The organism is Nocardioides sp. HB32 (assembly GCF_054058995.1).
The window spans coordinates 777,984-834,816 of the sequence record NZ_JBSSBS010000001.1 but is presented as its reverse complement, the minus strand read 5'-3'; the positions used below and the strand labels follow the sequence as shown (position 1 = coordinate 834,816).

Annotated in this window: 53 protein-coding genes, 3 tRNA genes and 2 pseudogenes (2 of these 58 only partly in view); 34 read left to right on the top strand and 24 right to left on the bottom strand. The window is 71.6% G+C overall.

Translation table 11 applies throughout. The features are described 5' to 3' along the window. The 8 genes from ACVW2K_RS04265 to ACVW2K_RS04230 all read left to right on the top strand — a co-directional run. A protein-coding gene (locus tag ACVW2K_RS04265; RefSeq protein WP_028637921.1) for a DUF1269 domain-containing protein crosses the window boundary here: on the top strand, nt 1-230 show its 3' end. 265 nt of this gene lie to the left of the window's left edge; 230 of the gene's 495 nt are visible here — the last part of the coding sequence; its start codon lies beyond the left edge, outside the window; the stop codon is at nt 228-230. 2 nt (nt 231-232) lie between these two features. Further along, nucleotides 233-718, top strand: a complete 486-nt coding sequence (locus ACVW2K_RS04260; protein WP_028637920.1) for a DUF1269 domain-containing protein — start codon at nt 233-235, stop codon at nt 716-718. Between the two features lie 199 nt (nt 719-917). Then, complete coding sequence (locus ACVW2K_RS04255; RefSeq protein ID WP_457201657.1) at nt 918-3,467, top strand: LuxR C-terminal-related transcriptional regulator; 2,550 nt, start codon at nt 918-920, stop codon at nt 3,465-3,467. A gap of 48 nt (nt 3,468-3,515) precedes the next feature. Continuing rightward, complete coding sequence (locus ACVW2K_RS04250; protein ID WP_028637918.1) at nt 3,516-3,929, top strand: DUF7144 family membrane protein; 414 nt, start codon at nt 3,516-3,518, stop codon at nt 3,927-3,929. Nucleotides 3,930-4,041: 112 nt separating this feature from the next. Continuing rightward, complete coding sequence (locus ACVW2K_RS04245) at nt 4,042-6,591, top strand: LuxR C-terminal-related transcriptional regulator (RefSeq protein ID WP_457201656.1); 2,550 nt, start codon at nt 4,042-4,044, stop codon at nt 6,589-6,591. 54 nt (nt 6,592-6,645) lie between these two features. Beyond that, nucleotides 6,646-7,239 (top strand): HdeD family acid-resistance protein, encoded by a 594-nt coding sequence (locus tag ACVW2K_RS04240; protein ID WP_457201655.1) that lies wholly within the window; start codon nt 6,646-6,648, stop codon nt 7,237-7,239. 22 nt (nt 7,240-7,261) lie between these two features. After that, a complete protein-coding gene (locus ACVW2K_RS04235; protein WP_155992116.1) occupies nt 7,262-8,602 on the top strand; it encodes a hypothetical protein in 1,341 nt (446 codons plus the stop codon). 178 nt (nt 8,603-8,780) lie between these two features. Further along, nucleotides 8,781-9,335, top strand: a complete 555-nt coding sequence (locus ACVW2K_RS04230) for a potassium channel family protein (RefSeq protein WP_155992115.1) — start codon at nt 8,781-8,783, stop codon at nt 9,333-9,335. A 41-nt stretch (nt 9,336-9,376) separates the two neighbouring features. Here the strand turns inward: ACVW2K_RS04230 and ACVW2K_RS04225 are convergent. Beyond that, nucleotides 9,377-9,490 (bottom strand): annotated as a pseudogene (locus ACVW2K_RS04225) (SUMF1/EgtB/PvdO family nonheme iron enzyme); the annotation flags it as partial. Between the two features lie 109 nt (nt 9,491-9,599). Between ACVW2K_RS04225 and ACVW2K_RS04220 the strand changes: the two are divergent. Both ACVW2K_RS04220 and ACVW2K_RS04215 read left to right on the top strand, forming a co-directional pair. Further along, complete coding sequence (locus tag ACVW2K_RS04220) at nt 9,600-10,523, top strand: class I SAM-dependent methyltransferase (RefSeq protein WP_457201654.1); 924 nt, start codon at nt 9,600-9,602, stop codon at nt 10,521-10,523. 71 nt (nt 10,524-10,594) lie between these two features. Next, complete coding sequence (locus ACVW2K_RS04215) at nt 10,595-12,004, top strand: phospholipase D-like domain-containing protein (protein WP_028637916.1); 1,410 nt, start codon at nt 10,595-10,597, stop codon at nt 12,002-12,004. 129 nt (nt 12,005-12,133) lie between these two features. On the opposite strand, the gene ACVW2K_RS04210 is transcribed toward ACVW2K_RS04215, so the two are convergent. From ACVW2K_RS04210 to ACVW2K_RS04200, 3 genes are read right to left on the bottom strand one after another with little or no spacing between them, the layout of a single operon-like run. Then, the gene (locus ACVW2K_RS04210; RefSeq protein WP_457201653.1) at nt 12,134-13,366 is read right to left on the bottom strand and encodes an FAD-binding protein; all 1,233 of its coding nucleotides are present in this window, start codon (nt 13,364-13,366) and stop codon (nt 12,134-12,136) included. A 10-nt stretch (nt 13,367-13,376) separates the two neighbouring features. Beyond that, the gene (locus ACVW2K_RS04205) at nt 13,377-15,605 is read right to left on the bottom strand and encodes a SpoIIE family protein phosphatase (RefSeq protein ID WP_457201652.1); all 2,229 of its coding nucleotides are present in this window, start codon (nt 15,603-15,605) and stop codon (nt 13,377-13,379) included. A gap of 10 nt (nt 15,606-15,615) precedes the next feature. Continuing rightward, nucleotides 15,616-15,927: an STAS domain-containing protein gene (locus ACVW2K_RS04200; protein WP_197025351.1), complete on the bottom strand. Its 312-nt coding sequence runs from the start codon at nt 15,925-15,927 to the stop codon at nt 15,616-15,618. 79 nt (nt 15,928-16,006) lie between these two features. On the opposite strand from ACVW2K_RS04200, the gene ACVW2K_RS04195 reads away from it, so the two are divergent. The 7 genes from ACVW2K_RS04195 (at nt 16,007) to rffA (ending at nt 21,994) form a co-directional block, all read left to right on the top strand. Next, complete coding sequence (locus tag ACVW2K_RS04195; protein ID WP_457201651.1) at nt 16,007-16,393, top strand: ATP-binding protein; 387 nt, start codon at nt 16,007-16,009, stop codon at nt 16,391-16,393. A gap of 71 nt (nt 16,394-16,464) precedes the next feature. Further along, nucleotides 16,465-16,803: a hypothetical protein gene (locus tag ACVW2K_RS04190; RefSeq protein WP_028637913.1), complete on the top strand. Its 339-nt coding sequence runs from the start codon at nt 16,465-16,467 to the stop codon at nt 16,801-16,803. Between the two features lie 13 nt (nt 16,804-16,816). Next, the gene (locus ACVW2K_RS04185) at nt 16,817-17,263 is read left to right on the top strand and encodes a PTS sugar transporter subunit IIA (protein ID WP_457201650.1); all 447 of its coding nucleotides are present in this window, start codon (nt 16,817-16,819) and stop codon (nt 17,261-17,263) included. A 284-nt stretch (nt 17,264-17,547) separates the two neighbouring features. Then, on the top strand, nt 17,548-19,074 hold the full coding sequence (locus tag ACVW2K_RS04180; RefSeq protein ID WP_457201649.1) for a hypothetical protein: 1,527 nt from the start codon (nt 17,548-17,550) through the stop codon (nt 19,072-19,074). A 28-nt stretch (nt 19,075-19,102) separates the two neighbouring features. Beyond that, a complete protein-coding gene (locus ACVW2K_RS04175; protein ID WP_457201648.1) occupies nt 19,103-20,104 on the top strand; it encodes a glycosyltransferase family 2 protein in 1,002 nt (333 codons plus the stop codon). Then, complete coding sequence (locus ACVW2K_RS04170) at nt 20,101-20,856, top strand: hypothetical protein (protein WP_457201647.1); 756 nt, start codon at nt 20,101-20,103, stop codon at nt 20,854-20,856. Before ACVW2K_RS04175 ends, ACVW2K_RS04170 begins: the two co-directional genes overlap by 4 nt. Further along, nucleotides 20,849-21,994: a dTDP-4-amino-4,6-dideoxygalactose transaminase gene (gene rffA, locus ACVW2K_RS04165; RefSeq protein WP_457201646.1), complete on the top strand. Its 1,146-nt coding sequence runs from the start codon at nt 20,849-20,851 to the stop codon at nt 21,992-21,994. Before ACVW2K_RS04170 ends, rffA begins: the two co-directional genes overlap by 8 nt. On the opposite strand, the gene ACVW2K_RS04160 is transcribed toward rffA, so the two are convergent. Beyond that, the gene (locus ACVW2K_RS04160; RefSeq protein ID WP_457201645.1) at nt 21,936-23,225 is read right to left on the bottom strand and encodes a lipopolysaccharide biosynthesis protein; all 1,290 of its coding nucleotides are present in this window, start codon (nt 23,223-23,225) and stop codon (nt 21,936-21,938) included. The two genes, rffA and ACVW2K_RS04160, sit on opposite strands and share 59 nt — an antisense overlap. A 66-nt stretch (nt 23,226-23,291) precedes the next feature. Here ACVW2K_RS04160 and rfbB point away from each other — a divergent pair, with 66 nt between their 5' ends. Both rfbB and rfbA read left to right on the top strand, forming a co-directional pair. Then, a complete protein-coding gene (rfbB, locus tag ACVW2K_RS04155) occupies nt 23,292-24,290 on the top strand; it encodes a dTDP-glucose 4,6-dehydratase (protein ID WP_457201644.1) in 999 nt (332 codons plus the stop codon). A gap of 39 nt (nt 24,291-24,329) precedes the next feature. Then, entirely contained in the window at nt 24,330-25,235 is a 906-nt protein-coding gene (gene rfbA, locus ACVW2K_RS04150; RefSeq protein ID WP_457201643.1) for a glucose-1-phosphate thymidylyltransferase RfbA, read from the top strand. Between the two features lie 402 nt (nt 25,236-25,637). On the opposite strand, the gene ACVW2K_RS04145 is transcribed toward rfbA, so the two are convergent. Continuing rightward, nucleotides 25,638-25,721, bottom strand: a tRNA-Leu gene (locus ACVW2K_RS04145). Nucleotides 25,722-25,922: 201 nt separating this feature from the next. Here ACVW2K_RS04145 and ACVW2K_RS04140 point away from each other — a divergent pair. The 7 genes and pseudogenes from ACVW2K_RS04140 (at nt 25,923) to pknB (ending at nt 34,467) form a co-directional block, all read left to right on the top strand. Then, nucleotides 25,923-26,627, top strand: coding sequence for an FhaA domain-containing protein (locus ACVW2K_RS04140; RefSeq protein WP_457201642.1), 705 nt, complete (start codon nt 25,923-25,925; stop codon nt 26,625-26,627). A 177-nt stretch (nt 26,628-26,804) separates the two neighbouring features. Beyond that, a pseudogene (locus ACVW2K_RS04135) lies at nt 26,805-27,110 on the top strand (FHA domain-containing protein FhaB/FipA); the annotation flags it as partial. Nucleotides 27,111-27,116: 6 nt separating this feature from the next. Then, nucleotides 27,117-28,454 (top strand): PP2C family protein-serine/threonine phosphatase, encoded by a 1,338-nt coding sequence (locus tag ACVW2K_RS04130; protein WP_051549309.1) that lies wholly within the window; start codon nt 27,117-27,119, stop codon nt 28,452-28,454. Beyond that, complete coding sequence (locus tag ACVW2K_RS04125; RefSeq protein WP_028637904.1) at nt 28,454-29,857, top strand: FtsW/RodA/SpoVE family cell cycle protein; 1,404 nt, start codon at nt 28,454-28,456, stop codon at nt 29,855-29,857. Before ACVW2K_RS04130 ends, ACVW2K_RS04125 begins: the two co-directional genes overlap by 1 nt. Nucleotides 29,858-29,876: 19 nt before the next feature. Then, nucleotides 29,877-31,349 carry a peptidoglycan D,D-transpeptidase FtsI family protein gene (locus tag ACVW2K_RS04120; RefSeq protein ID WP_457201641.1) on the top strand — a complete coding sequence of 491 codons (1,473 nt, stop codon included), beginning with the start codon at nt 29,877-29,879 and terminating at the stop codon, nt 31,347-31,349. Beyond that, nucleotides 31,346-32,686: a serine/threonine-protein kinase gene (locus tag ACVW2K_RS04115; RefSeq protein ID WP_457201640.1), complete on the top strand. Its 1,341-nt coding sequence runs from the start codon at nt 31,346-31,348 to the stop codon at nt 32,684-32,686. Before ACVW2K_RS04120 ends, ACVW2K_RS04115 begins: the two co-directional genes overlap by 4 nt. Then, nucleotides 32,683-34,467, top strand: coding sequence for a Stk1 family PASTA domain-containing Ser/Thr kinase (gene pknB / locus ACVW2K_RS04110; protein ID WP_457201639.1), 1,785 nt, complete (start codon nt 32,683-32,685; stop codon nt 34,465-34,467). Before ACVW2K_RS04115 ends, pknB begins: the two co-directional genes overlap by 4 nt. Here pknB and ACVW2K_RS04105 read toward each other — a convergent pair. Further along, nucleotides 34,427-35,248, bottom strand: a complete 822-nt coding sequence (locus ACVW2K_RS04105) for a DUF881 domain-containing protein (RefSeq protein ID WP_457201638.1) — start codon at nt 35,246-35,248, stop codon at nt 34,427-34,429. The two genes, pknB and ACVW2K_RS04105, sit on opposite strands and share 41 nt — an antisense overlap. 51 nt (nt 35,249-35,299) lie before the next feature. Here ACVW2K_RS04105 and ACVW2K_RS04100 point away from each other — a divergent pair, with 51 nt between their 5' ends. Further along, complete coding sequence (locus ACVW2K_RS04100) at nt 35,300-35,758, top strand: cell division protein CrgA (RefSeq protein ID WP_028637901.1); 459 nt, start codon at nt 35,300-35,302, stop codon at nt 35,756-35,758. A 368-nt stretch (nt 35,759-36,126) separates the two neighbouring features. Here the strand turns inward: ACVW2K_RS04100 and ACVW2K_RS04095 are convergent, their stop codons facing one another. Together ACVW2K_RS04095 and ACVW2K_RS04090 are read right to left on the bottom strand one after the other, a co-directional pair. Continuing rightward, complete coding sequence (locus tag ACVW2K_RS04095; RefSeq protein WP_457201637.1) at nt 36,127-37,056, bottom strand: rhomboid family intramembrane serine protease; 930 nt, start codon at nt 37,054-37,056, stop codon at nt 36,127-36,129. Nucleotides 37,057-37,058: 2 nt separating this feature from the next. Beyond that, complete coding sequence (locus tag ACVW2K_RS04090; RefSeq protein WP_028637899.1) at nt 37,059-37,568, bottom strand: peptidylprolyl isomerase; 510 nt, start codon at nt 37,566-37,568, stop codon at nt 37,059-37,061. A gap of 163 nt (nt 37,569-37,731) precedes the next feature. On the opposite strand from ACVW2K_RS04090, the gene ACVW2K_RS04085 reads away from it, so the two are divergent. Continuing rightward, nucleotides 37,732-38,349 carry a hypothetical protein gene (locus ACVW2K_RS04085; RefSeq protein WP_028637898.1) on the top strand — a complete coding sequence of 206 codons (618 nt, stop codon included), beginning with the start codon at nt 37,732-37,734 and terminating at the stop codon, nt 38,347-38,349. Between the two features lie 12 nt (nt 38,350-38,361). Here the strand turns inward: ACVW2K_RS04085 and ACVW2K_RS04080 are convergent, their stop codons facing one another. From ACVW2K_RS04080 to ACVW2K_RS04065, 4 genes are read right to left on the bottom strand one after another with little or no spacing between them, the layout of a single operon-like run. Further along, a complete protein-coding gene (locus tag ACVW2K_RS04080) occupies nt 38,362-39,357 on the bottom strand; it encodes a 1-acyl-sn-glycerol-3-phosphate acyltransferase (RefSeq protein WP_457201636.1) in 996 nt (331 codons plus the stop codon). Then, complete coding sequence (locus tag ACVW2K_RS04075; RefSeq protein ID WP_457201635.1) at nt 39,354-40,181, bottom strand: patatin-like phospholipase family protein; 828 nt, start codon at nt 40,179-40,181, stop codon at nt 39,354-39,356. The genes ACVW2K_RS04080 and ACVW2K_RS04075 overlap by 4 nt, the downstream gene beginning before the upstream one ends. After that, entirely contained in the window at nt 40,178-40,522 is a 345-nt protein-coding gene (locus ACVW2K_RS04070) for a DUF3817 domain-containing protein (RefSeq protein ID WP_457201634.1), read from the bottom strand. Before ACVW2K_RS04070 ends, ACVW2K_RS04075 begins: the two co-directional genes overlap by 4 nt. A gap of 4 nt (nt 40,523-40,526) precedes the next feature. Further along, nucleotides 40,527-41,270, bottom strand: coding sequence for an SURF1 family protein (locus tag ACVW2K_RS04065; RefSeq protein ID WP_457201633.1), 744 nt, complete (start codon nt 41,268-41,270; stop codon nt 40,527-40,529). A 73-nt stretch (nt 41,271-41,343) separates the two neighbouring features. On the opposite strand from ACVW2K_RS04065, the gene ACVW2K_RS04060 reads away from it, so the two are divergent. The 3 genes from ACVW2K_RS04060 to ACVW2K_RS04050 are packed head-to-tail and all read left to right on the top strand — an operon-like array spanning nt 41,344 to nt 43,625. Beyond that, nucleotides 41,344-42,063 (top strand): FadR/GntR family transcriptional regulator, encoded by a 720-nt coding sequence (locus ACVW2K_RS04060; protein WP_457201632.1) that lies wholly within the window; start codon nt 41,344-41,346, stop codon nt 42,061-42,063. After that, nucleotides 42,060-42,809: a sterol desaturase family protein gene (locus ACVW2K_RS04055; RefSeq protein ID WP_457201631.1), complete on the top strand. Its 750-nt coding sequence runs from the start codon at nt 42,060-42,062 to the stop codon at nt 42,807-42,809. Before ACVW2K_RS04060 ends, ACVW2K_RS04055 begins: the two co-directional genes overlap by 4 nt. Before the next feature lie 39 nt (nt 42,810-42,848). Beyond that, nucleotides 42,849-43,625 (top strand): MBL fold metallo-hydrolase, encoded by a 777-nt coding sequence (locus ACVW2K_RS04050; RefSeq protein WP_457201630.1) that lies wholly within the window; start codon nt 42,849-42,851, stop codon nt 43,623-43,625. Nucleotides 43,626-43,700: 75 nt separating this feature from the next. Here the strand turns inward: ACVW2K_RS04050 and ACVW2K_RS04045 are convergent. The 11 genes from ACVW2K_RS04045 to dnaA all read right to left on the bottom strand — a co-directional run bounded on the left by ACVW2K_RS04045 (nt 43,701) and on the right by dnaA (nt 55,545). Then, nucleotides 43,701-43,776, bottom strand: a tRNA-Ala gene (locus ACVW2K_RS04045). 28 nt (nt 43,777-43,804) lie between these two features. Beyond that, nucleotides 43,805-43,930: a DLW-39 family protein gene (locus ACVW2K_RS04040; RefSeq protein WP_457201629.1), complete on the bottom strand. Its 126-nt coding sequence runs from the start codon at nt 43,928-43,930 to the stop codon at nt 43,805-43,807. Nucleotides 43,931-43,977: 47 nt separating this feature from the next. After that, nucleotides 43,978-44,054, bottom strand: a tRNA-Ile gene (locus ACVW2K_RS04035). 139 nt (nt 44,055-44,193) lie between these two features. Then, nucleotides 44,194-44,712 (bottom strand): DUF3566 domain-containing protein, encoded by a 519-nt coding sequence (locus tag ACVW2K_RS04030; protein WP_457201628.1) that lies wholly within the window; start codon nt 44,710-44,712, stop codon nt 44,194-44,196. After that, nucleotides 44,712-47,411 (bottom strand): DNA gyrase subunit A, encoded by a 2,700-nt coding sequence (gene gyrA / locus ACVW2K_RS04025; protein ID WP_457204044.1) that lies wholly within the window; start codon nt 47,409-47,411, stop codon nt 44,712-44,714. Before gyrA ends, ACVW2K_RS04030 begins: the two co-directional genes overlap by 1 nt. Before the next feature lie 120 nt (nt 47,412-47,531). Then, the gene (gene gyrB, locus ACVW2K_RS04020; RefSeq protein ID WP_028637889.1) at nt 47,532-49,658 is read right to left on the bottom strand and encodes a DNA topoisomerase (ATP-hydrolyzing) subunit B; all 2,127 of its coding nucleotides are present in this window, start codon (nt 49,656-49,658) and stop codon (nt 47,532-47,534) included. Nucleotides 49,659-49,916: 258 nt separating this feature from the next. After that, a complete protein-coding gene (locus ACVW2K_RS04015) occupies nt 49,917-50,444 on the bottom strand; it encodes a DUF721 domain-containing protein (RefSeq protein ID WP_457201627.1) in 528 nt (175 codons plus the stop codon). Then, entirely contained in the window at nt 50,434-51,549 is a 1,116-nt protein-coding gene (recF, locus tag ACVW2K_RS04010) for a DNA replication/repair protein RecF (RefSeq protein WP_457201626.1), read from the bottom strand. Before recF ends, ACVW2K_RS04015 begins: the two co-directional genes overlap by 11 nt. Before the next feature lie 14 nt (nt 51,550-51,563). Beyond that, nucleotides 51,564-52,466 carry a phosphogluconate dehydrogenase (NAD(+)-dependent, decarboxylating) gene (gnd, locus tag ACVW2K_RS04005; RefSeq protein ID WP_028637887.1) on the bottom strand — a complete coding sequence of 301 codons (903 nt, stop codon included), beginning with the start codon at nt 52,464-52,466 and terminating at the stop codon, nt 51,564-51,566. A 29-nt stretch (nt 52,467-52,495) separates the two neighbouring features. After that, a complete protein-coding gene (gene dnaN / locus ACVW2K_RS04000) occupies nt 52,496-53,635 on the bottom strand; it encodes a DNA polymerase III subunit beta (RefSeq protein WP_028637886.1) in 1,140 nt (379 codons plus the stop codon). Nucleotides 53,636-54,012: 377 nt separating this feature from the next. After that, nucleotides 54,013-55,545: a chromosomal replication initiator protein DnaA gene (gene dnaA, locus ACVW2K_RS03995; RefSeq protein WP_231496227.1), complete on the bottom strand. Its 1,533-nt coding sequence runs from the start codon at nt 55,543-55,545 to the stop codon at nt 54,013-54,015. A gap of 524 nt (nt 55,546-56,069) precedes the next feature. On the opposite strand from dnaA, the gene rpmH reads away from it, so the two are divergent. The 3 genes in view from rpmH to yidD are tightly spaced (at most 32 nt apart) and all read left to right on the top strand, a layout consistent with a single transcriptional unit that may run on beyond the window. Then, nucleotides 56,070-56,207, top strand: a complete 138-nt coding sequence (gene rpmH / locus ACVW2K_RS03990; RefSeq protein ID WP_028637884.1) for a 50S ribosomal protein L34 — start codon at nt 56,070-56,072, stop codon at nt 56,205-56,207. Nucleotides 56,208-56,239: 32 nt separating this feature from the next. Then, a complete protein-coding gene (gene rnpA / locus ACVW2K_RS03985; protein ID WP_028637883.1) occupies nt 56,240-56,599 on the top strand; it encodes a ribonuclease P protein component in 360 nt (119 codons plus the stop codon). After that, nucleotides 56,596-56,833 carry the 5' portion of a membrane protein insertion efficiency factor YidD gene (yidD, locus tag ACVW2K_RS03980; protein WP_457201625.1) on the top strand. 56 nt of this gene lie beyond the right edge of the window, so 238 of the gene's 294 nt are visible here — the first part of the coding sequence; the start codon lies at nt 56,596-56,598; its stop codon lies off the right edge, out of view. The genes rnpA and yidD overlap by 4 nt, the downstream gene beginning before the upstream one ends.

Genomic DNA, 56,833 nt, shown 5'->3' with positions numbered 1-56,833 from the left:
GCGCGATCGCCGGCTCGCTCACGGACGTCGGGATCGACGACGGGTTCATCAATCGGGTCCGCGACCAGGTCACCCCGGGCACCTCGGCACTCTTCGTGCTGACGTCCGACGCCGTCCTGGACCGCATCCACGACGCGTTCGCGGACGGCCCGCAGGGCGAGCTCATCCACACCGACGTGAGCGCCGAGCAGGAAGCGGCGCTCCGCGAGATCTTCGGGGACCAGGGGTAGCGGTGCCGAGCCTGACCGTGTGGCGCTACCCCACCCCGCTCGGCGTGGACGCGGGCGAGCTGCTGCTCCGGCGGCTCGAGGAGCAGGACGCGCTCACCGTCCACGACGCGGTCGCGGTGTTCTGGATGCCCGGCGCCGAGCAGCCCGTGGTGCGTCGGGTGCGGCACCGCGCCGCCGGCGCGGCCGGCAAGGGCACGTTCTGGGGCGCGCTGGTCGGCACCCTGGTCCTCGCACCGGTGGCCGGCGCGGCGGTCGGCGCCACCGCCGCCACGGTGGTCTCCCGGCTACGCCACGCCGGCGTACCCGCCGAGACCGTGGACGCGCTCCGCGGGGCGCTGGAGCCGGGTACCTCCGCGCTGTTCGTCGTCTCCAGCGACGCCCGTCCCGAGGTCGTCGGACCGGCCCTGGCGGCCGGCGAGGGCACCCTGATCCACGCCGAGATGGACGACGAGACGGCGGAGGAGCTGCGCCGACTGCTGGAGCCGTGACCGCTCCGCGATTCGGACATGGTTGCTCCGCAGCCCCCGAGCGCCGAGACTCGTGGTGAGGGCCGGTCGCTCAGGAAACGGGCGGCCGGAGGGAAGGGGCGCGATGGGAGCGCGCAGATCAGTCACGGTGGCTCCGGGTGCCGCGCTGCCAGCGCCGCGCGCCGCTCCGGCGACGGCCAGGCCGCCCGACCACTTCGTGGTGCGTCCACGGGTCACCGACTTCCTCGACGCCGTTCCCGACTACGCCGCGACGCTCGTCGTCGCCCCGGCGGGCGCCGGCAAGACCGCCGCCGTGGCGGCGTACACCGAGAGGGCCCGGGCGGCAGGTATCACCGTCAACTGGTTCCGCCCCGACCGGGTCGACCTGCTCACCGAGGCGCTGGCCATGGCGCGCGAGGCCGCGTCCCGTCCCGTGCTCGTCGTCGACGACGCCCACCAGCTGCCCGAGGACGGCGCCGCGGCACTCGTAGACGTCCTGGTCAACGCGCCCGAGTCGGTGCGGCTCGTGCTGGTCTCGCGACGCGCCCTGGGCTGGATTCCGGTGTCCGCCCTCCTCGACGACCGGGCTCGCAGCATCCGCGTGGACGACCTCCGGTTCACCGACGCGGAGGCGGCCGTCCTGGTCCGGATGCACCACCCCGACGCGAGCGAGGCCGACCTTGCCGCCGTGCTCGAACAGGGCGACGGCTGGGCCGCCGCGCTGGTGCTCGGTTCCCGCGCGCTGCGTGCGTCGGGCGATCCCGCCGACGCCCGGGCCTCCCTCACGGCGACGCGGCGCCCGTTGCTCGACTACCTGCTGCACGAGGTGTTCGAGTCACTGCCTCCCGAGCTGGTCCGGGTGCTGCTGACGACCTGCCAGCAGGACCACGTCACCGCGGAGGAGGCGCTCCTCCTCTCGGGCGTACCCGCGGCGGCGGACCTGCTCGGCGAGGCCTCGGCCGCCGGCCTGCTCGTGACCAGCTACCGCGACGACCTCGACGGCACCCACGGCTGGCGCTACCACCCGCTGCTCCTCGACCTGCTTCGCCGGAGGACGGCGCCGACCGGTCCGGACTGGGCGCTGGTCGTGGCGGCCCACCACCGGGCGTGCGCGGAGTACGCCGACCGGCGCGACGCCGAGCGCGCCCTCCTCCACGCACGACTGACCGGCGACCTCGACCTCCAGGTCTCGGTCCTGCGGGAGTTCGCGGGCGAGCTGATCACCAGGAGACGGTCGGTGGTCGTGGCCGAGGCCCTGGCCGCCGTCCCGCTCGAGATCCGGTCCCACCACCAGGACCTGCTCGTCCTGCACGCCACCGTGCTCCGTGCGCAGCAGGACATCGAGGGTGCCAAGGCCGCGGCCGACCGGGCCCTGGCCGCGGACGCCCGCAACTTCGCGGGCCGCGTCTCCGGCGACGTCGACGCCGAGCTGGCCGCCCTGGACCTGTGGCAGGCGAGGTTCGGCTGGCGCGAGTACCAGCCCGCGCTGGCCCGGGCCCGACGGGTACTCGGCTGCCGCCACGACGGTGAGGTCAGCGCCCACGACCTCGCCGGGCTCTCCGGGATCCGTGCGCACTGGCTGATGATCGAGCTCGCGTCGTTCGAGGTCTGGCTCGGTGACCTCCACCGGGCCGCGATCCACCTCCAGGACGCGGACATGTACTGCCGGCGGGTCGACCTGCCCCTGCTCGATCGCTCCGTCCTCGCCCTGCGCGCGACCCTCGAGATGGTGGCCGGCGCCTACCAGAGCTCGCTGGCGTCCGCGGACGCGTCACTCGCGCTGAGGGACCGGGTGCCGGGACCACCCGACATCGCCGATGCCCGCGCCCACCTGGCGCGCGGCTGGGCCCGCCTCCAGGAGCTCGACCTCGCCGGCGCAGAGCAGTCCATCGCGACCCTGGACGCCACCCCGCGCGACCAGATGGATCCGCTCCTCCTGACCTACAGCCGCCTTCTGCGGGCCTGCGTGCTGACCGCGACCGGCCGGGGCGACGAGGCCCGCAGGCTGCTCGACGGCCAGGGCGACGTCCCCGCGCGGTTGCCCGTCGCGATCGAGGGCGCGGACCTGTTCATCCGGATGCTGATCGAGGTCTCCATGGGGGACCTCGCCGCCCTGGGGCGCACCGCCAGCCGGATGCGGGCCGCAGGCCAGCCGACAGGGGCCGCCATCTGCGACGCCCTCGTGCTCGGGCTGGGGGGCGAGGAGCACCGGGCGGTGCGGCTGCTCGACGGGCTGGTGCCGTCCGCCGTCGACCAGCCCGAGGTGGTCGGGCTGACCGCCGCGGTCGCCCGGGTGGCGCTCCTGCACCGGGCCGGCTCGGCTCTCGCCCTCGACACGGCGCGACAGCTGCTGCCGGACCTGCTCAGTCGCGCCGCCCCGCAGCGACTACTCTGCATGCTGTCGCTCGGCCCCATCATCAGCCCCGGCTTCGTCGACCTGATCGCCGAGCACCGCGACAACGGGGCCGCACACCCCTTCGCGACCGAGGCCTACGACGTGCTCTCCGGGTACCAGCGGCCCTACCCCGACCTGACGCCGCACCGCACGCCCGGCAGCGATCGGGACGCGGACGCACGCAGCCTCCTGACCCCCCGCGAGCTCGAGGTGCTCGAGCAGCTGGCGCTCGGCGGGGCGAACGCGGACCTGGCCCGCTCGCTGTTCGTCAGCGAGAACACCGTGAAGACCCACCTCGCCTCGATCTACCGCAAGCTCGACGTGGAGCGCCGGGTCGACGCGCTGCGCGTCGCCCGTGCACGCGGCCTGATCTAGCGCGTTTCGGGTGATCCGGAGGCGAGCCGGTGCTCCTACGGTGCCGGCATGAGCACTTCTTCCCGCATGGACTACGACCACTCGACGAAGGGCGCCTGGGCCTACGGGCTCGCGTCGTTCGCCGGCGTCGTGCTTGTCATGCTCGGACTGTTCCAGTTCCTGCAGGGGCTGTCCGCGGCCTTCAAGGACGACGTCTTCGTCAAGACGTCCGACTACGTCTACTCGATCGACCTCTCGGCGTGGGGCTGGATCCACATGGCTCTCGGAGCGGTCGGCATCGCCATCGGCCTCTGCGTCCTGTACGGGCAGACCTGGGCACGCGCCGCCGGCATCCTGATCGCGGTCCTGTCGGCGGTCGCGAACTTCGCCTTCCTGCCGTACTACCCGTTCTGGGCGATCCTGCTGATCGCCATCGACGTCCTCGTCATCTGGGCCCTCAGCTCACTCGTCGTCAACACCTGATCTCACCCGCGGGATCACCCTTCACGGGTGACGCAGGAGTATCGTGGGTTGCCCTAGATTCCGACTCCCGAGGGCGGAAAGTCCGGGTCGTCCGCGGCAGACAGGGGGCGCCATGTCCTCAGCACCACGGGTCGCGGTCCACACCGATCACCTGCCCCGCCTGCCGCGCGCCTACGTCCCCCGACGTCGACTCTGGGCCCACCTCGACAAGGCAATGGACGGCGCCGCCACCCTGCTCGTCGGGCCGGGCGGTGCCGGCAAGACCCTGGGCGTCGCGGGCTGGCTGCGCGAGACCGGCCGCACCGAGGACACGACCTGGGTGCGCGCCGACGCGACGTGGACGCCGGAGCGGCTGCTGGCGCTGCTCGATGCCGAGCGGCTGGTCGTCGTCGACGACGCGCACGAGCTCCCCATCTCGACGATCCGCGCGCTGGACGCACGGCTGGACACCGACCCGGACTCGCTCCGGCTGCTCCTGCTCTCCCGGTGGGACCTGGCGTTCACCCGGCTCTCGGCCGAGCTGCTCGGCCAGTACACCGTCCTGCGCGGCGAGCTGCTGCGCCTCGACCAGGAGGAGTCCGAGGCGCTGGTCGCCGCCCACGTGTCCACCGACTCCGCGAGCGTCGCCCGGGCGATCGCCGGTCGTACGCAGGGCTGGTGCGCCGCGGTCGTCATGACGGCCCGGGCCGTCGCCGCCTCCGACGACCCCGTCGCCCACGCCCGCCGGTACGCCGACGAAGGGGGCGCCGTCGCAGACCGCGTCGCGTCCGAGGTGTTCGCGACCCTCCAGCCGCGGCAGCGGCACCTGCTGCTCTGCGTGGGCGCCGAACCGGTGGTCACTCCGGAGTCGGCAGTCCACCTCACCCACGACCCGCGCGCCGCCGAGGTCCTCGCCGAGCTCGAGGGGATGGGCCTGCTCGTCACCCGTCTCCCCGACGCCGACGGCGCCCGGTACGCGATCCACCCCCTGCTCGCCGAGGTGGTGCGCCGGCGTACGGCGGCCGGCGGGGTCGACGTGCTCCGCGCGGCCGCGACGGTCCAGCGGTCCGTCCGCCTCGACGTCGCCGCAGGAACCACCGACGACACCTTCGCCCGGCTGGTCGCGATCGGCGACCACGCGGGGGTCGCCGAGCTGCTCGCGACCAGCGGCCCGGCCCTGCTGCTGCGCGGCGACGGCGAGGGGATCAACGCCTGGTCGCTCGCGCACCCCTCGGCGGTCGACGTCACCCCCGGCTCGTGGTTCACGATCGCGCTGGACCGCTGGTTCACCGACGCCACGAGCTCCGCCCGGCACTGGCTGGACCGGATCGTCACCGACCCGCTCCCCGACGACGAGGCCACCCGCCTCCAGCTCGCGTGCGCGCGGCTGATGCGGTCGCGCCTGGGTCTCGAGTCCATCCCGGCCGCGGCGGCCTACGCCGAGCTGGTGCTGGAAGGACAGCAGCACGACGCGGACGACGCGGTCGTGCCCGTGCTGCTCTGCGAGCTGGCGATCACGCAGAACTGGCTCGGCCGCCTTGACGAGGCCGCCGCCAGCCTGAGCACCTCGCTCCAGCTCAGCGGGTCGCGCGCGCTCCCGGCGATGACGGCCGTCGCGCTCTCCCACCTGGCGCTCACCCAGTTCATGCAGGGCAACGAGGCCTCCTGCGTCGAGCTCGCCGACGAGGTGCTCGCGCAGGTGCAGGGAAAGCCCTGGAAGGCCCGGTTCTCCCGCGGTCGGGCGATGCTGGTGCGCGAGCTGGCGCTGCTCACGGACCTGCCGGCGACCGACGTCGGCCGCACGGTCCAGCACGCTGCTGACCTCCCCGTGCACGCCGCCGACCTGCCCACGAAGTTCTGGGCCCGGATGCTCCGGTCGCGGACCGAGCTGCGGACCGGGTCGCTGTGCGGCGCCGAGCGGGCCCTCGAGCTCCCCATCGAGACCCCGGACCTGCCCGACCACCTCTGGGCGGCGCTCCAGGTGGAGCGCGGCTTCCTGGCCGCGCTGGCGGGCGACCAGACACCGCTCGGCGAGCTGGACGAGCGCCTCGAGGAACGCGGGTTCCCGGGTGAGGCCTCGCTGGTCGCGGCCCTCCGGGCCGACCTGCGCGGTGACCGGCGCGGGTCGGCCACGCGCTTCGAGAGGGCCGCCGAGGCGGCCGTCCTGCCGCAACCTCCGGTGCGGGCGCTGGCGCTGGTCGGCGCCGCCCAGCTGCGCGACGAGCTCGGCGAGCCCGAGACCGCGCGGGAGCTGATGGATGGCGCCATGGTCGCCACGGAGGTGCGCCGGAACGCCGTGCCGTTCCTCGGCTGGACCCGTCACGGCACCACCGTGGCGAAGCTCCTCGACCGGCAGCAGCGGGTGCACCCCACCGCGTGGGTCGACGAGCTGGTCGGCACCACCGGCGGGCTCGCCAGCATCGCGACGTACTTCGGCCCGACGACCGCGGCTCCCGGTGAGAAGGTCGAGATCCCCGACGGCCTGGTCGCGCCCGTCCTGAGCCCGCGCGAGCGGGACGTCCTGAACGAGCTGGCTCGCGGCTCGACGTACGCCGACATCGCGGCCAACCTGTTCGTGTCCGAGAACACCGTGAAGACGCACGTCTCCAGCCTCTACGGCAAGCTCTCGGTCAACCGGCGCAGCGCCGCCCTCGCCGCCGCGCGATCCATGCACCTGTTGTAGGTCCACCCGATTCGGGCGAGCCCGGCCCCGCCGCAGCCGGACGACCATGACCCCATGAGCAACCACGCCGCTGCGGGTCCCCGCGACGTCCAGGTGCCGCCCGTGATCAGGGCCCTGGCGGAGCACTGGGGCCTGGTCCTCGCCTACGGCCTCATCACGCTGGGTCTCGGCGTCGCGCTGCTCGTCTGGCCGAACGCCTCGATCACGGTCTTCGCGGTGCTGCTGGCGATCCAGCTGGTGATCGCCGGTGTCGTCCGGATCGTGCAGGCCGTCTCGGCGGAACGGCGGCAGGGCGCCGCCGGCGCGCTGATCGGGCTGTCCGGCGGGCTCGCGCTGATCGTCGGTCTGCTCATCCTGCGCGATCCGCTGCAGTCCGTGCTCGTCGTCACGATGATCCTCGGGGCGTTCTGGATCATCGCGGGCGTCATCGACATCCTCGGTGTCTTCATGGGCGTGGAGCGGGAGGGTCGCGGCTGGGACGTGCTCGCGGGTGTCCTCAGCATCGCCTTCGGTGCCATCCTCATCGAGTGGACCGACATCTCGCTCAAGGTCCTCGTGGTGCTGACCGGCCTCTGGCTCGTGGTCGCGGGTGCGATCGCGACCGTCGCGGCGCTGAAGCTCCGCAACGCCCGGATCGACACGTGGTGACCCGGTGAGCGACGTGAACCGCGTGACCGACGTGAACGAGGTCGAGGAGCTCCGCGCCGAGGTCGAGCGACTCAAGGCGGCCCAGGCAGCCCAGGCAGCCCAGGCAGCGCAGCCGGGCGAGCCGCGGCGACCGGGCTGGTGGCGTCCCGTCGTCGTCACGATCCTGGTCGCCCTCATCGCGGTCCTGACCCCGCTGGGCGTGGTCGCGAGGTGGGCACACAACGAGGTCGCCGACACCGACCGGTACGTCCAGTCGGTGGCGCCGCTCGCGGACGACCCCGCCGTGCAGGCCGCGGTCACGAACCGGATCACCACCGAGCTCATCACGCGCCTCCAGGTCGAGGCGGTCACCGGCCAAGCGATCCAGGCGCTCTCCGAGCGCGGGCTGCCGCCGCTGGCCGCCGCCAGCCTGAAGGCCCTCGGCGGACCGCTGTCCGACGCGATCGAGGGGTTCATCCACGACCAGGTCGCGAACCTCGTGGAGTCCGACCAGTTCCAGACCGCCTGGGAGGAGGCGAACCGGCAGGCGCACACCCAGCTGGTCGCGGTCCTCACCGGCAAGGACTCCGACCTGGTCGAGATCTCGAACAACGCGGTGAGCGTCAACCTCGCGACGGTGATCGAGGCCGTGAAGCAACGCCTCGTCGACCGCGGCTTCACCCTCGCCGAGCGGCTGCCGACGGTGGACGCGCAGTTCACGATCTTCCAGTCCGCCGACATCACCAAGGCCCAGAACGCGTTCCGGCTGCTCAGCGCCCTCAACACCTGGCTGCCGATCCTGATCCTCGTCCTGCTCGCGGTGGCGATCGGACTGGCCCGCAACCGGCGTACGACGGTGATCGCGTCGATGCTGGTCGTCGCCGGGTCGATGCTGGTGCTGGGCTTCCTGCTCAACGCGTCCCGCGTCGTCTACCTCGATGCGCTGCCCTCCGGCGTCGACCACGACGCGGCGGGCGCGATCTACGACACCCTGGTCTGGTTCATCCGGGTCAACCTGCGCGCGCTCCTGGTGCTCACCCTCGTGGTGGCCTTCGTGGCCTGGGTGTCGGGCCCCGGGGCAGCTGCGGGCCGGGTGCGGAGCGGCACGAGCACCGTGATCGGCGCGGTCCGCGGCGGCGGCGAGCGGGCCGGCCTGGACACCGGCCGCTTCGGCGTCTTCCTGCACATGAACAAGGCGGTGATCCGCGGCGTCGTGCTCGGCCTGGCGCTGATCGGCTACGTGATGGCCGACCACCCCTCGCCGGGCTTCACGATCACCCTGGTGGTGGTGGCAGCGGTGGTGCTGCTCGTGGTGGAGCTGCTGTCCCGCCCCCCGGCCGCAGTCGAGCCCGCCCCGACCGCGCCACCGGCCCCGCCGACCTGACCAGGTGCGGCACCGTGGTCCGGCCGACGAGCTCCCGGGGCCGGTCGCCGAGCGCCCGGACGTCCGTGCGTGCCTGGCCCCCCGTCGCCGTCCGTTCCGGCAGGATGGAGCCAGCGTGGGCGGACGGTGCACCCGGCCGCTCACCCGCAGCGGGTGACACCGCGAGAGGGAGGCGCGCGTGACGGTCTGGAGGCGGGCGTTGCGCCTGCTCGTGATGACGGCCCTCGCGCTGGTCGCGTACTTCGTCGTCCCGGTCGGCGTGAAGGACGAGTCCGTGGGCGTGCGGCTGCTGATCAGCCTGCTCGCGCTGGTCCTCCTGACGGCCGCCGTCATCTGGCAGGTGGTCCTGCACGTGGAGGACCCGAGTCGGCAGGTCGACGGCCTGCTGATCGCGCTGGTCGTCGCCGTGCTCGCGTTTGCGCTCGCCTTCTTCCGCCTCGAGGTCGGCTATCCGGGGCAGATACCCGGCATCGAGACCCGGGTCGACTCGCTCTACTTCACGATGTCGACGCTGCTCACGATCGGGTACGGCGACATCCACGCCGTCGGCCAGACCGCTCGGGTGGTGGTGCTGATCGCCATGGTCTTCAACGTCGCCGTCATCGCGACGGCCGTCACGACACTGTCCAACCGGGTCCGCATGCACGCCGAGGAACGAGCGGACGCCCGGCGTACGGCGCGCGGGTCCGGTGAGCCGGCCCAGTCCCGCCGCACGCAGCGGAAGCCGAGGTGAGAGGTGCTGTCGTCGACGCCGTGGTCGGCCGCCCACCGGGTGCGGGTCCACTGCCGGACGTTCCCGATCATGTCGTGCACCCCGTAGCCGTTGGCCGGGGTAGCTCCCCACCGGCGGCGTCCGGTCGTGGAATGTCTCGTCCAGAGGCTCCCGATCTTCGCTCCGCCCGACGGGCGGGAGTCGCCTCTTCTGTTCCGGACCCTTGTGTCCCAACCATCCGTGGGTTTTCATGAGGCGAACATCCCTGAGCCAACAGGGGGTCAGATGTTCGGCGACGACTACCCACGATTCGCCGAGCTCAGCGCGCTCAGCGAGCTCACGCAGGACGGGTCGAACAGACGGCCGGACCGGCGCAGCGAGCTCGAGCAGCGGAACCGGATGAACGAGCGCTACGAAGCGCTGTTCGCGAGCAACCGGGACATCTTCGACGGAGCCCGAGTGCTCGACCTGGCCAGCCACGACGGACGCTACTCGTTCGCCGCGCTGAAGACCGGAGCAGCGCACGTGACCGGAGTGGAGGCCAGGAAGAGCCTCATCGACAACGCTCAGGAGGCATTTGCCTTCTACGGCCAGCCCCCCGAGACCTATCGCTTCGTGTGCGGCGATCTCTTCGAGGTGCTGGCCCGGGAGAAGTTCGACGTCGACGTCGTGCTGTGCCTCGGGTTCCTCTACCACACGTACCGGCACACGGAGCTGATGTACCGCCTCCACCACGTGGCGCCGCGGCACCTGATCGTGGACACGATGGTCACGCACCAGACCCAGCCGACCCTCAAGCTGATCCGCGAGAAGAACGTCGAGGACCTCCGCAGTGCCGCTGCCGATCCCTATTCGGTGGGGCGGGTGCTGGTGTTGCGGCCCTCGCTGCCCTCGCTCGAGCTGCTGCTGCAGTCGTACGGTTTCGATGTCGAGTCCAACTACGACTGGCAGGGCAGGCTGGCGGGCCGACCGCCCCTTCCTGGTCTCGCCATCTACGCGCACGGCGGCCGCGTGAGCGTGAGGTGCCGCTTCCAGGGTCAACGGACCACCACAGGGCCCCCCGCGCAGACAGGGCCCCCCGCGCAGAAAGGGTCCCCCGCGCAGACAGCGCCGCCTTCGCGACCCGCTCGCGGGTGGCGCGAGCGGCTCAACTCGGTGCTGGCCAGCACGACGGGCTATCAGCTGCGGCGGGTCCACAGCAGGCGTTGACGATGTGCCCGTCAGACAACCGGCCTCGAGGCCGCCGGGATGACAGAGCCGAACGGGGTGGAGTCCACGCCGTGGCGGCACGTCTGGTGGTCGCGACGCTGGCGACGGTCCTGGCGGTGCTCGCGAACGAGGCAGCGACCGTCGCCTCGGCACCTGTGCCGACATCCGCACGGATGCAGGCCGGTGTCGCGGGCGCGGTGGCCAGGACCGCCTCCACAGCACGCGGCGTCCGCTACACGCCGACGGAGGGCGCCAGGTTCAACGTTCCCCGAGGCCGGCCCGGGAACATGTTCCGGCTCGAGCAGCAGGTACTCGGAGCCGTTCGGCACGCCTACAGGGGCTCGCTGATCCGGTTCTCGATCTTCTCGTTCGACCGCCTGCCGGTCGCGACAGCGCTCGCGAGGGCGAAGCAACGAGGCGTGAGCGTGCAGGTTCTCGTCAATGACCACGAGGTGACCCGCGCTCAGCTCTATCTGCGCAAGAAGCTCGGGACGGACCGGACCAGGAAGAGCTGGATCTACCAGTGCAAGAACGGCTGTCGGTCGCCGGGCGAGAGCCTCCACGACAAGTTCTACCTGTTCTCCCACACCGGCGCGGCGCGGTCGGTCGTGATGATCGGTTCGATCAACATGAAGCTGAACGGGCACAAGAACCAGTACAACGACCTGTGGACCATCAACGACGACAAGGACCTGTTCGGCGCGGTGCATGCGCTGTTCGAACGGCTGAAGCGGGACCGGGTCGACCGGCCGCTGTACTGGGTGCAGGACATCGGCCCGATCCAGATCCACGCGACGCCGTTGCCCGGCGCCGACCGCGAGGACGACCCGATCATGAAGGTGCTCCGCAAGGTCGCATGCCGAGGAGCCGGCGGCAACACCGGCACGAACGGCCGGACCCTGATCCGGGTGGTCATGCACGCGTGGGTCGGAGACCGGGGCGTGTACCTGGCCCGCCGACTGCGCGACCTGTACGGCGACGGCTGTGACGTCCGCCTGCTGTACGGGATGGCCGGGGCAGGGGTACGACGGGAGCTCGCCCGTCCGACGAGCCGCGGCCGGGTCCCGATCCGGTCGACCGGATACGACACGAACGACGACGGCGAGCTCGACCTCTACGCGCACCAGAAGAACCTGTTCATCTCCGGCCACTACGACGGCGACCGCTCCGCCAGGACCGTCGTGACCGGCTCGAGCAACTGGACCCCGGGCGGACTGCGCGGCGACGAGCTGATCGCCGTCATCGAGGGCAGCATCGGAGACCTGCCGGCCTACCGGGCCGACTTCGGGTGGCTCTGGACGAAGCGGTCCCACAGTGTCCGCTGGAGTCCGACAGCCGGCAGCGACTACGTGCCCCCTCCCACCGGTGGTGGGCTCACCCGCGCCGAGCTGGCGTGGCTGGCGCCGCGAACCGAGCCACGCCTCCCGGGCACCGGCACTGGGTCCGGTCGCCGAGGTGGACCGGGCCGGCGGTCTGGGTGAAGACCTGCGAGCCGGCGCTCGAGCAGCGCCGGGCCCGCGCCCGGGAAGGCGGCCGGCTCAGGAGCGATCTCGGCGACCGTGAGGCGTGCGCGTCGGACCACACCGCCGGGACCTGGACCGCGCCGTCGCTCACGGCTCGTTCCTCCACTCCAGGCCGACGTGCCGCGCCAGGAACTCGTTGCGCAGCTTCCGCTCCGGGTCCAGGCGTCCGGCCAGGTCCCGGAAGTCCCCGAGGCGCGGGTACGCCGGCGCGAGCTGCTCGGCGGTCGCCACGAAGCACTTGCCCCAGTGCGGACGGGCGCCGAGCGGCAGCAGCGCGGCCTCGATCGCCGGCAGCGCGGCGTACACCCCGGGCCGGTCGCGCACCCACGTGAAGTGGAGCCCGACCGCGTCGCCGGCGTACGCCCCGGACAGCCAGAGGTCGTCGGCGGCGATGGTGCGCACCTCGGAGACCTGGAGCAGGTGCGCGAAGCCGGGCGCGAGCCGGCGCAGCGCGTCGACCGCCTCGGTGCCGCGGGCCCGGGGCAGGAGGTACTCGCTCTGGAGCTCCTCACCGCGGCTCGGCGTGAACTCCAGGCGGAAGTGGGGGAGGCGCTCGTGCCACGGCCCGGGGCGGCCGCCCTGCTCGGTGACGGCCGCGACGTCGGCGCCCGCGAGCATGTGGAGGGTCGTCGCGGCGGGCTCGGCGGCCAGGACGGGTGCCTCGGTGCCGCGGCTCTTCAGCCAGGCCTGGTCGATCCGGCCGTTGGTCCAGCCGGTGAACAGGCTGACGCTGTACGCCGCCCCGGTGAGCTCGTCGAGGTCGACCGCGTCCCAGTCGAGGTCGGTGAACAGGTCCTGGCGGACGTCGTACGCCGGCTCGACGTCGAGGGTGACATGGGTCGTGACCCCGAGGGCGCCGAGCGCGACCACGTGCCCGGCGAAGTCCTCCTCGCCCCTGGCGACCCGGTGCAGCTCACCGTCGGCGCCGACGTGCTCGAGGGCGGCGACGGCGGCGGCCAGCGACCCGGTGTGGTCGCCGGACCCGTGCGTGCCGGTCGCGACCGCGCCGCCGACCGAGATGTGCGGGAGCGAGGCCATCGTCGCGAGCGCGAGCCCGTGCTCGTGGAGGCGGAGCGCGAGGTCGCCGTACCGGACCCCGGCGGCGACGCGGACGGTCGTGTCACCGACGTCGACCGTCGGCGGCAGGTCGAGGGTGGAGACCAGGTCGCCGGTCGTGTCGGCGAGGTCGGTGAACGAGTGCCGGGTTCCGAGGGCCCGGACCCGGCGCGACCCCGCCACGAGCTCCTGGAGCTGCTCGACCGACGTCGGGCGATGGATCCGCGCGGCGGCGTACTCGTGGCTGCCCGCCCAGTTCTTCACGGTCGGGACCTCACGGTGTGACCCGGACGGCGAGCAGGGTGGTGTCGTCGTCCGGCCGGTCGCCCTGGACGGCGAGCAGGCCGTCGATCCACTGGTCGATGTCCACGCCGGGATGGGTGTCGGCCGCGAGCCGGCGGAGGTGGTCCATCCGCTCGGCCATGTCGACGCCGCGCTCCTCCACGAGTCCGTCGGTGTAGACGAGCAGCGTCGTCCCCGGCTCGAGGACGAGGTCGGTCGAGGTCGAGGTGCCCCAGCCGACCCCGAGGAGCGGGCGCGAGACGACACCCACCTCGACCGCGTCACCGTCGCGGACCAGCAGCGGCTGGGGGTGCCCGGCGCCGGCGATCCGCATCCGGCCGGTGGCGGGGTCGAGGACCGCGACGGCGGCCGTCGCGACACGTTGGTCGAGCAGGCCGTCCATCAGCCGGTCGAGACGGTCCAGGCACGCGGCCGGGTCGTGGCCCTCGAACACGTAGGCCCGCAGCGCCGTGCGGATCTGGGTCATCGCCGACGCCGCCGAGACGCCGTGACCCGCGACGTCACCGACCGCGAGCGCGATCCGGCCGTCGGGGAGCTCGAAGGCGTCCCACCAGTCGCCGCCCAGCTGGTAGGTCGTCGCGGGCAGGTAGCGGGCCGCGACCTCGAGGCCCGGGAACGCCGGCGCCCGGTCGAGCACGACGCTGCGCTGGACCGACTCGGCCATCGCGATCTGCTCGCGCGAGCGCATCAGCAGCAGGCCCTGCATGTGCTTGCCGAGGGCGTCGGCCGCGTCCACCTGCCACGGGGTCCACGGCAGGCTGCGTCCGCTCACCACCTGCCGCCACTTCTCGAAGGACTTGCGCGGGCTCAGCCGCACCTCGGGACCCTCCGAGGCCGCGATCAGCTTGTTGGTGGGGTCGCCGCCCCAGTCCACCACCCGCTCCTGCTGCGGCCGCAGCCAGAGCAGCCAGCGGTCCTCCGCGGAGCCGACCCGCATCACACCGGCGACCTCCGGCACGCCGGCGAGGTCGGGGAGCAGCGCGGCGACGTTGTCGGTCTGGGTCGCGTAGCTGAGCGGCGACTCGAGCGCGGCCGCCACCCGCCGCAGCGTCGTCTCGTCGGCGACCGTGCCGCGGACCGTCAGCACGCCGTCGTAGCAGAGCGCCGCGCCCTCGGCGTCCATGAGGGAGAGCAGCTCGGGGTCCTCGATGAGGCTCTCCAGCGGCGACCGGGCTCCGGCCGTGATGCGGGCGGTGATCCCGGCCATCATCGACTGGGTCTCGAGGGCGGCCTCGCGCGCGTCGGCGCGCTCCCGGTCGACGACGACCTGGGACGCGACCTGGCCGAGGAACTCGGCGGCGGCCCGGGCGTCGTGGCTGGGCCGGTGCGGGCCGGAGTAGTGGTGGCACGCGACCAGGCCCCAGAGCCGGTCCTCCACCACGATCGAGACCGACATCGACGCGGTGACGCCCATGTTGGAGAGGTACTCGAGGTGGATCGGGGACACGCTCCGCAGCGTGGCGAACGACAGGTCGAGGGGCGCACCCGTGCCGGGGTCGAAGACCGGGTGCAGCGGCACCGGCTCGTAGCCGGTGTCCGCGATCAGGCGGGTCCAGTTCACCGTGTAGAGGCGGCGCGCCTGGGCGGGGATGTCGGTCGACGGGTAGTGCAGCCCGAGGAACGGGTTCAGGTCGGCCCGCCGCTCCTCGGCGATGACCTCGCCGTTCCACTCGGGGTCGAACCGGTAGACCATTACCCGGTCGAAGGCGGTGATCTCGCGGACCTCGTGGGCCAGGTGTCCGGCGAGCTCGTGGACCGACGCCGCCCCGGCCATCCGCGACATCGCCCCGCGGGCGGTGTGGTACGACAGCGCCGCGCGGTCGGGCGCGGCGAGCGGCTCCAGCTCGATGACCAAGCGGGCGCCGGAGCGGTGCACGTGCACGTCGACCTCAGTCCCCTCGTCGAGGTGGAGCACCAGCGGCGTCTTGGGCAGTCCGGCGGCCTCCCGCTCGATGATCGCCGCGGCCGCGGCCTCGCCGACCACGTCGGCGAGCGGGTGGCCGAGCGCGTCGTCGGGCCCGACGCCGAGCAGCGTCGCCGAGTTCGCAGACGCCATCCGGACCTGGTGGTCGCCGTCGAGGGCCAGCAGGACGCCGTGCGGCTGGATCGCGCCGGGGATGTGGATCGGCTCGCGGTCGCAGGTGGAGAGGTCGACCTCGCCGTACGACGGGGTGTGCGGGGAGCCGGTGGGCTCGCTCACCCGACGGCCGTCAGGGCTGCTCCCGGAACGGGAGGTTCGAGATCGTCAGCACCCGGGCGACGATCGAGCCGGGCGCCGCGACCACGTCGAGGAGGTGGCCGGCGTTGCGGGCGTTCTTCGCCGCGACCGCGAGGACGCCGATGGCCAGGCTGGGGAAGAAGTCCACCGCCGAGAGGTCGACGACGAGGTCGCGGCTGAAGCCGTCGCTGTGCTTCTCCAGGTCGGAGCGGAAGGTCGGGCCGGAGAGCTCGTCCACGGAGCCCGAGACGGTCAGCAACGCAGCCGAGGCGTCGTACGCCGCCGCGTAGGGGGTGTCATCCACCACGACATCGTAAGGGGAGGCCGCCGTCCGTTTCCTCACCCGACAGTGCGGGTAGAGACAGGGGGACGAAGGAGGGCCCGTGCGCCACTCGCCGCTGAGGACCCACCTCGTGGTCTCCGCCCAGAGCCGATCGGCCCGCTCGGCACGCGCTGCGGTCCACGGCCTCTGCGTGGACGCCGAGACCGGTGCCGGCACCGCTGACGTCGCCGCGCTGCTGACGTCGGAGCTGGTGACCAACGCCCACGAGCACGGCGGTGGGCGGGCGGTCCTCGACGCGTTCGTCGACGACCGCTGCGTGCGGGTCGACGTCGCGGACGGTGACGCCACCCTCCCCGGCCCACGGGCCATCGACCTGGAGGCGGAGCGCGGACGCGGCCTGCTGATGGTGGCCGCCTTCGCCTCCCGGTGGGGCGCGCGGCCGACCACGGGCGGGAAGACCGTCTGGTTCGAGCTCGACCTCGCCTGACCCTTCCGCTCCGGTCCGCGCGGACGTACCGTGACCCGTGAGGCGGCAGGGGTGACCGCCGGGGGTGAGGGATGACCGTGGATCTCGGCACGGTCGTTCTCGCGGCGGGCTGTGTGCTGGTCGCGGGGATGGCCGTCTGGTGCGTCGTGCGGGTGCGGCACTGGCGCCGGGTCGCCGAGCGCGCCGGCGAGGGCGGGCGCTGCACGGCGGCCGACCTGGTCCCCGGTGACCTGGTCTTCGTCTGGGCCTACGTCCTCGAGCACGGGGAGTGGAAGCACGGCGTCGTCGCCAAGGTCGAGCACGACGTGCTGGACACCGACCGGGTGCAGCTGGTGCGGATCCTCCTCGCGGAGGGCGCCTCGTTCACCGTGAAGCCGTTCGCCCCCGCCTGGGTCCTCTCGGCGGCGTGACAGACTCGCGACCATGGCAGAGCTCGTCGACCTCCAGACCGTCTCCGTGCAGCAGGACCTCGGCAGCACCCTCGAGGAGTGCGTCCGCAGCCTCGCCACCCTGCTCGACGGCACCGGCCGGCTCTCCGACGTGGACGCCTTCGTCGCCGACGTGCTCGCGCGCGAGGCCAAGGGCTCGACCGCCCTCCCGGGCGGGGTCGCGCTCCCCCACGCCCGGAGCGCCGCCGTCCTCGAGCCCACCGTCGCCGTCGCGTCCCTGCCCACGCCCATCGCCACCGACAACGGCCACGACTTCGACCTGGTCTTCCTGCTCGCCGTACCCGACGACCAGTCCGGCGCCTACCTCCAGCTGCTCCGCACCGTCACCACCGCCGCGGTCAAGCCCGGCTTCCGTGCAGACTGCCGGGCCGCCGACTCCCCCGCGCGCCTCTCGATCCTCGCCGCCGACGCGTTCGCCTGACCCCCTGGAACTCGATCATCCGGCCTGAAACGTGGCCTCCCGGCGAGTCGCCACGAGGACCGGGCTCACATGCGAGCGCGAGGTGCAGCGGAGCGGGCGCCCATCGTGGGTCTTCTGCGCTCTGGCGGCCGCGCCAGCAGTACGACCCGGACGGGTTCTTCACCCAACCGCTGGACTCCTGGTCGCGCAGCGGCCCTCACGCGGCACCGCGTGACGGCGGTGGGGCAGGCGCAATCCAGCGGGCCGCGGCGGTCCGGCGCCCGTCGACTCCTACACTCCGGGTGGTGACGGCAGAACTCGGGCACCATCGCGGTCGGAACGTCGACCTCACGGGAGTGGGGCTGTGCCTGACGGCCGCCGCGGTCTTCCTCGCCCACGGACTCCACGGGCGGCTCGACCGCGACCTCGCGATCTACACCTACGCAGGTCAGTCGGTGGCCGACGGGACGCCGCCGTACCTCGGGGTCTTCAACCGGGCGGGCCCACTCAGCCACCTCGTCCCCGGCGTCGGCATCTGGGTGGGTCGCATCGTCGGCGTCGGAGACGTCGTCAGCGCACGCCTCCTGTTCCTCGTGATCAGCGTCGCCGCCGTCGTCGCCATGTACCGGCTGGCGCGGTCGCTCACCGGATCCACGGCGATCGGGGCTGCCACCGGGCTCACCCTGCTGATGGTGCAGGGGTTCGTCGACTATGCCTCGCGGGGGCCCCGCGAGAAGACCCTCATGGTCCTCCTGCTCATCCTCGCCCTCCACGCCATCGTGCGACGGCGTTGGGGTCTCGCCGGCGCGATGATCGCCCTGGCGACCCTGACGTGGCAGCCGGTGTTCTTCGCCGCAGCGGCCGCGGCGGCGACGGGACTGTTCCTGGAACCGGTCGGCCACCGCCTTCGTGGCCTCGTCCGGGGGGTGGTGGGCGGGCTGATCCCGCTGCTGGGATTCCTGATCTGGTACGCCGCCATCGGCCACCTCAGAGTCTTCCTGGACGGCCTCGTGCTCGTCCACGTCCGGTACACCCGGCAACCGAGCATGCTCACCGGGTTCGGACACCACGTCGACGACCTGCGACAGGCCTACGGGCTGTCGCTCTACGTCTTGGTCGCCGGGCTGCTCACGGTGGTGGTCCGGGGCGTCATCGGCCTCGCACGCGTCGTCGGCAGCCGGGGTGACGGCGGGCGGGAACGCGCGGACGAAGAGGCCGTCGTGCTGTTGGCCGGCGGCGTCGTCGCGGTCGTCTGGACGGTCCGCGCCTACAACGGCTGGCCGGATGCCTTCCTGGCGATCCCGTTCGGCGTCCTCGGTGTCGGTCTGTTGCTGGGCGCCGTCCTGCGCAGGGCATCGACCAGGGTCGTTCTCGCGGTGGTCGCCGCATGGGCGACGCTGTCGGTGCTCCTGGGCACGACGTACGCGGTCTCGCACCGGACGGACGACCTCGCGGAGCAGCGAGCGCGGGCGGTGATGATGATGCGGATCCTGGGTCCGGACGCGACGATGATGTCGATCCAGGCGCCGGCGCCGCTCGTGCTCACCGGCAGGCGCAACCCGATCGTCCACCAGCAGTTCAGCCTGGGGCTCGAGGACTACGTGGACGACGTCTGGCCGGGCGGCCTCGACGGCCTGGTCACCTGGGTCCTCGATCGACGACCCACCGTCCTGGTGGTGGAGTCCGGCTTTCGTCCGAGCTGGGTCCAGGAGGTGATCGACGAGGGCTACGTGCGCGTCGGCACGGACCCGGTCGGTCGCTACGGCTTCTTCGTCTCCGACGAGGTTCCCCAGGACGAGGTGGCGCGCGCGAGGAGGGCCCTGCGCGGGTGAGCCACCCGGCACGTGGCACCATCGGCGCATGGTTCAGCCGGCGACGGTCGCGCCCGTCGAGACCACTCCGCTCTACTCGCTCGTCATCCCCGTCTTCAACTCCGATCCCATCGTCGGTGACACCGTTGATCGCGTCGTGGAGGTCTTCACGCAGGCGGGACTGCGGTTCGAGCTGGTCCTGGTCAACGACGGCAGCTCCGATGACAGCTGGCAGGTCATCTCCTCCCGCGCCCGCGACACGCCGCACGTGCTCGCGATCAACCTGCTGAAGAACTATGGCCAGCACCACGCCAACCTGGCCGGCTTCCGCGCCACGCGCGGCGACTGGGTGATCACGCTCGACGACGACCTGCAGAACCCACCGGAGGAGACCCTCAAGCTCATCGACGCCGCTCACTCCGGCGGGCACGACGTCGTCTTCGGTGAGTTCGAGACCAAGCAGGCCGCGGGCTACCGCCGGCTCGGCAGCAAGATGATCGGCCTGATCAACCGCCGGATCTTCGGGCAGCCGCCCGGGCTCGCGGTGTCGAACTTCCGCATCCTGCGCCGCGACGTCGTCGACCGGATCTGCAACGACAACAACGCCTTTCCCTACATCACGGGGCAGGCGCTGCTCTACAGCAACGAACCCGGCAACGTGCTCGTACGCCACGACGCCCGCACGGTCGGGTCCAGCAACTACAACCTGCTGCGCATCGTGCGACTGGTGCTGACGATCCTGTTCAGCTACTCGCTGTTCCCGCTGCGTCTCGCCGCCGGCCTGGGCTTCGCCGTGGCCGGCCTGGCGATCCTGTTGGGCGGTGGCTTCTTTCTGCGAGGCATCCTCACCGACTCGCGCGTGCCGGGCTGGACGTCGCTCGTCGTCCTGCTGGCCGTGTTCAACGGCTTCCTCATCGCCCTGGTCTCGATGCTGGGTGAGTACCTCGTGCGCATCCTCAACGCGGTGACCGTGCCGCGGTCCTACCACGTCGTCGAGCGCGTGTCGGCCGACGGCACCGGTGACCCCGCCGGCGCGGATGGCGCCCGGTGACGCGGCACCTGGTGGTGGTGGGCGCCCAACGCTGCGGGACGACGTACCTCGCGGACGCACTGGGCGCCCAGCCCGGCGTCGTCCTGGCGACACCGCGGCGGCCGGAGCCCAAGGTCTTCCTCGACGACGAGGTCGTGGCACGGGGAGTCGAGTGGTACGTCGAGACGTGGTTCCCCCACCGGGGCGCCGCCAGGCTGCTGGTGGAGAAGAGCACCAGCTACCTCGACCACCCGGCGTCCGGGGAGCGGATCGAGCGAGTGCTCGGGCGTCCGCTGGTCCTGGCCCAGTTGAGAGACCCCGTGGCCCGCGCCATCTCGCACTGGCGCTTCTCGTCCGAGCACGGCGTGGAGGACCGCCCCCTCGAGTCTGCCTTGATCGACAGCCTGACCGAGGAGCGATCATGGGACCGGTCGCGCTACTCCGCCTCGCCGTTCGCCTATCTCAGCCGCGGTCGGTACGCCGAGGCCCTGATCCCGTGGATGGACCGCTTCGGTGACCGGTTCCGGGTGTTGTTCCTCGACGAGGTCGTCAGTGGGAAGGCCGTGGAGGACCTCTTCGCCTCGCTCGACCTGGGGAAGGCCCGGGTCGTGACCGAGCCGACCAACGTGAGCCCCGGTCCGGCTCCCACGCTCGAGGCCGGTCTGGTCGCCCGGCTCCGTGAGTACTTCGCTCCCAGCGACCAAGCGCTCATCGAGCTCCTCGGGCGCCCGCTGCCCTGGGGCGGGGACCGACAGGAGGAAGCACATGGCTGAGCAGGAGATCCGCTTCAACGTCCCCTCCCTCGAAGGGCGCGAGACAGAGTACGTCGCGGAGGCCATGCGCAGCGGCCACAGCTCGTCAGGGGGTTCGTTCTCGAGCCGAGCCGGCGATGTCATCCGCGAGGAGATCGGCGGTGCGGGCGTCCTCCTCACGACCTCGTGCACCTCGGCGTTGGAGCTCAGCGCGATGGTGCTCGACCTCCAGCCGGGCGACACGGTGATCGTGCCGTCGTTCACCTTCGTGACCACCGCGCTGGCCTTCGTCCGGCAGGGTGCTCGCGTGCTCTTCTGCGACATCGAGCCCGAGACGCTCGCCGCCGATCCGGCCCACGTCGCGGAGCTCATGGACGACACGGTCCGTGCAGTCGTGCTGGTGCACTACGCCGGGATCGCCGGCGACGTGTCCGGCCTCATGGACGTTCTGGCGTCGCGGCCCGAGGTGGCGCTGGTGGAGGATGTCGCCCACGGTCCGTTCGGACGCTGGAAGGATCATCCGCTCGGCAGCCTGGGCCGCCTCTCCACCTTCAGCTTCCACGAGACCAAGAACATCGTCTGTGGCGAGGGCGGGGCGCTCGTCGTGAACGACGCCGCGGACCTCGAGCGGGCGTGGGTGCTCTACGAGAAGGGCACCAACCGCCGCGCGTTCATGGAGGGTCAGGTCGACAAGTACTCCTGGCGGGACATCGGCTCCTCGTTCGGACTGTCCGACACGCTCGCTGCTCACCTCCTCGGCCAGCTCGAGGTGCGCGAGACCATCCAGGCGAAGCGTCGCCACGTCCACGAGAGGTACGTCGACCTGCTCGCGGAGCCGTGCGCGGACCTGGGTGTGCAGCTGCCGGTCGTGCCCGCCGCCAGCGATCCGGCGTACCACCTCTTCCACCTGCTGCTGCCGGATGCGGCCACCCGCAACCGCGTGATGGCGGAGATGCGTGCACAGGGCGTCCAGGCGACGTTCCACTACGTCCCGCTGCACGACTCCGAGGGTGGCCGCAGATTCGCAGCGCGTCCGACCGAGTGTCCGGTGACGACCGACGTCAGCAGCCGACTGCTGCGGCTGCCCTTCCACAACAATCTCACCGACGCGGAGGCCGAGCGGGTCGCGGAGGCGCTGCTCGGCGCGCTGCGGCGCTGAGCCCCCGGGGGTGTCGAGCGCCCAGGGCCTCCTCGACTCCCAACCACACGAGCGCCGCGCCCTGCACGCCCACGAAGAGCCAGGCCACCCCGAGGACTGGCTCGAGCGGCGACACCAGAGCCCAGCAGAGTCCGGCGAGGAAAGCGGTCGTCCACCCGCGCATGAGCGCTGCGTTGCGCCCCTGGGCGACGATCATCACGACGAGCACCAGGTTCGCCATCGCCAGCACCGTGCCGGCGGCGAGCAGGGCGGCGACGTCCGCCCGGAGCACCACGTCGCTGCCGAAGACGAGCGCGACCAGCCAGGGTCCCACCCACCACCCCAGGAGCGCGCCGACGAGGGTGCCGCCGACGGCGAGGACCGCCACGACCACCTTCTCCACCTGTCGCCAGGCGGCCGCACTCCCGTTCAGCCACAGCAGGGTCAGGCGCCCGGTCACCGAGGCCATCATGGCGCTGACGACGGTGTAGGGCGCGCGGAAGAGTGCCAGGCCCGCGAAGAGGGCCGTCACGTCCTGGGGTCGTGCTCCCGACAGCGCCAGGACGACGGGCGCGCCGGTGAGCGCCACCTGCGCGAGAAGCTGCCCCAGCCCGGTCGACCCCACAGCCGCGACCGGGTTACCGGCCTCGCCGGACCCGTTGTCGTCCCACGAGACGAGCGCGCGGCCGTTGGCGACCGCGACGGAGTACCCGGCGACGAGGGCGAGCCCGAACGCCCATGGCTCGGTCCACCCCGCTGCCGCCAGTGCGAGAGCCGCGACACTGCGAACGGCGTTCTCCAGGATCAGGTTGAGGCCGACCGCGGAGAAGCGTCCCCGCCCGGTCAGGTGGCCACGGACGACGCCCAGCAGGCCCGCGCCGAGGGTCACGGCGACCACGAGCGCGGGAAAGGCCGGGCCGCTGGTCCGGAAGAGCCGCTCGCCCCAGACCCAGGAGACCAGCCCGGCGAACACGGCCACGACGGTCACCAGCACGGCCAGCCGGGGCAGGCCGTTCCGCACGGCTCTCTCTCCGCCGGATGCCTTCACGGTGCGGGCGATCCAGTGCTGCAGGGGGAACGTGACCGCCGCGGCGCTGAAGCTCCACCAGGTCCACAGCACCGAGATGGACGCGGCGTCCTCCGGGCCGAGGGCGCGGGCGGCGGTGACGAAGAAGACGTAGGCGAGGATCCCGGCTCCCACGGAGCCGAGGCCGAGCGTGGCGACGGAGCGGCGTCGTACGGCTGACGTCACACACCCCTCCTCGTGGACCGGGTCAGCCTACAGGCGCGCTTCGCCGGCGCTCCTAGACTCCAGCGGGTGAGGAACCTCCTGGTCACCGGCGGCGCCGGCTTCATCGGCTCGAACTTCGTCCGCCACGTCGTCGACCACACCGACGACACGGTCGTCGTGCTCGACAAGATGACCTATGCCGCGAGCCCCGAGGCACTGGCCGACCTCCCCGAGGACCGGGTGCGGACCGTCGTGGGTGATGTCGCCGACGCCGAGGTCGTCGACGAGCTGGTCGCCGGCACCGACGTGGTCGTCCACTTCGCGGCCGAGTCCCACAACGACAACTCCCTGCGCGACCCGTGGCCGTTCGTGCAGACGAACATCGTCGGCACCGCCGTCCTGCTGGAGGCCGTCCGGCGTCACGACGTGCGCCTGCACCACGTGTCGACCGACGAGGTGTACGGCGACCTCGAGCTCGACGAGCGGCGTCGGTTCGAGGAGGGCAGCCCCTATCGGCCGAGCAGCCCCTACTCCGCGTCCAAGGCCGCCGCCGATCACCTGGTGCGGGCGTGGGTGCGGAGCATGGGGGTGCGGGCGACCCTGTCGAACTGCTCCAACAACTACGGCCCGTGGCAGCACATCGAGAAGTTCATCCCGCGGCAGATCACCAACCTCCTGTCGGGGCGTCGGGTCAAGCTCTACGGCGCCGGGCTCAACGTCCGCGACTGGATCCACGTCGACGACCACAGCTCGGCCGTGCTCGCGATCCTCGACCGGGGCGAGATCGGCGAGACCTATCTGATCGGCGTGGAGAACGAGCGGGCCAACACCGAGGTGGTCCGCGCGATCCTGCGGTCCCTGGGGCACGACGAAGACGATTTCGACCGGGTCAGCGACCGCGTGGGGCACGATCTGCGGTACGCCATCGACCCGTCCAAGCTGCGCACGGAGCTCGGCTGGGAGCCGCGCTTCGCCGACTTCGATGCCGGCCTGCGCGACACGATCACCTGGTACGCCGACCACCGAGCGTGGTGGGCGCCGGACAAGCAGCGGGTGGAATCGGCGTACGCCGAGACCGGACAGTAGGGCCGAGCCGCCCCGGACCGCCTGTGCCAAGGTGACCCCATGCGAGGCATCATCCTGGCGGGTGGCTCCGGCACCCGGCTGCAGCCGATCACGCTGGCGCTCAGCAAGCAACTCATGCCGGTCTACGACAAGCCGATGATCTACTACCCGCTCACCACGCTGATGTTGGCGCAGATCCGGGAGATCCAGATCATCACGACACCGTACGACCAGGGCGCCTTCCAGCACCTGCTGGGCGACGGCAGCCAGTTCGGCCTGGACATCTCGTGGAGGGTGCAGGAGGAGCCCCAGGGCCTGGCGCAGGCGTTCCACATCTGCGCGGACCACGTCCGCGGACATTCCTGCGCGCTGGTGCTCGGTGACAACATCTTCTACGGCGCCGGGATGGGTCTGGCTCTCAACCGCTTCCGCACGATCGACGGCGCGCTGATCTTCGGCTACCGCGTCGCCGACCCGCGCGGCTACGGCGTCGTGGAGATGGGTGACGACGGGATCGCCGTATCCCTGGAGGAGAAGCCTCAGCGCCCGAGATCCCGGCTCGCCGTGCCCGGTCTGTACTTCTACGGCCCGGACGTCGTCGACCGAGCCGCCGACCTCCAGCCCGGTGCGCGCGGCGAGTTGGAGATCACCGACCTCAACCGCCGCTACCTGGAGGAGGGGCGGCTGCGCGTGGAGATCCTTCCCCGCGGAACCGCCTGGCTCGACACCGGCACCTTCGACTCGCTCAATGACGCCAGCAACTTCGTCCGGACGATCGAGGTGCGCCAAGGTGCCAAGATCGGGTCGCCGGAGGAGGTCGCCTGGCGGCAGGGCTGGCTGAGTGACGACGCGCTGCGGGCTCGGGCGGAGACGCTGACCGCGAGCGGCTACGGCCAGTATCTTCTGAGCCTGCTCGAGTTGTCCGACGAGCCCACCGACGCTTCGCTCGTCGATCCGATCGGCTGACCGCATCAGCACCTCGCACCGCATCTCGCCTTGCTTCGTGCGACTGGTCGAAGCCGACTCGCGCACTTGTCGGAGTCCGGGCGGCCCACCGCTCCGATGCGGGTCGCGCTTCGGCGGCGGTGATCGGTGTGGTGCTTGGTGGCGAGTCGGTGGGTCATGGCCTCCTCGGTCCGGACCTCGGCCGGGAGCGCAGTCGGGTCCCGAGGTCATCCTGGGCGCGCGGTGACGAGCCCGCGGGACCCGCCAGGGTCCCGGACGTGCGGGATGGCGCGGACGATGGTTGCGCCGAAGCGCCGCCTCGGGACCGTGGCTCGCGTCGACTTGCCCCAGGAACGACGAGGACCGGGCGACCAGTCCCCTGGTCACCCGGTCCTCGGGCCCGGGAGATCTCCCGGGTTGCGGTGCGCGAGGGGGGAGTTGAACCCCCACGTCCTTTCGGACACACGGACCTGAACCGTGCGCGTCTGCCTATTCCGCCACTCGCGCGTGAAGCGGGCCAAGGCTATCCCAGCGCGTCGGTCTGGCCCAAACCGGGGCGCCAGCCCTGTCCCCCGTTACGATCGACGCAACCCGGCGGTGCCGGGCTGCTCTGCTTGCCGTGACGAGGTCGAGAGTCGGGGGACCTCCTCGTCCGGTTTGACCGGCCCGCCAGCGGGCACGACCACCGGGACTGCGGAAGGAGCGGTAGTGGGCGGACTCCAACGCCTCGAGCACAGGCTCGAGCAGATGATCTCGGGCGCCTTCGCCAAGGCCTTCCGCTCCGCGGTCCAGCCCGTGGAGATCTCGGCCGCGCTCCAGCGCGAGTGCGACAACAACGCCCAGATCCTCTCCCGCGACCGCCGCCTGGTGCCCAACGACTTCCACGTCGAGCTCGCGGCGACCGACCTGGAGCGGCTCTCGGCGTACAACGCCGCGCTGGCCGACGAGATGTCGCAGCAGCTCCGGGCGCACGCGGACCAGCAGGGCTACGCCTTCCCCGGACCGATCTCGATCGCGTTCGAGCCGGCCGAGGACCTGACGACCGGCCGGTTCCGGATCCGCAGCCGCGCCCAGGCCAAGGTCACCAGCCAGGCCACCCAGACCCAGGTGGGCCGCGCGCGGGCGGTGCTCGAGGTCAACGGCACGCGGCACCCCCTGCAGCCGCCGGGCCTGGTCATCGGGCGCGGCACCGAGGCCGACGTCCGGATCAACGATCCCGGCGTCAGCCGCCGGCACGTGGAGTTCGTGGTCGAGGGCGGCGGCAACGACCTGCGGATCAAGGTCGTCGACCTGGGCTCGACCAACGGCATGCTCGTCGACGGCCACCGGATCTCCTCCACGGGCCTCCGCGACGGGTCCCAGGTGAAGATCGGCAACACCACGATGACCGTCCGGGTCCTCGAGGAGGGCTGAGCTTGTCCGAGCTGACGCTGTTCCTCATCCGGATCGCCTACCTGGCGATCCTCTGGATCTTCGTGCTCTCGGCGATCTCGGTGATCCGCTCCGACATGTTCGGCGCCCGCGTCCCGGAGGCGGCCCGCGGCGGCGGGGCCCGCACCGGCAAGGCGCCCAAGCCCGCCAAGCAGCCCAGCAAGCGGCAAGGGCGCGCCGACCCACGTGATCGTCACCGCCGGGTCGAACGTCGGCGAGCGCGCCGAGCTCGACCGGGCCCCCGTCCTCATCGGCCGTGGCTCCGACGCCGCGATCCGGCTCGACGACGACTACGTCTCCACCCGGCACGCGCGGATCGCGGCCTCCGGCGACCAGTGGTTCGTCGAGGACCTCGGCTCGACCAACGGCACCTACGTCGGGACCGTGCGCATCACCCAGCCGACCACGATCAGCCTCGGCACCCAGGTCCGCATCGGGAAGACGGTCCTGGAGCTCAGGAAGTAAGCCGGGATGACCGCGACCCCCGAGGGGACTCCCGCACCCGGAGCCGAGGCCGGATCGAGCCTGCGGCTGCGGTTCGCCGCCGTCTCCGACGTCGGCCGGGTCCGCAAGGACAACCAGGACTCCGGGTACGCCGGCCCGTGGCTGGTCGCCGTCTGCGACGGCGTCGGCGGCGCGGCGCGCGGTGACGTCGCCTCGGCGACCGCGATCTCCCAGCTGCGCAAGCTCGACGTACCGCCCACCGACGACCCCGACCACGACCTGCTCGCCCGGGTCGCGGGGGCACTGCACCGGGCACACGACCGGATCGGCGAGCTCGTCGACGAGGACCCGGCCCTGAACGGCACCAGCACCACGGCGACCGTCGCCCTCTTCGACGGCGCGCGGGCCGGCATCGGGCACGTCGGCGACAGCCGCGGGTACCTCTTCCGCGACGGCGAGATCAGCCAGATCACGTCCGACCACACGTTCGTCCAGACGCTGATCGACGAGGGCCGGATCACCGAGGAGGAGGCACGGGTCCACCCGCACCGCAACCTGATCCTCAAGGCGCTCGACGGCGTGCACGAGGCGGAGCCCGACCTCTTCGTCCTCGAGCTCACCCCCGGGGACCGGCTGCTGCTCTGCAGCGACGGTGCCAGCGGCGTGCTCACGGACGGCCGGCTGGCCGACATCCTGTCCGGCGGCAGCGCCGAGTACGCCGCCACCGAGCTGGTCCGCGCGAGCCTCGAGGCCGGCAGCAGCGACAACGTCACCTGCCTGGTCGCCGACGTGGTCGCCGACGACGGCAGCCCGCTGGACGAGCCGCTCGTCGTCGGGGCCGCCGCCGAGCGCCGGCCGGTCAGCACCCGCGGGCGCGCCGGCATGGGCGGCCTGTTCCGCGGCCACCGCTCCGGCGACACCGGCGAGCTCGAGCCGGTGCAGGCCGACATCCCCGACGACCTGCCCGGCTACGCGATCACCGCCGACCCGATCGACCCCGAGGCCGCGCGGTACGCGCCGCGGCCCCCGCGGCGGTTCGTCTGGCTGAAGCGGCTGCTCGCCCTCGTGCTCGTCGTGGGGGTCGTCTGGGTGGCCCTGGCCTGGGCGTACTCCTGGAGCCAGGACCAGTTCTACGTCGGCGAGCAGGACGGCGTGGTCGTCATCTTCCGCGGCATCAACACCGAGCTGGCCGGGCTGGCGCTCTCCGAGCCCTACGAGACCACCGACGTCCAGGTCGAGAAGCTCAGCCAGATCGAGTCCGACCGCGTCGGCGAGGGCATCGCCTACGACAACCTCGACGACGCCCGCGCCAAGGTCCAGGACCTCGCCTCCCACCAGGAGCCCGACCCGGGGACGGCCTCGTGATGGCGCAGCAGAGCACGCTGATGGGCTTCGTGCACCGGCGCCGCCGCGGCGCCGAGCTGTTCCTGCTGGTGCTCTCGCTGCTGGTCGGCATCGGCGCGTACGTCGCGGTCGGCCTCGGCGTGAACCAGGAGGTCCCCGCCAACCTGTTCGGGTACGGCGGGTGGCTGGCCGCTCTGCTGATCGGGTCGCACCTGGTGATCCGGGTCGTCGCGCCGTACGCCGACCCGGTGCTGCTGCCGGTCGTCGGCGCGCTGAACGGCCTCGGCCTCGCGGTGATCCACCGCCTCGACCTCGCGGCGGAGGCGGCCGACCGCCCGCACGCGTTCGCCCAGCAGCAGCTGATCTGGATGACCGTCGGCGTACTGCTGTTCGCGTTCACGCTGGTGATGCTGCGCGACCACCGGGTGCTCCAGCGCTTCACCTACACCAGCGGGCTGGCCGCGATCGTGCTGCTGCTGCTGCCGATGCTCCCCGGCATCGGGCGGACCATCAACGGCGCGCGCATCTGGGTCCACCTCGGGCCGTTCAGCCTCCAGCCCGGCGAGATCGCCAAGGTGCTGCTGGTGATCGCGTTCGCCGGCTACCTCGTGCTGCACCGCGACGCGCTCGCGCTGGCCGGCCGCCGGGTGCTGTTCGTGGACCTGCCCCGCGGCCGCGACCTCGGCCCGATCCTCGCCATGTGGCTGGTCAGCCTCGGCATCCTGGTCTTCCAGCAGGACCTCGGCTCCAGCCTGCTGTTCTTCGGCCTCTTCCTGGTGATGCTGTACGTCGCGACCGAGCGGCCGGGGTGGCTCGTGGTCGGTGGCGTGCTGTTCGTGGCCGGCGCGGCCGCGGCGTACGCCCTGATCCCGCACGTGCGGATCCGCTTCGACATCTGGCTGCACCCCTTCGACTACTACTCCGCCGAGCAGGGCGGCCAGAGCTACCAGCCGGTCGAGGCGCTGTTCGGCATGGGGTGGGGCGGCCTGATCGGCCGCGGCTTCGGTGACGGCGACCCGTTCCGCGTGCCGTACGCGAACTCCGACTTCATCCTCGCCGCGATCGGCGAGGAGCTCGGGCTGACCGCCGTCATCGCGGTCATCATGCTGTACGGCCTGATCGTCGAACGGGCGCTGCGCACGGCGCTGATCTGCCGCGACGGCTTCGGGAAGCTGCTGGCGACCGGCCTCGGCACGGCGTTCGCGCTCCAGGTGTTCGTGGTCGTCGGCGGCGTCACCGGACTGATCCCGCTCACCGGCCTCACCACGCCGTTCCTGTCGTACGGCGGCTCGTCGCTCATCGCGAACTGGGTGATCATCGCGCTGCTGCTGCGCATCTCCGACCAGGCGCGGCGCCCGGTCCCGCAGCTCTCCGACGACACCACCGCCATCGACTCAGACGCCACTCAGGTGGTGAAGCTGTGATGAGCGACGTGATGCCGCGATGAACAAGCCGATCCGCACCATCTCGATCTTCTGCCTCCTGCTGTTCCTGGCGCTGATGGTCAACGCGACCTACCTCCAGTACTGGAAGGCGGGCAAGCTCAACGACGACCCGCGCAACCGGCGGGTGCTGGTGGCGTCGTACTCCCGCGAGCGCGGGGCGATCCAGGTCGGCCGGAGCGCGGTCGCGCAGAGCAAGCCGTCCGACGACGAGTACAAGTTCCAGCGGTCCTACCCGAAGCCGCTGGAGTACGCCCCGATCACCGGCTGGTTCTCCTACTACAGCTCCACCGGCATCGAGCGCACCCAGAACGACGTGCTCTCCGGCGACGACTCGCGGCTGTTCGTCACCAAGCTGGTGGACCTGCTCAGCAACAACCCGCCGAAGGGCGGCAACGTGCTGCTCACGGTCGACCCGAAGGCGCAGGACGCGGCGTACAACGGGCTCAAGGGGCTCGGCCCGAACGTCCAGGGCGCCGTGGTCGCCCTCGAGCCGAACACCGGCAAGGTGCTGGCGATGGTCTCGCTGCCGACCTACGACCCCAACAAGCTCGCCTCGCACGACCTCACGCAGGTCACCCAGCAGTTCAAGACGCTGAACGCCGACCCGACCCAGCCGCTGCTGAACCGGGCCATCCAGACCCGGCTCCCCCCGGGCTCGACGTTCAAGGTCGTCACCGCGGCGGCGGCCATCGACAAGGGTCTGTACACCGCCGAGGACTCGGTGCCCGGCGGCGTGACCTACCAGCTCCCGCTGACGCACGGGCCCACCGGCCTGATCGACAACGAGGGCCGCTCCTGCGGCGCGAACGGCTCGAAGATCCCGTTCACGCAGGCGATGGAGCAGTCCTGCAACACCTCGTTCGCCCAGATCGCCGGGCAGGTCGGCGCCGACGACATGGCCAAGACCGCGGAGGGCTTCGGCTTCAACAGCCACTACTTCGACGACCTGACGCCGCAGGCCGAGTCGGTGTTCCCGACCGAGATCGACGAGGCCCAGCTGGGACAGACCGGCTTCGGCCAGTTCGACGTCTCGGCCACGCCCCTGCAGATGGCGATGGTCGCCGCCGGGCTCGCGAACGGCGGCACCGTGATGCGGCCCTACCTCGTCGACGAGGAGCTCTCCGCCGACCTCGACGTGCTCGACAAGACCGACCCCCAGGAGCTCTCGAAGGCGGTGTCGTCGACGACGGCCAGCGAGGTCACCAAGCTGATGGTCTCGACGGTCCAGAACGGCACCGCGTCGCCGGCCGCGATCCCCGGCATCGACGTCGCCGGCAAGACCGGGACCGCCCAGACCGGGCAGACCGACAAGTCGCCGTACGCGTGGTTCATCTCCTTCGCACCCGCCGAGAACCCCCAGGTCGCGGTGGCCGTGATGATCCAGAACGCCGACATCCCCCGCGACGAGATCGCGGGCGGCCTGCTCGGCGGCCCGATCGCGAAGGCCGTGATGGAGGCGGTGATCAAGTGACGGAGACACCCGGCGCACCTCCGACGTACGCCGACGACGCCCAGCGGTACCGCCTCGACGCCCGGATCGCGACCGGCGGCATGGGCGAGGTGTGGCGCGCGACGGACACCAACCTGGGCCGCGAGGTGGCGGTCAAGGTCCTCAAGAACGAGTACGCCGACGACCCGTCGTTCCGGGCCCGCTTCGAGGTCGAGGCCCAGCACGCCGGCTCGTTGCACCACCCGAACATCGCCACGGTCTACGACTACGGATCGGGCGGCGGCCGGCCGTTCCTGGTGATGGAGCTGGTCGACGGGCAGCCGCTCTCCGCGGTGCTGCGCCCCGACACCCCGATGGACCCGGACGCCGTCCGCGAGCTGCTCACCCAGGCCGCCGACGGGCTGGGCGCGGCGCACGCCGCCGGGATCGTGCACCGCGACGTGAAGCCCGCGAACCTCCTCGTCACCCCGGACCGCCGGGTCAAGGTCACCGACTTCGGCATCGCGCGCGCGGCCGAGGGGCTGGGCCTGACGCAGACCGGCGAGGTGATGGGGACCCCGCAGTACCTCTCGCCCGAGCAGGCCCAGGGCCAGACCGCGACGCCGGCGTCTGACGTGTACTCCCTCGGCGTCGTCGCGTTCGAGTGCCTCGCGGGCCACCGGCCGTTCCAGGCCGACACCGCCGTGGCGACCGCCCTCGCGCACCTGCGGGAGCCGGTGCCGGAGCTGCCCGAGACGGTGCCGGGCGACCTGGCCGCCGTCGTACGCCGGTCGATGGCGAAGCTGCCCCAGGACCGGTTCGCCGACGGGGCGGCCTTCGCCGCCGCTCTCCGGGACCCGCACACCGCGGTCACCCAGGCGGCCGCCCCGCCACCCGCGAGCGAGACGATGGTGATGGCACCGGTCGTCCCGGGCCCGACCGCGGGGCACCTGCCCGAGGACGACGAGCGGGTGCGGCACCGGAGCGCGCTCTGGCCGGTGCTCGCCGTCCTCGCCCTGGTGGTGGTCGTCATCCTGGCGGTCGTGCTCATCGCCCAGGCGATGGACGACGAGGCGCCCACCGACGAGCCCACGCACTCCCCGACCGCGTCGCACCCGAAGTCCGACACGACGCCCACCTCGGAGCCGACGACCACGTCGCCGACGCCGACCTCCACCCCCACACCCACCCCGACCCCGTCGGACACGCCGACGCCCACGCCGACCGAGTCGGACACGCCCACGCCCACGCCCACGCCTACGCCCACGCCGAGCGACACCTCGACCCCGTCGGACACCGCGACGACGTCCAGTGCGTCACCGGCGGCCGTCGAACCCTCCGCCACCTCGAGCAGTCAGGCAAAGGACACCCCTCGATGAGCAACCAAGAGCCGCACCTGATCGGTGGGCGCTACGAGCTCGGAGAGCTCCTGGGACGCGGCGGCATGGCCGAGGTGCGCAAGGGCACCGACACCCGGCTCGGTCGGGTCGTGGCGGTCAAGCGGCTGCGCACCGACCTGGCCAGCGACGCGACGTTCCAGGCGCGGTTCCGCCGCGAGGCGCAGTCCGCGGCCTCGTTGAACCACCCCGCGATCGTCGCGGTCTACGACACCGGCGAGGAGCCGGCGGCCGACGGGTCCGGCGTCTCCCAGCCCTACATCGTGATGGAGTACGTCGCGGGTCGCACCCTGCGCGACATCCTCCGCGAGGGCCGCAAGATCCTGCCCGAGCGTGCCCTCGAGATCACCAGCGGCGTGCTGTCCGCGCTGGACTACAGCCACCGCGCCGGGATCATCCACCGCGACATCAAGCCCGGCAACGTGATGCTCACGCCGACCGGCGACGTGAAGGTGATGGACTTCGGCATCGCCCGCGCGATCAGCGACGCCTCGTCGACGATGACGCAGACCGCAGCCGTGGTCGGCACCGCGCAGTACCTCTCCCCCGAGCAGGCCCGGGGCGAGACCGTCGACTCGCGCTCCGACGTCTACTCCGCCGGCTGCCTGCTCTACGAGCTCCTCACCGGGCGGCCGCCGTTCGTCGGCGACAGCCCGGTCGCGGTCGCCTACCAGCACGTCCGCGAGCCCGCCGTGCCCCCGTCGGACCACGACACCGACCTCCCGCCCGAGATCGACGCGGTCGTGATGAAGGCCCTCGCGAAGCGGGTCGAGGACCGCTACCAGTCGGCCGCCGCCATGCGCAGCGACATCGAGCGCTACCTCGCCGGGCGGCCCGTGCAGGCACCGATCCCGCCGCCGGTGCCGCCGACCACGCCCTCCTACCCGACCGCGGCGACCGCCGTCGTCCCCGCCGCCCCGATCGACGAGGACGACGACAACCGCGGGCGCACGGGACTGCTGATCGCCCTCGGGCTGCTGCTCATCGTGCTGATCGCGGGCGCGGCGTACCTGATGCCCCGGCTCTTCGAGTCGGCGCCGGAGCAGGTGCCGACGCCCAACGTGACCGGCAAGTCGGAGAACCAGGCGCGCTCCCTGATCGGCGACGCCGGGCTCGCGGTCGGCAACATCGACCGCGAGAACAGCGACACCGTCCCGGCCGGCAAGGTGATCAGCCAGGACCCGGACGCCGACGAGTACGTCGATCCGGACACCGCCGTCGACCTGGTGGTCTCGCTCGGGAAGCCCGAGGTGCAGGTGCCGTTCGTGGTGGACATGACCAAGGAGGAGGCGAAGGCGCACCTCGAGCAGGCGGGCCTGGTCGTCCGCCTCCAGGAGGAGGACTCCGACGAGGACGCCGGCATCGTGATCCGCACCGAGCCCTCGCAGGGCGAGACGGTGGCGGACGGCACGACGGTCACGGTCTTCTACTCCGACGGTCCGGAGCAGATCCCGGACGTCGTCGGGCTGATGCAGCCGGAGGCGAAGAACAAGATCCGCAACGCCGGCTTCCAGGTCGAGGTCATCGAGAACCCGAACACGACCGAACCGGCCGGCACGGTGCTCAGCCAGTCGCCTCGGGGCGGCCAGACCGCCGACCAGGGGACGACGGTGACGATCGTGGTGTCGAGCTTCGAGCCGTCGGAGTCGCCGTCCCCGAGCGAGACCCCGTCGTCACCGACCGAGAGCCCCAGCGTGCTGCTGCCGGGTGACGGGCACCGGGTCAGCCCGCCGTCCCACCATCGAGCGGTACGGCGAAACTGAGGTCCAGCAGCCCGTCGTACGCCGGCGCGCTGACGGTCGGCTCGAGCTGGAGGTCCCAGCCGACCGAGATCGCGGGGTCGGCGGCCTGCTCGCGGTAGGCCTGCAGGTAGGAGTCGTCCTCGATCGCCATCAGCAGCGACCCCTGGTCGCCGACCGCCTGGATCTCGTAGGGCTGCGGGTACGGCACGCCTTGCAGCTGGACGGCGTTGCCCTCGCACTTGATGCCGGTGGTCGACACGATCCGCTGGCCCTCGACCGTGACGGCGGTGGCACCACCCTTCCAGAGCGCGTTCACCACGGCCTGGATGTCCTGCTGGTGCACCAGCAGCAGGTTGACGTTGCCGGTGGTCGAGTTGATGACGTCCTCGGGCGCGTCCGAGAGGGTGACCGTGAGGCCCGGGCCGCTGCGCGGCTCGAGGCCGGCGGGGTCCTTGAGCTCGGTGACCCGCCGGTGGAGCCGGTTGACCTCGCGGTCGCTCATGCCGGCGCTCAGCGACTGCACCTGCGCGTCGAGGTCGGAGACCTGCCGCTTGAGCCCGTCGTACTGGTCGGACTCGTCCTTCACCAGCGACGCGAGGTCGGTGTAGCGCCCCGGGCGCAGGTCGGTGCCGTCGCTGTTCGCGGCGCTCACGACGAAGAGGCCGCCGCACAGCAGCACGACCACCGGCGTACCGATCCGCCAGACGCCCCGCGGACGGCGCGGCTGTGCGGGGATGAAGCGACGGCGCCGATGCCCGGAGTCCGCCGACTCCGGGGGCTGCACGTGGGATCCTCCGGTCACGACGACTAAGGTAACCCGGAGTCCTCGACCCACCATGATCCAGGAGCACCCGTGGCCAAGGCCAAGCTCGACCCCCTCGCCCCCGCCCGGGGCCCGATCCTCACGCCGCGCTTCGTGGTCGCCATCGTGCTGATGGTGCTGGGCGTCGCCTGGATCGCCTACTACTACATCGCGGTGCGCGTCGACCCGACCGCGTTCCCGGCGCCCGACCCGGGCAGCCCGACGTTCATGGCCGACCTCGGCAACTGGAACTACCTGATCGGCTTCGGCCTGCTGCTCGTCGGGCTCGCGCTCACCGCGCACCCCTCGACCCCGCTCGGCCGCGGCCGCGGCGTCGTGGTCGGGATGCTCGGGTGCTTCCTCGTCGGGCTGCTGTGGATCTGCACGTACTACGTGTTCAGCAACAACATCTCCGACATCCCGGTCTTCAACGACCTCGGGCAGAAGAACCTGGTCGTCGGCATCGGCTTCATGGCCGTCGGCTTCACCTTCGCCACCCGGTGGGAGTGAGACCCGCCCTTCCGCCTCGTCGAACGCCGGTCACCCCTCGGGTGGCCGGCGTTCTGCACAGCTGGGGATATCCCTGTGCAGAACTACATGCATGTAGTTCTCCACAGGAGATTCCACAGCTGTGCACTTCCGGCGGTCGCGCTGCCCGGCGTACTGCCCGGGCACTTCGTACGCTTGGCGGGCGTTGCAATGCCCCATAACCGACGGGATCCCCGGCTCACCGGGGATCCATCCCCGCCCTCAGCACCTGTGCACTTCCGGCGGTCTCGCTGCCCGGCGTACTGCCCGGGCACTTCGTACGCTTGGCGGGCGTTGCAATGCCCCATAACCGACGGGATCCCCGGCTCACCGGGGATCCATCCCGGCCCTCAGCTGAGCGCGGCGGTGCGCAGCACGATCGCCAGCACGATCAGCGCGCCGACGGCGACCAACCCGGACACCTGGAACGCGGTACGGCGGGGTCCGCGGGGGGCGTAGACCAGGATCCCGGCGATCACGATGCCCCCGGCGAAGCCGCCGAGGTGGCCCTGCCAGGAGATGCCGCTGACGCTGATCGTCAGGAAGAAGTTGATGCCGATCCAGACGAGGATGCCCTGCACGTTCGCGCGCAGCTTCAGCGCGACGACGAGCAGCGCGCCCATCAGGCCGAAGATCGCGCCGGAGGCCCCCACCGTCGCCTGGTACTCCGGAGCCGCCCAGTAGACCAGCGCGGACCCCGCCAGTCCGGAGAGCAGGTACAGCGCGAGGAACCGCGCGCGGCCGATCACCATCTCGAGCTGGGGGCCGAGGATGTAGAGGGCGAACATGTTGAACGCGATGTGCAGCAGGGCGACGTGGGTGAACGTGCTGGTGAGCAGCTGCCAGTAGGCGCCGTCCGACACCCCCGGGGCCCAGGTGGCACCGTGGGCCACGCAGGTGGCCTCGTCGGCACGGACGCTCATCAGCCCGTTCCCGAGGTCGCAGTAGCCCTTGGCGCGCAGCTCGAACAGGCGCAGCAGCCGGCTCGTGCTGCCGCCGGTCGCGACGATCGCCAGCCAGACGGCGGCGTTGATGCCGATCAGGACGAACGACGTGATGGCGGCGTTCGTGGGCCGCAGCCCGCCGAAGGCGGTGCGGCCGGCCCGGGTGGCGCGCTTGCCCTCGGCGACGCACTCGGGGCACTGGAAGCCGACCGAGGCGTCCCGCATGCAGTCCGGGCAGATCGACCGGTTGCAGCGCTGGCAGCGGATGTGTGACTCCCGGCCGGGGTGCCGGTAGCAGGTCGGCACCCCGGTCTCGGGGGTCGGCGGCTGCGCCAAGGTCAGCCGCGGACGATCTGGACGGACTCGATGACGACCGGCTCGGCCGGCCGGTCGCCCGGCCCGGTCGGGGTCGTCGCGATCGCGTCCACGACGTCGCGCGAGGCCTGGTCGGCGACCTCTCCGAAGATGGTGTGCTTGAAGTTCAGCCACGGGGTGGCGCCCACGGTGACGAAGAACTGCGAGCCGTTGGTGCCCGGGCCGGCGTTCGCCATGGCCAGCAGGTACGGCTTGTCGAAGGTCAGCTCCGGGTGGGGCTCGTCCTTGAACGTGTAGCCGGGACCGCCGGTGCCGGTGCCGAGCGGGCAGCCGCCCTGGATCATGAAGCCCGAGATGACCCGGTGGAAGGTGAGGCCGTCGTAGAACGGTCCGGTGCTGCCGTTGCCGGCGTCGTACGGCTTGGTGCCCTCGGCGAGACCGGTGAAGTTCGCGACGGTCTCGGGGGCGTGGTCGGGGAACAGGTTCAGCGTGATGTCGCCCCGGTTGGTCTTGAGAACGGCCTGGTCAGCCATGAGTGCCTCTCGCATCTGGTGGGTACACCCTGGGCGTACCTCGGGCAATGTGCGTCCCTGATCCTCGCACGGCCCGCCAAGCGGACCACGTGGTGGCCGGACGGCGGTTGGCTCCCGGGTGTCATGATCGAATGACAAGACACGACGAGAGGAAGTGCCGACGATGGGTTCGCGCAAGAACAAGTCCCTCCTCGACCAGGCGACCGACACCGTCTCCCAGTACGCCGAGCAGGTGAAGCCGCAGCTGGAGTCCGCTGTCGCCACCGCCAAGGAGAAGGCGGGCCCGGCGCTCGCCGACGCGAAGGCCAAGGCCGGCCCGGCGCTCGCCGACGCCAAGGCCAAGGCCGCGCCCGTGATCGCGGACGCCCGCGCGAAGGCCGCACCGGTCGTGGCGTCAGGAGCGGCGATCGCCGCGGAGAAGATCGCCGCTGGCGCGAGCATCGCCGCCGAGAAGGCGGCCGCCGGCGCCCAGGCCGCCGCCGAGAAGGTCGACGCCGTTGCCACGACCAAGGAGAAGAAGGGCGGCAAGCTGAAGAAGCTGCTCATCTTCACCGGCATCGCCGCCGCCGCTGCGTTCCTCGTCAAGAAGCTGCAGGGCAGGGGCCAGAGCGACAACTGGCAGTCGTCGTACACGCCGACGCCCGCGCCGCGCCCGGCGCCGGAGAAGGACACCGGCGGTGCGTCGCCCGACGAGGCGATCGCCGACTCGGCCGAGGCGCCGCACCCGGTGACCACGCCGGACGACCCGGCCGACGTCGTGGACGTCGACGACCAGAAGTAGCGCGAGCGAGGGCTAGGGGCGGTTCTCGGCGATCCAGTCGTCGATCCGCTCCCACCACCCGAACAGCCACTCGATCCGCGCGTCGCGGCCGGCCGGGATCTCGGCCCGCGGCACCTGCCACCAGCGCATCACGACGCGCTTGTCCATCGGCAGCTCGCGCCAGATGTCGCCGACCGTGACGAGGTGGTCGAGGCCGGTGTGCGCGACGAGCACGACGTCCGCCTCCGGCGCGGCGTCCAGCGCCGCGAGGAGGCCGCCGGGCCGCGGTGGGAGCACATGGACCATCCGCTCGGCCCGCTGGGCCATCCGCTCGAGGCCCAGACGGCGGAGCCGGTCGATCGCCTTCTGGCGGCGGCGCGGGGTGAAGTTGCCGCCCTCGGGGAAGATCACGAACGCGTCGTTCCCGTCCAGACCGGTGGCCAGCGAGGCGATCTGGTCCTCGAGCCGGTCGCCGTGACCCGGGTCGGGGGTGATGAAGCGGGCGGGGATCCGGTTCAGCAGAACGTCGATGGCCGGGTCCCAGGCGAGGGTGTCCTTGAGGACGACGCGGGGCTCGCGGTCGTACCACGCCATCAGCGTGTGGATCAGCACGAACGAGTCACCGGGCCCGGCGTGCCGGCAGCAGACCAGGATCGGGCGCCCGGGGTACGCCGCGGGCGTCGGGCCCTCGGTCTCGATGCTCAGCCGGAGCACCCGCCGGGCCTCGCGGAAGAACACCCACATCGTGCCCTGCACCAGGTCGTAGTGGATGCCCTCGAAGTACGGCGTGCGCAGCCGCCACCCGAACCCCGACGCGATCCACAGCCCGAGCATCACCGGCAGCAGCAGCGCCTCGCAGGTGAGGTAGACGATCGCGACCCACATGATGCGCAGCGGGCGCAGCCGCCCGGGCAGGACGGGCGAGAGCGCTGCCGCGCCGATCACCCAGAGCGGCAGCGTCACCCACAGCAGCACGGTGAGCCCGACGACCAGCGGCGCGATCACCAGCCGTCGCAGGGCCCACCTCATGTGTGCTGGTCCAGGTACGCGACGGAGGCGGCGTACGTCTCGTCGATCCGCTGCTGGACGCCGGAGAAGTCCCTGCTCCCCATGAGGCTGTCGTCCTTGCCCGAGGTCCCGCGGGCCGGCAGCACGTGCGCCTCCACGCTCGCGGGCAGCTCCTCGAGCTCGCGGTTGAAGCGGTGCCGGCGGGCGATCTCGAACGACACCCGCGCCACCTCCCACGGCCGGCGTGGCACGGTGAGCGGACGGTCGATGCGGCCGACCTGGAGCACGAACACCCGCGTCGCACCGAGCTGGACCGCGCGGCCGAGCGGGATGGAGTTCACGATGCCGCCGTCGAGATAGTGCTCGCCGTCGACCTGCGCGGGCGGCAGCAGTCCGGGTACGGCGGCGCTCGCGACGACCGCCGGCACCACCGGCCCGCTGTCGAACCAGTGCTCCGCCGCCCGCTCGATGCTGGCCGCGCAGACCTGGAACCGCACCGGCAGCTCCTCGAACGTGATCCCGCCGAACTCGTCGTCGAGCGCCTGGCGCAGCGGCTTGGAGGACCAGAGGTGGGTGCCGGTGGCCATCGCCCGCCGGACGGTCCGCAGCGCGGAGTCGCCGTACACCTGCGGGCCCTGTGCCTGGCCGACGCCCCGCCAGAGCTCGGTCAGCTTGTCGATCACCGAGATCCGGGGCTCGCGGGCGACCATCGCGCCGTTGAGCGCACCGACGCTGGTGCCGAGTACCACGTCGGGGGTGACCCCGCGCTCGAGCAGGGCGCGGAGCATGCCGACCTCGACGGCGCCGAGGACGCCGCCGCCGCCGAGGACGAACGCCGTGGTCACACAGCCGAGGGTGTCACGAGCTCCGGGTGCTCGGCACGCACCTTGAGGTTGACCTGGTGCTCCATCCAGAAGATCAGCAGCGGGATCAGGCCGGCGGCGAGGTTGAGCAGGGTGAAGACGATCGACCACCGCAGCTTGCGGGAGAGCAGGAACGTGACCACGACGTACGCCATGAACACCCAGCCGTGCGCGATCCACAGCAGGCTCAGGGTCTCGCCGAGCTGCTGCAGGTCCGAGCCCTGGGTGGGCAGGTAGCGCAGCGGCAGCGCCACGAACGAGCAGAATGCGAGCAGCACGCCGACGATGAACGCGAGCACGCGGTAGGTCTGGAACAGCTTCACAGGCTCAGCCTACGGGGACGTCCCCGGAGTCCTCCTCGCGCTCCTTCTCGGGGGTCTCGGTCACCCAGCGCCACCAGATGAACACCGCGAACGCGCCGAAGAACCACCACTCGATCGCGTAGAGCAGGTTGCGGATGCTGGTCAGTGCGCCCACGTCGGGCAGCTGCTCCAGGCTGGCCGCGTCGAGGCCGCGCTCCGGCTCCTCGGCCACGCCGTACGCGCCGTAGAGGTCCTGGTCGACGTGCTGGATGATGTCGGCGATCCGGAGCTGGGGCAGCACGTCGTCGCTCGGGTCGTCGTCGGCCTGGCCGGTGCCCTCGGGCGGCTGGAGCCACGCGCGGAGCGCGGTCGTGCCGGTCGGCGGCGCCGGGGCGTCGTCAGGGTGCGCGACCCAGCCGCGCACGACCGGGAGCGCCGGCGCGTCCGGTCCGCCGACGGCGAGCGGGGTGACGACCCAGTACCCCTCGACGCCGTCGCGCTCGCGCCCGGAGACGTAGACGGTGCCGTCGGGGACCCAGGTCCCGGAGACCGTCACCGGCTGGCCGACCCGGTCCCCCGGGAACGGGTCGTCCGGGCCGAGCACCCGGTCGAGCGGGAGTGGCTTGGCGCTGGTCAGGTCCGCGGCCTGCGCGTCGCGGTGCGCCTGCCACGCGCCGTACTGCCACAGGCCGAGCCCCACCGCGGCGGCGACCAGGACGAGGGCCAGCAGGTGCGCGCCCCAGTACCGCGGGGCGAGCTTGCTGGACACGCCGCCAGCGTACGGGTCCACCATCTGGTCAGACCACTTGACCACCTCATCGACCCTGCCTACCGTCCGGGACATGCCACTCCAGCCGGTGACCCGCCGCTCCGTGCCCGACGAGGTCTTCGACCAGGTCCTCTCCGAGGTCGTCGACGGCGGGATCGCCGCCGGTGAGCCGCTGCCCAGCGAGCGCCGGCTGGCAGAGGTGCTCGGCGTCTCCCGGCCGGCGGTCCGCGAGGCGCTGCAGCGGCTGGCCCAGGCCCGGCTGCTCGACGTCCGGCACGGCGGCGCGACCACGGTCCGCGACTTCCGGCGGTACGCCGGCCTCGACCTGCTGCCCCGGCTGCTCGTGCGGGGCGGCGACCTGGACACCGCGGTGGTCCGCAGCGTGCTCGAGGCGCGGCTCGTCGTCGGGCCCGGGGTCGCGGCGCTGGCCGCCGGGCGCGGCGGACCGGCGCTCGAGGCCACCCTCACCGAGACCCTCGACGCGCTGGCCGCGACCGACGACGACATCGAGCGGCAGCTCCAGGCGCTGGCCTTCTGGGACCACGTGGTCGACGCCGCCGACTCGCTCGTGTTCCGCCTGATGTTCAACAGCCTGCGGGCGGCCTACGAGCCCGCCCTCGAGGCGCTGGCCCCGGTGATGGCCGAGGAGGTCGGCCAGGTCGGCGCCTACCGGGTCCTGACGGCTGCGATCGGCGCCGGCGACCCCGACACCGCGCGGGTCGCGGCCGACCGGGTGCTCCGGCCGGCCACCACCAGCATCCTGTCCGCCCTCTGCGCGCTGGAGGAGTCATGACGGAGAGACAGGACCCGGTGTCCCCGGCCGAGATCGAGATGCTCGCCGCCGAGCGGCTGGCGGCCGACGAGCAGCGCATCACCGGCTCCCGACGTACCAACATCTCGCTGGGTACGGCGTGGGGCTCGTTCTGGCGGGCGCCGAGCCCCTGGCTGATCGGGACCTTCCTCCTCGCCGCGGTCGTCGGCCGCGTCCTCGCGGGCGCCGGCTCCTGGTGGGAGGTGCTCGTCCCGGCCGGGCTCGTCGCGCTGTTCCCGGCGATCGAGTGGGTCATCCACGTCTGCATCCTGCACTGGCGCCCCCGCCGGCTCGGGCCGGTCCAGGTCGACTCGCTCCTCGCGCGCAAGCACCGCGCCCACCACGCCGACCCGCGCGACCTCCCGCTGGTGTTCATCCCCTGGCGCGCCCTGGCCTGGCTGCTCCCGGCGTACGTCGTGGTCGCCTGGCTGGCCATGCCCACCAGGACCAGCATGCTCACCCTGCTGGTCGCGGTCTACGGCATCAAGCTCGGCTACGAGTGGACCCACTACCTGGTGCACAGCGACTACCGGCCGCGGTCCCGCTGGTTCCGGTCGGTGTGGCGCAACCACCGGCTGCACCACTACAAGAACGAGCACTACTGGTTCACCGTCACCACGGCCGGTACGACGGACCGCCTGTTCGGCACCTACCCCGACCCGGCGTCGGTGACGACCTCCCCCACGGTGCGCGACCTGCACGCCCGGGAGGGCGCTCCTTCTTCGTGACCGTCAGCGTCCTGGGTCCGAGGCGGGCAGGATGCAGCCATGACGATCCGGCACCTCAACTGCGCGAGCATGAACCCGCTCGCTGCGCCACGCATGGTCGCGCACTGCCTGCTGGTGGAGCGGCCCGAGGGCCTGCTGCTCGTCGACACCGGCTTCGGCGCCGCCGACTGTGCCGACCCGAAGCGGCTCGGCCGACCGTTCCGCGCCCTGGTCCGCCCGGTGCTCGACCCCGCCGAGACGGCGGTCGCCCAGGTCCGGGCGCTGGGCCACGACCCCGCCGACGTCACCGACATCGCCCTGACCCACCTCGACCTCGACCACGTCGGCGGGCTCGCCGACTTCCCGGCGGCGCGGGTGCACGTGTTCGCCGACGAGCTGGACGCCGCGCTGCATCCGACCCTGCGCGAGAAGGGCCGCTACCTCGACGTGCAGCGGGCGCACGGGCCTCGCTGGGTGACCCATGACGTCCCGGGTGACGAGTGGTTCGGCTTCGGCTCCGTCACCGCGCTCGCCGACGACGTGCTCCTCATCCCGCTCCAGGGCCACACCCGCGGGCACTGCGGCGTCGCCGTACGCCGGCCCGACGGTGGATGGCTGCTGCACGCCGGCGACTCGTACTTCCACGCCTCCGAGAAGCAGTCCGAGCCGGCCGCGCCGTACTCGCTGCGGGCCTTCCAGGTCCTGATGGGCGTCGACAACAAACGCCGGGTCGCGAACCAGGAGCGCCTCCGCGAGCTCCAGCGGTCCCACTCCGACGAGGTCACGGTCTTCTGCGCCCACGACGCGTCGGAGCTCGCTGTCTTTGCCGTCGAGTGACGCGAGCTGGTCGTGAATCGGGCCGCTGAGCAGCCAATTTGCGTCGCTCGACGGGAGATCAGCCGGCCACGGGAGTGGTGGAGCCTAGGGGACTCGAACCCCTAACCCCCTGCTTGCAAAGCAGGTGCGCTACCAATTGCGCCAAGGCCCCGTGCGGGGCCAGGCCCCAGGGACGAGCGTCAGGCCCGCTCGACCGGGTCGGTCGCCTCGGCCCAGAGCGCCTGCTCCTTCTTGCCTTCGTCCAGCTTCCGCTTGACGACGACGGCGCCGCCGACGAGGAGCAGGAGGAACAGGATCTTCTTCATGGTGGCTCCCTCGTGGCGGGCGGGATGACTGCCGAACTGGGCCGGGATGGTGGGCCTAACAGGACTTGAACCTGTGACCTCTTCCTTATCAGGGAAGCGCTCTAACCGTCTGAGCTATAGGCCCTCGAACCGAGGGGGAACACTACCCGACCGCGCAGGACGGGGACAAAACGGGAGGGTTGTCGGGGGAAACCCGCTCGACACGCCGATGCGGACCGGCGTGTCGCGCGGGTTTCTCCGGTCAGCCGGAGAAACCCGCCGCCTCAGCGCTCGTCCTCGGCGAGCGTCAGCTCGACGCCGCCGAGCAGCGCGGCGGCCATGTTGTAGAGGAACGCGCCGAGGGTGGCGATCGCGGTGATCAGGATGACGTCGACGACGCTCACCAGGATGGTGAAGCCCATGACCCGGGACATGCCGACGTACTTCTCGACGTCCCAGCCGGCGGCGTCCTGGCCACCGACCACGTCCTGCACGGTCTGGTTGATCGAGTCCCAGACGCCGGCGGCCGCGAGGACCGACCAGATGATGAACACCGACACCACGGTGACCACGGCGAACGCGATCGCCAGCAGGAACGACGTCTTCATCACCGACCACGGGTCGATCCGGGTCAGCCGCAGCCGCGCACGCCGCGGCGGGCGCCGGCCCGGCGCGGCCTTCTTCGCGGCCCTGGTCGACTCCGGCTGGGCGTTGGCGCGGTGCTCGTCGGCGGCGTTCGACAGCTTGGCCGAGATCCGTTCGCCGAGGGGGGCGCGCACGGCGGTCTCCTGGCGGTCGGTCATCAGGCCTCACTCTCGCCGTCGGGGTCGGCACCGTCGGGCTCGGTCACGTCGATTGTTGCATCCGTACCCTCATCCGACGATTCCACCGCGTCACCGGTTGCCTCGTCGACCAGCTCGTCGACCACCAGCTCGTCGGCCAGCTCGTCCTCCGGCTCGTCGGACAGCTCGTCGTCCTCGCGGGCCTCGACGGAACGGGCCACGACCGCGACCGAGTCGCCGGACTTCGGCGTGACGAACTTGACGCCCTGCGTGGACCGTCCCGTCGGGCGGAAGTCGGCGTTGATCGGGCTGCGCACGACCTGGCCGTTCTGGGTGATCGAGAGGATCTCGTCGCCCTCCTCGACGATGAAGCCGCCGACCAGCTGGCCGCGCTCCTCGTTCGTGAGGGTCATCGCCTTGATCCCGAGGCCACCGCGGTTCGTGGTGCGGTACTCCGAGATCCGGGTCCGCTTGGCGTAGCCACCGTCGGTGATCGTGAAGACGTACTGCTCCTTCACGCCCGGCAGGTCGCCGGCCTCGGTGGACTCACCGGCCGCCTCGGCCTTCGCCTCCGCGGCCTCCTCGGCCGCGACCTGCTCGGCCCGGATCACCGACATCGACAGGACCGAGTCCTCGGCGGTGCGGAACTTCATGCCGGTGACGCCGGACGTCGCGCGCCCCATCGGACGCAGCTGGCTGTCCTCGGCCTTGAAGCGGATCGCCGAGCCCTTGCGGGACACCAGCAGGATGTCGTCCTCGGCGTTCACGAGCTCGGCGCCGATCAGCTCGTCGTCGTCCTCGCGGAAGTTGATCGCGATGACACCGGCCTGCCGCGGGCTGTTGTAATCCCCCAGCCGGGTCTTCTTCACCAGCCCGTTGCGGGTGGCCAGGACGAGGTACGGCGCCTGGTCGTAGTCGCGGATCGCCAGCACCTGGGCGATGTTCTCGTCCGGCTGGAACGACAGTAGGCCGGCGACGTGCCCGCCCTTGGCGTCGCGCGACGCCTCCGGGAGGTTGTACGCCTTGGTGCGGTAGACCCGGCCGGCCGTCGTGAAGAACAGCAGCCAGTGGTGGTTGGTGGTCGCGATGAAGTGCTCGACGACGTCGTCGCCGCGCAGCGTCGCGCCACGGACGCCCTTGCCGCCGCGCTTCTGGGTGCGGTACTGGTCCGCGCGGGTGCGCTTGGCGTACCCGCCGCGGGTGATGGAGACGACCAGGTCCTCGTCCGGGATCAGGTCCTCCATGGAGAGGTCCCCGTCGGCCGCGATGATCTGGGTGCGCCGCTCGTTGCCGTACTTCTCGACGATCTCGGTGAGCTCGTCGGAGACGATCTGCCGCTGGCGGGCGACGTTGGCCAGGATGTCCTGGAGGTCGGCGATGATGACCTCGAGCTCGGCGAGCCGGTCGACGATCTTCTGCCGCTCGAGGGCCGCGAGCCGGCGCAGCTGCATGTCGAGGATCGCGTTGGCCTGGAGCTCGTCGATGTCGAGCAGCTCGATCAGCCCCTGGCGGGCGTCGTCGACCTCCGGTGAGCTGCGGATCAGCGCGATGACCTCGTCGAGCATGTCGAGCGCCTTGACCAGGCCGCGCCAGATGTGGGCGTCGGCCTCGGCCTTGCGCAGCCGGAACTCGGTACGCCGGCGGATCACGTCGATCTGGTGGGTGACCCAGTTGCTGATGAACTGGTCGATCGACAGCGTCCGCGGCACGCCGTCGACGAGCGCGAGCATGTTGGCGCTGAAGTTCGTCTGCAGCTCGGTGTGTTTGAGCAGGTTGTTCAGGACCACGCGGGCGACGGCGTCGCGCTTGAGCACGACCACGAGCCGCTGGCCGGTCCGGTCGGAGGTGTCGTCGCGGACGTCGGAGATGCCCTGCACCTTGCCGGAGTCGGCGAGCTCGGCGATCTTCAGCGCCAGGTTGTCCGGGTTGACCATGTACGGCAGCTCGGTGACGACCAGGCAGGTGCGGCCCCGGGCGTCCTCGTCCACCTCGATCACCGCGCGCTGCGTGATCGAGCCGCGGCCGGTCCGGTAGGCCTGCTCGATGCCCTGGTGGCCGACGATCAGCGCGCCGTTCGGGAAGTCGGGGCCCTTGATCCGCTCGAGCAGCGCCTCCTGCAGCTCCTCACGGGTGGCGTCGGGGTGCTCCAGCGCCCAGCGGGCGCCGTCCGCGACCTCGCCGAGGTTGTGCGGCGGGATGCTGGTGGCCATGCCGACCGCGATGCCGGCCGAGCCGTTGACCAGCAGGTTGGGGAACCGGGCGGGGAGTACGACGGGCTCCTCGGAGCGGCCGTCGTAGTTGGGCTGGAAGTCGACGGTCTCCTCGTCGATGTCGCGGACCATCTCCATGGCCAGCGGCGCCATCCGGCACTCGGTGTACCGCATCGCGGCCGCGGAGTCGTTGCCCGGTGAGCCGAAGTTGCCCTGGCCGTTGACCAGCGGTGCGCGCATCACCCACGGCTGCGCGAGCCGGACCAGGGTGTCGTAGATCGCGGTGTCGCCGTGCGGGTGGTACTGACCCATCACGTCACCGACGACGCGCGAGCACTTCGAGAAGCCCCGGTCGGGCCGGTAGCCGCCGTCGTACATCGCGTAGAGCACCCGGCGGTGCACCGGCTTGAGGCCGTCCCGGACGTCGGGCAGCGCGCGGCCCACGATGACCGCCATCGCGTAGTCGATGTAGGCGCGCTGCATCGAGGTCTGCAGCTCGACGGGCTCGATCCGGCCGCCCGGGCCGCCGCCGTCAGACGGGGGAGTGGTGCCGCCGTCGGTGGGGGTCTCAGTCAAGGTTCTTGCTCTCTCTGGTCGGTTCTACCGGAATCTAGGGATCTGGCTAGAGTCCTAGATATCCAGGAATCGGACGTCCTTGGCGTTGCGCTGGATGAAGGAACGACGCTGCTCGACGTCCTCGCCCATCAGGATCGAGAAGATCTCGTCCGCGTGCGCGGCGTCGTCGAGGGTGACCTGGAGCATCAGCCGCTGCTCGGGGTCCATCGTGGTCTCCCACAGCTCCTTGGCGTTCATCTCGCCCAGACCCTTGTACCGCTGGACTGGGTTCTCCTTCGGCAGCTTCTTGCCGGCCTCCTGGCCGGCCCGCAGCAGCGCGTCGCGCTCGGAGTCGGAGTAGACGAACTCGTGCTCGTGCGGCTTGTTCCAGCGCAGCCGGTACAGCGGCGGCTGGGCCATGTAGACGAAGCCGCCCTCGATCAGCGGGCGCATGAACCGGAAGAGCAGCGTCAGCAACAGCGTGTTGATGTGGTGGCCGTCGACGTCGGCGTCGGCCATCAGCACCACCTTGTGGTAGCGCAGCTTCTCGATGTTGAACTCTTCCTGGATGCCGGTGCCGAGCGCCGAGATGATCGACTGGACCTCCTGGTTGCCCAGGACCTTGTCGATGCGCGCCTTCTCGACGTTCAGGATCTTGCCGCGGATCGGGAGGATCGCCTGGATCCGGGGATCACGGCCCTGGCGGGCGGAGCCGCCTGCGGAGTCACCCTCGACGATGAACACCTCGCACTCGGCGGGATTCGTCGACTGGCAGTCCGAGAGCTTGCCCGGCAGGCTGCCGCTGCCCAGTAGCCCCTTGCGGGAGCGGGCCAGGTCGCGCGCCTTGCGCGCGGCGATCCGCGCCTGGGCCGCGGCCTGCGACTTGCGGATGATGTCGCGGCCCTCGGCGGGGTTCTGCTCCAGCCATGCCCCGAGCTGGTCGTTCATGATCCGCTGGACGAAGCCCTTCGCCTCGGTGTTCCCGAGCTTCGTCTTCGTCTGGCCCTCGAACTGCGGCTCGCCCATCTTGATCGAGATGATCGCGGTCAGGCCCTCGCGGATGTCGTCGCCGGACACCCGGTCCTCGGGCTTCTTCATCAGGCCCCACTCGAAGCCCCAGTTGTTGACCAGCGAGGTGAGCGCCGCACGGAAGCCCTCCTCGTGGGTGCCGCCCTCGTGGGTGTTGATGGTGTTGGCGAAGGTGTGGACCGACTCCGAGAAGGTCGTGTTCCACTGCATCGCGACCTCGAGGCTCATGTGGTTCGCGGTGCCGTCCGGGGTCTCGGCCTCGAACGAGATGACGGTCGGGTTCGCGACCTGCTTGCGCCGGTTCAGGTACTCGACGTAGTCGACCAGGCCACGCTGGTAGCAGAAGGTCTGCTCGATGCCGCCGGTGTCGCCGCGCTTGATCGCGTCGTCGCGCGAGGAGTCGACGTCGGCGGCGACGGTGTCGTCCTCCACCGCGTCGACGATCTCGGACGCGGCCGGGCGCTCGTCGCGGACGACGATCGTCAGGCCCTTGTTGAGGAAGGCCATCTCGCGGATCCGCGAGCTGATCGTCTCCAGGCTGTACGACGTCGTCTCGAAGATGTCGGGCGAGGCGTAATAGGTGATGGTGGTGCCGGTGCCCTCGCCCGGCTCCAGCGGCCGGACCTGCTCGAGCTCACCGTCGGGGACGCCGACCGTGAAGGTCTGGCGCCAGAGGTGGCCACGGTTCTTGACCTCGGCGATGAGCCGGCTGGAGAGCGCGTTCACGACCGAGACGCCGACCCCGTGCAGACCACCCGAGACCTTGTACCCGCCGCCGCCGAACTTGCCGCCGGCGTGCAGCACGGTCAGCGCGAGGGTCAGCGCCGGCACCTCCTGCCCGGGCGCGGTGTCGGTGGGGATGCCGCGGCCGTTGTCCTCGACCCGGACGCCGCCGTCCTCCTGGAGGGTCAGCACGATCCGGTCGCAGTAGCCCGCGAGGGACTCGTCGACCGAGTTGTCGACGATCTCCCAGATCAGGTGGTGGAGGCCACGCTCGCCGGTGGAGCCGATGTACATGCCCGGCCGCTTGCGGACCGCCTCGAGGCCCTCGAGCACCTGGATCGCGGAGGCGTCGTACTCGACCTCACCCGTGGCGGGGCGAGTCGGTGCGGCGGGGGTCTCGTCGGTGATCTCGTCGCTCACGCGCACCTCTTCTGACGGCGTTATGGACATGGGGCTGAACAGGGGACTGAACACGGGTCGAACATGGAGATGGCCGCTGCGCTGGGGCTGGGCGGCCATCGTCCATGTTACCCGTCAGAAGGCCGCATTCCACGTGCCCCCTCCGTCACGGGGGGTGTCTGTGGATGAAAAAGGGGCCTGAGCGGCTCGTGGGGCCCGATCGCACGGCCGAACAGGGGTGCGGACAGGGCCCGGTACGCCGGAACGCCCGCCAGATCGTCTGCGGCGACCCAGCCGGGCACCGTCGGCTCAGCCGTAGGTGTCCCGGGGGCCGCGGCCGTCGCGGACCGAGCGCGGGCCCTTCTTCCAGGTCGGCAGGTGCGGGCCCTGGACGTCGATCGCGGTGACGGTCCCGTGGCCGAGCTCCTCGTTCAGGCGCCGGACGACGGTGGGCGCGAGCAGCCGGAGCTGGGTGGCCCAGGCGGTGGAGTCGGTGCGCACCACGAGGCGGCCGTCGGCGAACGACTCGGGCGTGCAGTGCTGCGCGACGTCGGCCCCGACCAGCTCCTCCCAGCGGCCGAACACGCCGTGCACGCGCAGGTCGAGGCCCCACCCGTGGTCGTCGACCAGCCGGCTGAGCGTCGCGTCGAGCAGCTGGGGGTCCCGGTCGTCGGGGTGCGCGCCGGAGACCCGGCCGCGGGCGGGGGAGTCCTTCTTGCGCAGCCTCTTGCGCGCGGCCGGCGTGGTCTTGGCGGTGGCCCGGGTCAGCGCGCGGGCCAGGTCGAGGCCATCGTCGCGATGGCCCTGCTCGCCGGGCTCGGGCCCGTCACTGCTCACGGACGACCTCACCGTTCCCGACGGTGTACCGGGTGCCGGCCAGCGCTGCCGGCACGTCGGCCGCGACCGCCGCGGTGACCAGCACCTGCTCGGCGCCGGCCACCAGGTCGGCGAGCTGGGCGCGTCGCTCGGTGTCCAGCTCGGCGAACACGTCGTCGAGGATCAGGATCGGGTCGTCGCCGTCGGCGCGGAGCAGGTCGTAGGACGCCAGCCGGAGCGCGAGCGCGAACGACCACGACTCCCCGTGCGAGGCGTAGCCCTTCACCGGCAGCTCGCCCAGCCGCAGCAGCAGCTCGTCGCGGTGCGGGCCGACCAGGGAGAGGCCCCGGTCCAGCTCGTCGCCGCGCCGGCGCTCGACCTCGGCGAGCAACGCCTCGGTCAGGTCGTCACGCTCCGTGCGGCCCGCCAGGTCGAACGACGGCTTGTACTCGATGTCGGCGTCGTCGCGGGTCGCGCCGCGGGCGACGGTCTCGTACGCCTTGCCGACGTACGGGCGCAGCGCCTCGACGAGCGCGAGCCGCTCGGCGAGCAGCTCCGCGCCGGTGCGGGCGAGGTGCGCGTCCCACACCCCGAGCGTCTCGAGGCTGCCCTTGCTCATCCGCGAGGTCTTGAGCAGCGAGTTGCGCTGCCGCAGGACCCGGTCGTAGTCGGACCTGACGCCTGCGAGCCGGGGGGTGCGGAGCACGAGCAGGTCGTCGAGGAACTTGCGCCGGTCGCTCGGGTCACCCTTGACCAGCGTGAGGTCCTCGGGCGAGAAGACCACGGTCCGCACCAGGCCGATCAGCTCCCGCGATCGCGGGAGCGGCGAGCGGTTGATCCGCGCCCGGTTGGACTTCCCGGGGTTCAGCTCGATCTCGAGGACCGCGGTCCGCCCGTCCCTGACCACGGCCGCCCGGATCACGGCCTGGTCGGCGCCCGCCCGCACGAGCGGGGTGTCGCTCGCGACCCGGTGCGACGCGAGTCGGGAGAGGTAGTCGATCGCCTCGACGAGGTTCGTCTTCCCCTGCCCGTTGCGCCCGATGAACGCCGTGACGCCGGGCTCGAGCGCGACGTCTGCGGACGCGTACGAGCGGAAGTCGTGGAGGGTCAGGTGCGAGACGTACACGGCTGGGCCAGGCCCTAGGGCTTGGCGTCCCCGCCCACCGGCGGCTCGGTGCGGGTCGCGTGGCCACCGAACTGGTTGCGCATCGCGGCGATCGCCTTCATCGCCGGGCTTTCGTCCTGGCGCGAGGTGAACCGGGCGAAGAGCGAGGCGGCGATGACGTGCATGGGTACGGCGTTGTCGATCGCGGCCTCGACGGTCCAGCGGCCCTCGCCGGAGTCCTCGGCGTAGCCGGCGATCTTGGCGAGGTGCTCGTCGTCCTCCAGCGCGGCGACCAGCAGGTCGAGCAGCCAGGAGCGGATCACGGTGCCGGAGCGCCAGGAGTCGAAGACCTCGGGGACGTTGTCGACCAGGTCGACCTTCTCGAGCAGCTCCCAACCCTCGGCGTACGCCTGCATCATGGCGTACTCGATCCCGTTGTGGACCATCTTCGCGAAGTGGCCGGCGCCGGGCTGCCGGCCGGCGTGGACGAACCCGCCCTCGTCAGGCTTGAGCGCGTCGAAGGCGGGCTGCACCTTCGCGACGTCCTCGTCGGTGCCCCCGCACATCAGTGCGTAGCCGTTCTTCAGGCCCCACACCCCACCGGAGACGCCGCAGTCGACGAAGCCGATGCCCTTCTCGGCGAGCATCTCGGCGTTCCGCTGGTCGTCGGTCCACTTCGAGTTGCCGCCGTCGACGACCAGGTCGCCCTCGCCGAGCAGCCCCCCGAGCTCGCGAATGGTCTCGCGGGTCGGGTCCCCGGAGGGGACCATCACCCAGACCACCTTGGGGGAGGGCAGCTTCTCCACCATCGCGGCCAGGCTGTCCGCGTCCGCGAGATCCGGGTTGCGGTCGTAGCCGACCACGGTGTGCCCGGCATCGCGCAGCCGGGTGCGCATGTTGCCGCCCATCTTGCCGAGTCCGACGAGTCCGATGTCCATGCGCTCAGCCTAGGCCGCGTGACCGAAGGTCAGGAAAGGAGACGCCGGGGCATCAGGAGGTACCGGAACGGGGCGTCGCCGCCGCCGTCCCCGGCCCGACCGCTGAGCACCACCGGCTTGGAGGACTGGGTGAAGGCCAGCTCGACGACCGGCTGGTCGATCGCGGTGAGGCCGTCGAGGAGGAACTGCGGGTTGAACCCGGTGGTGATGTCCTCGCCGTTGATGGTCGCCTCGATCGACTCCGAGGCCTGGGCCTCGTCGCCCGAGCCGGCATCGAGGGTGAGCACGCCGTCGCTGAACGCGAGCTGCACCGCCGTGTTGCGCTCGGCGACCAGCGCGACCCGCTTGACCGACTCCACCAGCGCGGCCTTGTCGACCAGGGCGGTCGTCTGGTGCTCGCTGGGGAACAGGCTCCGCACCTTGGGGAACTCTCCGTCCAGGAGCCGCGTGGTGGTCCGGCGTACGCCGCCCGGCGCCTGGCCCTCGAAGCCGATGATCCCCTCGCCGGTGCCGGTGGTCGCGAGCGCGATGGTCACCTCGCCCCCGGCGGTCAGGGACTTGGCCGTGTCACCGAGGACGCGGGCCGGGACGAGCGCCGCCGCCGACTCGTCGGGGGTGCGCGGGTTCCAGTCCAGCTCCCGGTGCGAGAGGCGGAACCGGTCGGTGGCCAGCAGGGAGATGGTGCTGCCGTCGATCTCGATCCGGACCCCGGTGAGGACCGGGAGCATGTCGTCGCGGCCGGCCGCGGTCACGGCCTGTGCGACCGCGTGCGCGAAGGCCTCGGCCGCGACGGTGCCGGTCGCGCTCGGCATGTCCGGGAGCGACGGGTAGTCCTCGACCGGCATGGTCTGGAGGCTGAAGCGCGCCGAGCCGCAGGTGAGCGACACGCGGGATCCGTCGAGCACCATGTCGACCGGCTTGTCGGGGAGGCTGCGGCAGATGTCCGCGAGCAGCCGGCCGCTGACCAGCGCCTTGCCCTCGTCGTTGACCTGGGCGCTCAGCGTGGCCCGGGCCGAGGTCTCGTAGTCGAAGGTGGAGAGCACCAGGCCGTCGTCGGTGGCCTCGATCAGGAGGCCGGCCAGCACCGGAACGCTGGGACGGACGGGCAGGCTGCGGGCAGCCCAGGCGACGGCATCGGCGAGCACGTCGCGCTCGACGCGGAACTTCACGATGGTTCCTTCGGGTCGATGGAGGTCGGTGGATCACACGTGCGTGGGGATGCGAATCCTGCCATGCAGGACCGACCAGCGGGAGTTGTCCCCAGGAACGGGCCCGGATGGATGTTCACGGATGATCGATCTGTCTGGAGGTACGTGGGAGTCATAGCAACGGTGGAGACTGTGGAGAACCAGCGTTCGCGCAGGTCAGACCGGGTTTTTGTGGTGCACAGGCCCTGTGGACGAAGCGGGGACGACCTGGTGGTGGGTGTGCAGCGCCGCCGGGACCGCGTGGGGATGTCGTGTTCCGTCCACAGGCTCTCCCGGCTCCCGTCGGCGTGGCGCACATGTGGTTCCACAGGCGTGGGGGGCGACAGGTTGTCGCCGTGTCAGACCTGGCGGGCCTGCATCTTGACGCGGTTGGTGAGCTCGGAGACCTGGTTGAAGACGGCGCGACGCTCGGCCAGCAGCTGGTTGATCTTGCGGTCGGCGTACATGACCGTCGTGTGGTCCCGGTTGCCGAACTGGGCGCCGATCTTCGGCAGCGACAGGTCGGTGAGCTCCCGGCACAGGTACATCGCGATCTGGCGCGCCAGCACCAGGTGCCGGCCGCGGCTCGGTCCCGTCAGCTCGTCGATCGAGAGTCCGAAGTACGCCGCGGTCTGCGCGATGATCAGCGCAGCGGTGATCTCGGGCTCCCCGCCCTCGGGGATCAGGTCCTTGAGCACGATCTCGGCCAGGGTCATGTCGACCTCCTGGCGGTTCAGGTTCGCGAATGCCGTCACCCGGATCAGCGCGCCCTCCAGCTCCCGGATGTTGGTCTGGATCTTCGAGGCGATGAACTCCAGGACGTCCGGCGGAGCGGTCAGCCGGTCCATCGCGGCCTTCTTGCGCAGGATCGCGATGCGGGTCTCGAGGTCCGGCGGCTGGACGTCGGTGATCAGGCCCCACTCGAACCGGTTGCGCAGCCGGTCCTCGAGGGCCTCGAGGCGCTTGGGCGCGCGGTCGGAGGTCAGCACGATCTGCTTGTTGGCGTTGTGGAGGGTGTTGAAGGTGTGGAAGAACTCCTCCTGGGTCTGGGTCTTCCCCTCCAGGAACTGGATGTCGTCGATCAGGAGCACGTCGACGTCGCGGTACCGCCGCTTGAACCGGTCCTGGCGGTCATCACGGATCGCGTTGATGAACTCGTTGGTGAACTCCTCACTGGACACGTAGCGCACCTTCGCGCCGGTGTAGAGGGAGCGCACGTAGTGGCCGATCGCGTGGAGTAGGTGCGTCTTGCCCAGGCCGGAGTCGCCGTACACCAGCAGCGGGTTGTAGGCCTTGCCCGGCGCCTCGGCCACGGCCACCGCCGCGGCGTGGGGGAACCGGTTGGACGACCCGATGACGAAGGTCTCGAAGGTGTACTTCGGGTTCAGCCGGGTCTCCAGGGCCGTCGGCCGGCCGGTCGTGCCCGGCTCGAGCGCCGGCTCGACGGGACTCGACGGCACCGGGGTGGGCGGCGCCTCGGTGGGGATGTTTATCGACATATCAACATGTCGACTTGCCGATTCCTGCGGCCCGGGTGCGGTGGGCTCGGCCGCGGCCGTCTCCTCCAGGGCCGGGTTCACGGTGACCGCGATCCGGATCTCGCGCCCGAACCGGACCGTGAGCGCGTCCTCGAGCTGGGCCCGGAGCCGGCCCTCGAGCTGGTTGCGGGTGAAGTCGTTGGGGACCGCGACGATCGCGGTGCTCTCGTGGAGGGTCACCGGCTCGCTCGCGCGCAGCCAGGCGCGCTGGTTCGGCTGGAGGTCGTCGACCACACCGCGCCAGGCGGTCCTGAGGTCCGGGCTGAGGTCCGAGGTGCTCTGCTCCACCGTTCCCGCTTTCTGGTCAGTGCTGGTCGGCCGGGGCCCGGTCGGCTCCCGGTCGATGCCGACCATCGTCGGTGACGCCGCTCGCTCCCGCAGGAGAACCGCGAGAACCGGGACGCCGGGGCTCCGTTCTGCATCCACAACTTTGTCCACAGGTTGTGAACCCGGGCCCTCCGCTGTGGAGAGCCTCGGTCCGAGACCACCCGACGGCCGGTCCGATGCGGTGTTTCTGCAGGTCAGGAGCCTGTCGTCCCGATTGTGGCGGGCGTCACAGCTGCTGCCGATCCGGGCCGGTGCACGGGTGGCGGGGAACCTCGTTGGCAGCGAACGTAACAAGCCCGCGCGGGCGCGGGCAAGCCGTCATCCACAGGTAGTCTGGCGGGGGCCTGGCGCCGGTTTGACCCTGTGGATTGCCAGCGCGTACCGTTGCTCGGTCACCCGGTGTCGACCGGTGCCGCATGTCCACGACAGAGCAGCCGCACGAGCGGTTATTCGTGGGTGCGCGGTGCCAGCCGAAGGCCCGCAGAGGTCCGACTGAGCACTGCCGCTCCGGCCCGGCGTGGCTGCCCTGACAACACCATGGAGAGAAGCTCGTGAGCAAGCGTACGTACCAGCCGAACAACCGCCGCCGCCACAAGGTGCACGGGTTCCGCCTGCGCATGCGTACCCGCGCCGGCCGCGCCATCTTGTCCTCGCGCCGCCGCAAGGGCCGCAAGGACCTCGCCGTCTGACGGCCGAGCCGGCCGAGACCCAGGTCAGCCGCGTGCTGTCCTCGGCTCACCGCCTCAGCGACGGTGCCTCGTTCCGCGAGGCGGTCCGCACGGGCCGCCGCTGCGGAGCACGCACCGTCGTCGTGCATCTGGCGACGAAGCAGTCGTCCGAGGCGGACCGACCCCCGCGGGTGGGCTTCGTGGTCAGCAAGGCCGTGGGCGATGCCGTCACCCGCAACCGCGTGAAGCGCCGACTCCGACACCAGGCCCGGGAGCACGTCACGTCGCTCCCGGGCTCTGCTGTGCTCGTGGTCCGGGCGCTGCCGGCCGCGGCGACCGCGTCGTCAGCGGAACTCGGCGCCGATCTCGCACGTTGCCTCCAGAGGGCCCTGGCGCAGGAGGTGGGCGGATGAGGTACGACCCGGTGCGCTGGCTGCTGATCGGTTTCCTGCGCCTCTACCGGCTGCTGATCAGCCCGCTGTACGGTCAGGTCTGCCGGTACCACCCGTCCTGCTCGGCGTACGCCCTCGAGGCGGTCACGGTGCGGGGCAGCCTGGTGGGCAGCTGGCTGACGGTCCGCCGGCTGGGCCGCTGCCACCCCTGGGCGGCCGGGGGCTACGACCCGGTGCCGCGTCGCGGTCACCCCG

Bases quoted from the DNA above. Each gene is read 5' to 3' on its own strand.
- ACVW2K_RS04250 (WP_028637918.1), top strand. From the start codon at position 3,516: ATGAGCACTTCTTCCCGCATGGACTACGACCACTCGACGAAGGGCGCC.
- ACVW2K_RS04245 (WP_457201656.1), top strand. From the start codon at position 4,042: ATGTCCTCAGCACCACGGGTCGCGGTCCACACCGATCACCTGCCCCGC.
- ACVW2K_RS04240 (WP_457201655.1), top strand. From the start codon at position 6,646: ATGAGCAACCACGCCGCTGCGGGTCCCCGCGACGTCCAGGTGCCGCCC.
- ACVW2K_RS04220 (WP_457201654.1), top strand. From the start codon at position 9,600: ATGTTCGGCGACGACTACCCACGATTCGCCGAGCTCAGCGCGCTCAGC.
- ACVW2K_RS04190 (WP_028637913.1), top strand. From the start codon at position 16,465: ATGACCGTGGATCTCGGCACGGTCGTTCTCGCGGCGGGCTGTGTGCTG.
- ACVW2K_RS04185 (WP_457201650.1), top strand. From the start codon at position 16,817: ATGGCAGAGCTCGTCGACCTCCAGACCGTCTCCGTGCAGCAGGACCTC.
- ACVW2K_RS04175 (WP_457201648.1), top strand. From the start codon at position 19,103: ATGGTTCAGCCGGCGACGGTCGCGCCCGTCGAGACCACTCCGCTCTAC.
- rffA (WP_457201646.1), top strand. From the start codon at position 20,849: ATGGCTGAGCAGGAGATCCGCTTCAACGTCCCCTCCCTCGAAGGGCGC.
- rfbA (WP_457201643.1), top strand. From the start codon at position 24,330: ATGCGAGGCATCATCCTGGCGGGTGGCTCCGGCACCCGGCTGCAGCCG.
- ACVW2K_RS04130 (WP_051549309.1), top strand. From the start codon at position 27,117: ATGACCGCGACCCCCGAGGGGACTCCCGCACCCGGAGCCGAGGCCGGA.
- ACVW2K_RS04125 (WP_028637904.1), top strand. From the start codon at position 28,454: ATGGCGCAGCAGAGCACGCTGATGGGCTTCGTGCACCGGCGCCGCCGC.
- ACVW2K_RS04120 (WP_457201641.1), top strand. From the start codon at position 29,877: ATGAACAAGCCGATCCGCACCATCTCGATCTTCTGCCTCCTGCTGTTC.
- pknB (WP_457201639.1), top strand. From the start codon at position 32,683: ATGAGCAACCAAGAGCCGCACCTGATCGGTGGGCGCTACGAGCTCGGA.
- ACVW2K_RS04090 (WP_028637899.1), bottom strand. From the start codon at position 37,568: ATGGCTGACCAGGCCGTTCTCAAGACCAACCGGGGCGACATCACGCTG.
- ACVW2K_RS04085 (WP_028637898.1), top strand. From the start codon at position 37,732: ATGGGTTCGCGCAAGAACAAGTCCCTCCTCGACCAGGCGACCGACACC.
- ACVW2K_RS04080 (WP_457201636.1), bottom strand. From the start codon at position 39,357: ATGAGGTGGGCCCTGCGACGGCTGGTGATCGCGCCGCTGGTCGTCGGG.
- ACVW2K_RS04060 (WP_457201632.1), top strand. From the start codon at position 41,344: ATGCCACTCCAGCCGGTGACCCGCCGCTCCGTGCCCGACGAGGTCTTC.
- ACVW2K_RS04055 (WP_457201631.1), top strand. From the start codon at position 42,060: ATGACGGAGAGACAGGACCCGGTGTCCCCGGCCGAGATCGAGATGCTC.
- ACVW2K_RS04050 (WP_457201630.1), top strand. From the start codon at position 42,849: ATGACGATCCGGCACCTCAACTGCGCGAGCATGAACCCGCTCGCTGCG.
- ACVW2K_RS04040 (WP_457201629.1), bottom strand. From the start codon at position 43,930: ATGAAGAAGATCCTGTTCCTCCTGCTCCTCGTCGGCGGCGCCGTCGTC.
- ACVW2K_RS04030 (WP_457201628.1), bottom strand. From the start codon at position 44,712: ATGACCGACCGCCAGGAGACCGCCGTGCGCGCCCCCCTCGGCGAACGG.
- gyrB (WP_028637889.1), bottom strand. From the start codon at position 49,658: ATGTCCATAACGCCGTCAGAAGAGGTGCGCGTGAGCGACGAGATCACC.
- gnd (WP_028637887.1), bottom strand. From the start codon at position 52,466: ATGGACATCGGACTCGTCGGACTCGGCAAGATGGGCGGCAACATGCGC.
- dnaA (WP_231496227.1), bottom strand. From the start codon at position 55,545: ATGGTCGGCATCGACCGGGAGCCGACCGGGCCCCGGCCGACCAGCACT.